Raw genomic sequence first — 57,237 nt, forward strand, 5'->3', positions numbered from 1 at the left:
TCCCGGCCTGCCGCCGATCAATCTCGATCCGGAACTGGTGTTGCTGGTGTTCCTGCCGCCGCTGCTGATGGACGGCGCGTACTTCTCGGTGTGGGAGGAGTTCAAGCGCAACGTCGGCGGCATCCTGCTGCTCGCGATCGGCGCGGTCGTGTTCACGACGTTCGCGGTCGGCTTCGCCGTGCACTGGGTGGCGCCGTCGCTGCCGTGGGCCGCGTGCTTCGCACTCGGCGCGATCGTGTCGCCGCCCGACGCCGTTGCGGCGAAGGCCGTGCTCGAACGCGTCGCGCTGCCGCGCCGGCTGATGGTGCTGCTCGAAGGCGAAAGCCTGCTGAACGATGCGGCCGGCCTCGTGCTGTTCCGCTTCGCGGTCGTCGCGGCGCTGTCGGGCACCTTCAGCCTCGGCCACGCGATCGTGGGTTTCGCGGAGCTCGGGCTTGGCGGCGTGGTGGTCGGCTTCGTGGTCGGCAAGCTCGTCGTGTGGTTCCTGAAGCTGCTCGACGACGACTATCTCGTGATCACCGTCGCGGTGATCGCCGGCTGGATCGCGTACATCGCGGGGGAGATGGTCGAAGTGTCCGGCGTGATCGCCACCGTCACGGCCGGCATGATCGTCGGCTGGCATCAGCACGAGGTGTTCTCTGCGGCCGTGCGCACGCGCGGCACCGCGTTCTGGCAGGTCATCGTGTTCCTGCTCGAAGCGATGGTGTTCGTGCTGATCGGGCTGTCGCTGCGCGGCGCGATCCACCGGCTCGGCGGTTTCGAGCAGGTGCTCGCCACGATGGTGCCGCCGATGCTCGCGGTGCTGGCGGCGGTGATCGTGTCGCGCTTCGTGTGGATCTACGCGGTCGAGGCGCTGAAATGGCCGGTACGCGGGATCGCGCGGCGCGGCGAAGCGCCCGACTGGAAGGCCGCGACGATCATGAGCTGGGCCGGGATGCGCGGCGTCGTCACGCTGGCGATCGCGTTGTCGCTGCCCGAGGCGATGCCCGGCCGCGACGTGATCCTGGTCGCGTCGTTTGCGGTGATCCTCGTCACCGTGCTGCTGCAGGGCACGACGATCGGGCCGCTGATCCGGCTGCTGCGCCTGCCGCAGCGTGAAGACCGCGCGGCGCACCACCTGACCGAGCCGCAGACGTGGGCGTACGTCGAGGCCGCCCAGCTCGCGGCGATCCAGCCGCTCGTGCGCGACGAGAACGGGGTCGTGATCCATCCGCGCCTGCTCGAGCAGTACACGTACCGCGCGGAGTTGACGGAGCGGACGAAGAACGAGCCGACGTATCCGGCTGAAGTGCGTGCCGCGCACTACGACGTCGTGCTGGCCGCGATCCGGGCCGGGCGCGCGGAACTGTTGCGCCTGCACCGTTCGGGGCGCATCCATGACGAGATGCTGCACGCGCTCGAACGCGACCTCGACCTGCAGGAAGTGTCCGCGCAGCACGCGCGCGGGTAGGGCCGTACACCTCCGTCACCTCGCCATCGAGCGGCCGGCGCCAGCCGGCCCGAAGCGCGCCCGGGCCGATCGTTGCCCGGCGCGCTTTTTTTCGCGCGCCCACCGATTCGGCGGATTTTCATCCGGCCCTCAAATGCGACGACGGGCAGCCTTGCAGCGCATGCAAACCTTATCGCACCGGTCTCGCAAACGTTATCGTCTTTCGAATCCGGAAATGATCCGATTTAACTGTTTCCGTCTGTTTCTGCATATTTGGCAAAACTAAACCGGATTGAGATAGATGCTGTGTTCTAATTTCATTTAGAATCAGCCGGTTATGTTTATTGAGAGAAAGGATGCGGAGGTAATACGGCCGCCAGCGGGGAGAAAATCGGCGTCCGAAACCCTGCAAGGCGGTGCCGACAGGCCAATTCGGCGGAATCAGGCGGGGTTTTCAACCGCTGAAATAGGATAGCGTCCAAGTCTGATAAACAACTCCTATGAAAGAATCGATTGGAGAATCGGCGTTTGAAACTGTATTTATGAAAGAATCGAGCGGTGATAATGCCTCGGATTGTCTTGAATCGGGGTTATCGGTCCTTCTCGTCGACGATCAACCGTTCGTCGGCGAAGTAATCCGCCGCGCGCTGCGCAGCGAACATGACATCGACCTGCACGTGTGCACCGACGCGCACCGGGCGATGGCGGTCGCGCGCGACGTGAAGCCGACCGTCATCCTGCAGGATCTCGTGATGCCGGAGATCGACGGCCTCGATCTGGTTCGCGCGTGGCGTGCGGACGCCGGCACCGCTCGCGTGCCGATCATCGTGCTGTCCGCGAAGGAGGAGCCGATCGTCAAGCGCGAGGCGTTCATCGCCGGCGCGAACGACTATCTGGTGAAGCTCCCCGACGCGATGGAGCTGGCTGCCCGCATCCGCTATCACTCGAACTCCTACCTGATGTCCCGGCAGCGCGACGAGGCGCTCGATTTCCTGTCGCACGACATGCGTTCGCCGCAGACGTCGATCCTGGCGCTGCTCGAAGTCTACCGGAGCGAGCACGGCGAAATGCCGGCGATCATGGAGCGTATTGCCGGCCATGCGCGGCGCGCGCTCGCGCTGGCTGACGGCTTCATCCACCTGACCCGCGCGCAGTCCGAGCGCCGCGCGCACGAGGTCGTGAGTCTCAACGAGATCGTGCTCGACGCCGTCGACCAGCTGTGGGAGAAGGCGGCCGGGCTCGGCAGCCGGGTTGCCGCGCACGTGCCCGATACCGAATGCGTGACGATGGGCGACCGCATGATGCTGACGCGCGCGGTCGCGAACCTGATCGACAACGGACTGAAGTACGGCCCGGCGGGCACGGACGTGCACTGCACGCTGGGCAGCGAGGACGGCGCCTGGCTGATCGGTGTCGAGGACACCGGCGCGGGAATCGCGCCGGAGCAGCGCACGGCCGCGACCGAGTCGTTCGTGCAGCTCGAATCCGCGCACGGCGCGGCGCGCGGCGGCTTCGGCCTCGGGCTCGCGTTCGTCCGCGCGACGGCGGCGCGGCATCGCGGCCAGATCCTGATGCGCAATACGGCGCGCGGCTTCATGGTCGCGCTTCGGCTGCCGGCGCAAGCGGAGCGGTGATTTCGCGGCGCGGCCTGCCGGCGCCGCGCTGCGCGCAGACCCTGATGTGCTCGTGGCGCGCCGTCCGGCGCGCACGCGGGTGTGGTTTTTTTTAACGCTGATTTTATAAAGCCCATAACGAACATGGCCACCGTGACGCCCCGCGCGACCAATGAAAGCCTGCATCCGACGATCGGCGCTGCCCGGCTGACGCTCGGCAATCGCATCCTGCTCAGCTTCGGCGTGCTGTTCGTGCTGATGCTGGTGACAGCCGGCGTCTCCTACGAGCGACTGCGCGCGATCAACAGCGAAGCCGTCAGCATCGAGCGCGACTCGCTGCCCGGCGTCTACCTCGCGTCGTCGCTGCGCGCAGCGGTCAACGAAACGTTCGTCATGCTGCAGCAGGCGACGTTCGTCGAGACCGATCCCGATGCCGTGCAGCGCGATCTCGCGAAGATCTCGGATGCGACGAAGCAGGTCGAAGCGCTGTCGGTCGACTACCAGGCGTCGATCTTCCGCGACGACGACCGCGCGCGGTTTGCGACGTTTCGCGGCGCATACGATCGCTACCTGCCGCTGTTGACCGACGCGGTACAGAAGCACCGCGGCTCGCGCGACGAAGCGATCGCCGCCTACGCGAAGGTGTTGCCGGGGTGGGCCGAGGTCGTGCAGGACGCGAACATCATGGTCCAGGAGAATCGCAAGTTCGCGGACCAGTCCGCGAGGGTGATCCGCGAATCCGTGCAGGACACGGAAGTCGTGCTCGTCGGCGCGCTGACGATCATGCTGCTGTCCGCGCTCGGGCTCGGCTACCTGCTGTATCGTTCGGTCACGGTCCCGATGGCGCGGCTCGTCGAGGTGCACGACGTGATGCGCACCGGCAACCTCACGCGCCGCCTCGACCTGCGCCGCCGCGACGAATTCGGCACGCTCGAGACGGGCTTCAACCGGATGGCCGACGAGCTGACCGAGCTCGTCGCCCGTGCGCAGCAATCGTCGCTGCAGGTGACGACGTCGGTGGCCGAGATCGCGGCGACGTCGCGCGAGCAGCAGGCGACCGCGAACGAAACCGCGGCGACGACAACCGAGATCGGCGCGACCTCGCGCGAGATCTTCGCGACGTCGCGCGACCTGCTGCGCACGATGAACGAGGTGGCCGGCGTGGCCGAGCAGTCGGCGACGCTCGCGGGCGTGAGCCAGAGCGGGCTCACGCGGATGGGCGAGACGATGCGCAGCGTGATGGACGCGGCCGGTTCGGTGAACGCGAAGCTCGCGATCCTCAACGAGAAGGCGCTGAACATCAACCAGGTGGTCGCCACGATCACCAAGGTGGCCGACCAGACCAACCTGCTGTCGCTGAATGCGGCGATCGAGGCCGAGAAGGCCGGCGAATACGGCCGCGGCTTCGCGGTCGTCGCGACCGAGATCCGCCGCCTCGCCGACCAGACGGCGGTGGCGACCTACGACATCGAGCAGACGGTGAAGGAAATCCAGTCGGCGGTGTCGGCGGGCGTGATGGGGATGGACAAGTTCTCCGAGGAAGTGCGCCGCGGGATGCTCGACGTGCAGCAGGTCGGCGGGCAGTTGTCGCAGATCATCGCCGAGGTGCAGACGCTCGCGCCGCGCTTCCAGATGGTCAACGAAGGGATGCAGACGCAGGCGAACGGCGCCGAGCAGATCACGCAGGCGCTGTCGCAGCTGTCGGAGGCCGCGCAGCAGACGGCCGAGTCGCTGCGCCAGTCGTCGCAGGCGATCGACGACCTGACGCTCGTCGCGAACCAGTTGCGCACCAGCGTGTCGCGCTTCAAGGTCGACGCGTGACGCGCGCCGACCCGCAGAACGGCGCCCACGCGCTGTTCCTGATGTTCGAGCTCGACGGCGAACGCTATGCGCTCGACGCAGCCGGCATCGACGAGGTGCTGCCGCTCGCGGTCACGAAGGCAGTGCCCGGTGCACCCGAATGGATCGCCGGGCTGCTGATGCGCGGCGGTCAGCCGGTGCCGGTGATCGACGTGCCGATGCTGGCGCTCGGGCGCCGCGCGCATGCGCTGCGCTCGACGCGGCTCGTGATGGTCCGCTATCTCGCGGACGAAGCGTGCGGCGAGCGCACGATAGGGCTGATCGTCGAGCGCGCGACGCAGACGATGCGGATCGACCGCGCGGCGTTCCGGTCGAGCGGCATCTCGACCGCACGCACGCGCTGGCTCGGGCCCGTCGCGAATACGCCCGATGGCGTCGTGCAGCAGGTATCGGTGTCCGACCTGGTCGACGACGTCGCGCGCCTGTATCTGTTCGATGGCCTGCCGGGCCACGGGGGAGAGTCCGCATGAAAGAGTCCGAATCGCGATTTCGCGGCTGGCTGCTGCGCGAGACCGGCATCGACCCCGATTCGCTCGGCAACGATTTCCTGACCCGCGCGCTGACGGAACGCGTGCACGCGCTGCAGGCGGACGGCGAGCGCCTGCTGTCGGCGGCGCGGCCGCCCGTGACGCAGGACGCGCTCGACGCCTACTGGCAGCAGCTCAACGCGTCGGCCGACGAGCGGCGTGCGCTGATCGAGCTGTTCGTCGTGCCCGAAACCTGGTTCTTCCGCGACCGCGAGGCCTTCGCGACGCTCGCGCGGCTCGCGACGGAGCGGCTCGCCGCGCTGCCCGGCCGCGTGATCCGCGTGCTGAGCGCGCCGTGCTCGACGGGCGAGGAGCCGTATTCGGCGGCGATGGCGCTGCTCGACGCCGGGCTCGACCCGGCCAGCTTCACGATCGACGCGATCGACCTCAGCGCGCGCGCGATCGAGCAGGCGCGGCTCGGCTGCTACGGGCGCAATGCGTTCCGCGGCACCGCGACGGAGTTTCGCGCGCGGTACTTCACGCCGACCCGCGACGGCTGGCTGCTCGACGAGCGCGTGCGCGCATGCGTGCAGTTCAGTCAGGCGAACCTCGTGGAACCGGCCGTGGATACCGGCATTCGCTACGATTTCGTGTTCTGCCGCAACGTGCTGATCTACTTCGATCGCGACGCGCAGGATCGCGTGATCCGCTCGCTCGACGAGCGCCTGGCCGACGACGGCACGCTGTTCGTCGGGCCGGCCGAAACGGGCGTCGCGATGCGGCACGGGATGCGCTCGGCGCGCGTGCCGCTGGCGTTCGCGTTTCATCGCGAGGCCGCCGCCGCGGCGCCCGACGTATTCGCGGCCCGGCAGGCGGCACCGCTGGCGGCGGCAGCGCCGTACCGGCGCGCGGAGCGTTTCACGGTTGCACCGCTCGCGGCGACGCGCTCGGTGCTGGCGGTCGCGCCGCCGGCTCGGCTCGACGACACACGCCAGCCGTTCACGGCGCCGCCGCCGCCGGCCACGCGCGCGGCCGCGCTCGACGCACGGGCCGACCTGCCGGTGACGGCGGCCGAATCGGCCGAAGCGGCCGGGTCGCTCGCACCGGTGGCGGAGCGACCCGCGCCGACGCTGGAAGAGGCACAGGCGCTGGCGAATGCCGGCGCGTTCGACGAGGCCGAGCGCGTGCTCGCGCAGTTCTCGGCGCGCGTCGGGCCGCATGCCGATGCGTTCTACCTGAACGGGTTGATCGCGGATGCGCGCGGCCGCGCCGCGGAAGCCGGCGACTTCTACCGGAAGGCGCTGTACCTGCGGCCCACGCACCACGAAGCGCTGACCCATCTCGCGACGCTGCTCGACGTCGGCGGCGATCGTGCGGGCGCGCAATGGCTGCTCGAGCGCGCACGGCGCTCGGCCGGCTGACAAGACCATGGGTTGGGGACCGACACCGTGATGACCAGAGGATTCCATGAACCGCGCCGCCGCTGCCTTTGACGAGACGACGATCGACGTCGACGATTGCTGGAACCGGATCGGCACGCGCGGCGACCGCACGTGCGAGCGGCTGAACGACTGCCTGCGCTGCCTGAACTGTTCGGTGTATGCATATCACGCGGCGAAGCTGCTCGAGCGTCCGCTCGACGGCGCCGAGATGGCCGACACCACGCGCCGGATGAGCGCGCCCGGCGCGCCGCACCTGCACGACGCCGACGCCGACGCGCACCATGCGGCGCTGGCGTTCCGTGTAGCCGACGAATGGCTCGCGCTGCCGATCGGCGTGCTGCGCGAGATCGCCGGCACGCGCCCGATCCATTCGCTGCCGCATCGGCGCAATTCAGCCGTGCGCGGCGTGGTCAACATCCGTGGCACGCTGCGCATCGCGATCTCGATCGGCGCGCTGCTCGGCCTCGATGTCGGCAAGGGCGGCAAGGGCCGCAACGACGGTGACGACGACCGCTTCACGCGGCTGCTGGTGGCGGCGCACCAGGGCGAGCCGGTCGTGTTTCCGGTCGATGAAGTCGAGGGCGTGCTGCGCTTCGGCGCCTCCGACTGGGTGCCCGTGCCGGCGACGGTCGGGCGCGCGAGCGCCGGCCTGTCGCGCGGCGTGCTGTCGTGGCGCGGCAAGTCGGTGGGCCTGCTCGACGACGACCGCCTGTTCGACGCAGTCACACGGAGCATGCGATGAGCGGCGATGACGACCTGAGCCACCTGTCGCTGCTCGAGCTGTATCGCGAGGAGACGCGCACGCAGACCCAGGCGCTGTCCGAGCGGCTGCTCGCGCTCGAATCGGGTGAACCCGATTCCGTCGCGCTCGAAGCGTGCATGCGCGCCGCGCACTCGCTGAAAGGCGCCGCGCGCATCGTCGGCGTGCCGCTCGGCGTCGACATCGCGGGGCGGATGGAAGAGTGCTTCGTCGCCGCGCAGGCCGGCACGATCGCGCTGACAGCCACGCACGTCGACGTGCTGCTGGCGGGCGTCGATCTGCTGGTGCGCGTCGGCGATCCGCAAGGGCAGCCCGTCACGCAGACGGAGATCGACGTGTTCGCGGCGGCGCTGACCGGCGCAGACGGCGCGCAGACGATGCAGGCGGCGGCCGCGGTCCCGCCGCCGGTGCCGCCGTCGATCGTCCCGTATCGGGAGCACGACGGCGCCGCGAACGAACCCGTCGGGGCGAGCGCCGCGGTGCCGCCGCTTGCGGTATCGGGCGGGGTGCCCGATCCGGCCCAGGCCGGCCGCGTGGCCGGCGCCGGCGCAATGCGCCGCGTGCGTGCGGACACGCTGAATCGGCTGCTGAGCCTGTCCGGCGAATCGCTGGTCGAATCGCGCTGGCTCAAGCCGTTCGCCGAATCGATGCTGCGCGTGAAGCGCGCCCAGCGCGACGCGGCCCGGTCGCTCGATTTGATGTACGAACAATTCGCCGACGATCTCGACGCGGGCATGCTCGCGTCGATGAACGAAGTGCGGCACATGCTCAACGACCTGCAGCGTTCGCTCGCCGAGCGCATGGACGAATTCGACCGCTTCGAGCGGCGCAGCACGCATATCGCCGAGCAGCTGTACGACGAGGCGCTGCAGTGCCGGATGCGGCCGTTCGGCGACGCGACGCGTGCATACCCGCGCATCGTCCGCGATCTCGCGCGCTCGCTCGGCAAGCAGGTGCGCTTCTCGATCGTCGGCGAGGGCACGCAGGTCGACCGCGACATCCTCGACCTGCTCGACGCGCCGCTCGGCCACCTGCTGCGCAACGCGATCGACCACGGCGTCGATTCGCCGGAGGCGCGGCGAGCGCGCGGCAAGCCGGCCGAGGCGAGCGTGACGCTGGAGGCGCGCCACAGCGCCGGCTCGCTGCTGGTCAGCGTGATCGACGACGGGCCCGGTGTCGACATGGACGCGCTGCGTGCGGCCGTCGTGCGCCAGCGCCTGACCGACGACGAGACGGCCGCGCGGCTGTCCGATCCGGAACTGCTCGAATTCCTGCTGCTGCCGGGCTTCTCGATGCGCGATGCGGTGACCGACGTGTCGGGCCGCGGCGTGGGCCTCGACGCGGTGCAGGAGATGGTGCGCGGCGTGCGCGGCGCGGTGCGGATCTTCAACGAACCGGGCGCGGGCATGCGCTTCGTGCTGCAGTTGCCGCTCACGCTGTCGGTGATCCGCAGCCTGCTCGTCGAAGTGGGCGGCGAGCCGTACGCGTTTCCGCTCGCGCACGTGCGCCGCACGCTGGAGCTCGCGCACGACGATATCGACGTGCTCGAAGGGCAGCCGCATTTCCCGTTCGACGGCCGGCGCGCGGGCCTCGTCGCCGCGCACCAGTTGCTCGATGCGGGCGAGCCCGACGTCGGGCGCACGAGCACGGCGGTCGTGGTCGTCGGCGCGGAGCCGGAGTTGTACGGCGTCGCTGTCGACCGCTTCCTCGGCGAGCGGATGCTGGTCGTGCAGCCGCTCGACAGCCGCCTGCACAAGATCCAGAACATCGCGGCCGGCGCGCTGCTCGAGAACGGCGACCCGGTGCTGATCGTCGACGTCGAGGACCTGATCCGCTCGGTCGACAAGCTCGTGCGCGGCGGGCAGCTCGCGCGGCTCACGCGTGATCCGCAGCTCTCGCTCGCCGACCGGCGCCGCCGCGTGCTCGTCGTCGACGATTCGCTGACGGTGCGCGAGCTCGAACGCAAGCTGCTGGAAAAGCGCGGCTACGACGTGACGGTCGCGGTCGACGGGATGGAAGGCTGGAACGCGGTGCGCAGCGATGCGTTCGATCTCGTCGTCACGGACGTCGACATGCCGCGCATGGACGGCATCGAGCTCGTCACGCTGATCAAGGGCGATCCGATGCTCAAGCGCCTGCCGGTGATGATCGTGTCGTACAAGGATCGCGACGAGGATCGCCGTCGCGGGCTCGATGCGGGCGCCGACTACTACCTCGCGAAGAGCAGCTTCCACGACGAGGCGTTGCTCGACGCCGTGCACGACCTGATCGGAGACGCGCGGGGATGAACATCGGCATCGTCAACGACTTGCCGCTGGCCGTGGAGGCACTGCGCCGCGTGATCGCGCTGCGCACGGACCACCGCGTGCTGTGGGTCGCGACCGACGGCGACGAGGCGGTGGATTTCTGCGTCGCGCATCCGCCCGACGTCGTGCTGATGGATCTCGTGATGCCGAAGGTCGACGGCGTGGCCGCGACGCGCCAGATCATGGCGCGCGCGCCGTGCGCGATCCTGATCGTGACGGCGAGCGTCAGTGCGAATACATCGTCGGTGTACGAGGCGATGGGCGCCGGTGCGCTCGATGCGGTCGACACGCCGACGCTCGCGCTCGGGCTGTCGACGGATGCGTCGCCGCAGGCGCTGCTCGCGAAGATCGACCAGATCGGCCGGCTGCTCGAAAGCCGCACCGCGGCGCTCGTGCCGCCGGGGCCGGCGCCCGAGCGCGGCCAGCCGACGCTCGTCGCGATCGGCGCGTCCGCAGGCGGGCCGACCGCGCTGACTGCGCTGTTGCGGGCGCTGCCGGGTGATTTTCCGGCGGCGATCGTGATCGTCCAGCACGTCGACCAGGCGTTCGCGCTGGGGATGGCCGAGTGGCTCGACGGCTATACGCGGCTGCCGGTGCGCGTCGCGCGGCAGGGCAGCGTGCCGCAGGCCGGCGAGGTGCTGCTCGCGGCGACCAACGATCACCTGACCCTGTCGCCGCGCGGCGTGCTCGGCTATACGCGGCATCCGGTCGAGACGCCGTACCGGCCGTCGATCGACGTGTTCTTCAACAGCGTCGCCGACGGCTGGCAGGGCGAGGCGTTCGGCGTGCTGCTGACGGGCATGGGGCGCGACGGCGCGCTCGGCCTGAAGGCGATGCGCGCGAAAGGCTGCTACACGATCGCGCAGGACGAGGCGACCAGCGCCGTCTACGGGATGCCGAAGGCGGCCGCGGCGATCGGCGCGGCGTCGGCGATCCTGCCGCTCGAGCGGATCGCGCCCCAGCTGATCTCGCGCATCACGCGTCCGCTGCGCGACTGACGGCGCCCCGGGGCGCGCGGCGCCGTGCCGTGGCCGCATTGCGGGCGGCGCGGGGCGTCGCGTACAATGGCGGCCAGCGGAGATGGCATGCCTCCCTGCGGTCGTAGTCGGCGCGTTGCGCACGGTGCGGCCCTCAACCGCCGGTCAGCCCGGCTGATGATGCCTGCGTGTTCCTGGGTCGTCAGGAGGTCGCAGGCCGTCCATGCGGGTTTCTGCCGCCCAGGTTTTGATGTTCCGTCGAATCTGGAAATCATGTTTTTCACGACTTCTGCCGATCTTCTCGCGACCGTGCGCTATGTATGCCGCTGGCTCGCGCTCTCGGCCCTGCTCGGCACGCTGGCCGGCACGGCTTCCGCCCTGTTCCTGATCGCGCTCGACTGGGCGACCGGCACGCGCGTCGCGCATCCGTGGCTGCTGTGGGGGCTGCCGGCCGCCGGTTTCGCGACCGGCTGGATCTACCATCGCTTCGGCCAGTCCGTCGCGCGCGGCAACAACCTGCTGATCGACGAGATTCACGACCCGAAGGCGCTCGTGCCGAAACGGATGGCGCCGCTCGTGCTCGTCGCGACCGTCGTCACGCACCTGTTCGGCGGTTCGGCCGGGCGCGAGGGCACCGCCGTGCAGATGGGCGGCGCGCTCGCCGATCGCGTCACGCACGTGTTCCGTCTCGATCGGGAGCATCGCCGCGTGCTGCTGATGGGCGGCATCGCGGCCGGTTTCGCATCGGTGTTCGGCACGCCGCTCGCGGGCGCCGTGTTCGGGCTCGAGGTGCTCGCGATCGGGCGTGTGCGGTACGACGCGCTGCTGACCTGCGTTGCCTCCGCGATCGTCGCGGACGTCGTCTGCCGCGCGTGGGGCGTGCATCACACGGCCTATGCGATTCCGTTCGTGCCGGCCGTGTCGGCGACGGGGCTGGCCGTGACGGTCGTCGCGGGCATCGCGTTCGGCGTGGTCGGGCGGTTGTTCGCGTTCGCGACGCATGCGCTGACCGCGTGGTTCCGGAAAGTCGTCCGCTATGCGCCGCTGCAGCCGGTGCTCGGCGGCCTGCTGGTCGCCGCGGCCGCCACCGCGCTGAACGTGCCGCAGTATCTCGGCCTCGGCATCCCGACGATCCAGGCCGCGTTTCATGGCCCGCTGCCGCTCTACGATTTCGCGGGCAAGTTCGCGTTCACCGTCGTCACGCTCGCGTCGGGGTTCAAGGGCGGCGAAGTGACGCCGCTGTTCTACATCGGCGCGACGCTCGGCAACGCGCTCGGCCAGGTGCTGGCGCTGCCGGTGCCCGTGCTCGCGGGGCTGGGGTTCGTCGCGGTGTTCGCAGGCGCGGCCAATACGCCGATCGCGTCGACGATCATGGCGATCGAACTGTTCGGCGCGGACATCGGCGTGTACGCGATCGTCGCGTGCGTGGTTGCTTATCTGTTTTCAGGGCACGCGGGGATCTATCGCGCGCAGCGGGTGGCGGTGGGGAAGGGGGCGCGGGTGGAGGTGGAGTGAAGTCGGTGTGCGGGGCGGCCGACCGGGCGCATCGCGACGGAAGCCGACGCCCGGTAATCCCGAGGATCACCGGGGCAAGTGGCGTCCGTTGCCGTTACGCCTTCGGCAGCCGCGCGACGTTCCGCGCCAGCAGCTCCTCGATATCGATGCCTTTTTCCGCCAGCAACGCGGTGACGACACCGTTCAGTTCGCCGAGCGTCTCCTTGACCGCTTCCCGGATCGTATCGACGACCACCTGCGTGCTGCGCTCGATCTCGATGTTGACCGTGTCGTTGACGCCCTTCGCATCGAAGGTCGTCGCGCGGCGCGTTTCGGGAATCAGCCAGACATCGAACCAGCCTTCGTCGCGGTTGACGTCGGACACCGTCAGGCTGCAGCCGTTGATCGCGATATAGCCCTTCGCGAACACGTACCGCTTGAACGCCTCCGGCACGCCGATGCGCACCATCCGGTTGTGTTCGGACATTGCGATGTGCCGGATGGTCCCGGTGAAATCCACGTGACCGGACAGCGGATGACCGCCGATCTCCGCGCCGTCCTTCGCGGCCCGCTCGACGTTGATGTGCGCGCCTGTCGTGAGATCGGCCAGCGTGGTGATCCGCAGGCTCGGCAACATCACGTCGAAGTCGATCAGCAGCGGGGAGTGGATGGTCGTCACCGTCAGGCAGACGCCGTCGACCGAGACGCTCGCGCCGATCTCGATATCGGTGGTGAACCGCTCGGGGAATTCGATGCTGAACGTTCTCAGTTCGCCGTGATCCTTGATGGCCTTGATGACGCCAACACCCTGAACAATGCCTGTAAACATGAGCTGCCCTTCGTCGCAAATTGCCTAGCCGGTATGATAAGTGATCCGGAGAGGGGGCGTCGGGGCCGGATGGGTCGGCGTCGCCTGACGGACGGCGGCGTATCATTCTCCGGCGCTCGCTGGAATACGGCACGAAGCCGCGGCGAGCGATTGCGAGGGTCGGCAGAAAAGAACGAGAAAAGGGGTAGGTCGAACAATATGCGGAAAATCTACGTGACCGCGTGGCTGGTGGCCATCATTCTGATAATCGTCGACGTGATCTGGGCATGCCGCGTCGATTTCCGGATTGCGAAGGGCAGTCTGGTGCAAAGCGCCCAAGTGCTGTCCGCCGTCCTCGCCGTCACCGTCGCGTCCGGCCTCGCATCGCGCCCATCATACAAAGTGCCGGCCAGAAAGGCGTTCTACGAGAATGTCGCGCAATCGATCCAGTGGATCGCGTTGATGTCGGTATTCATGCATGCCGGCGCGCTCCTTCAGTATCTGGCTGTAGCAACCGATCTGCCGCTCGTGAGTGATGCGCTGGTATCGATCGATGCCGCGCTCGGATTTCACTGGCTGCAAGCGTATGGATGGGTGATGGCAAATCCGGGTTGGCATGCCGTGCTCCAATTCGCGTATGCATCCGGCAGTGTCCAGCTTCTTGCGATCCCGATCATCCTTACGCTGACGTCGAACTCGAAAGACTACGCCGAGTTTGCGGTGCAATTTATCGTCGCAGTCGTCGTGTCGATCCTGATTGCTGCCTGGCTGCCGGCCGAGAGTGCGTTTCTCCACTTCGACGTTCGCGATCCCGGAACGATTTCCACCGTATCGGACTTCGCGCCGTTGCGAAGCGGAGTCGTCCGGGAACTGGCATTCGCGTCGTCCCAGGGGCTCATTTCCTTTCCGTCGCTTCACACGATCCTTGCGCTGTGCTTCGCGTATTCGCTGCGGCATGTGCGCTTCGTCTTCCCGGTCGGCATCGTGCTGAACGGCATGATGATCGTGTCGACGCCGACGCAGGGCGGGCATTACCTGTGCGATGTGTTGTCGGGGATCGTGATCGGCGTACTGCTGATTTATCTGGTTCGCAAGTGGTTTGCCAGTCAGCGCACGGTGGAACGCGTGGCGCCCCGCAACGAAGCCGATGACGGACGAACCGGACTGGTGAATTCCTGACGATCGCATCGATGTCCCGTGCAGCGCATCAAGGTGCGCGGTGGCGGTGTGCCGCGCGCCCTGATGCGCTGGGGTTTCCGTCAAGCCTCCGCCGGCTCCCCCAGCGGGCCGGCGTCACCGTTCACCATGCGTCGCGGCGTATCGATCAAGCCCTTCGCCAGTTCCAGCGCCTGCCGCTCGAACAGCCGGCGATAGATGCCGCCGTCGATCCGGATCAGCGCGTCGTGGCTGCCTTCCTCGATCACCTTGCCGCGATCGAGCACCAGCAGCCGGTCGAGCGCGCGCACGGTCGACAGCCGGTGCGCGACCACGAGCGTCGTGCGGCCGACCATCAGCCGCTCCATCGCCTGCTGGATCAGCAGCTCGCTTTCGCTGTCGAGGCTCGACGTGGCTTCGTCGAGGATCAGGATCGGCGCATCGGCGAGGAACGCGCGTGCAATCGCGACCCGCTGGCGTTCACCGCCCGACAGCTTGATCCCGCGCTCGCCGACGAGCGTGTCATAGCCGTCCGGCAGCGTGGCGATGAAGTCGTGCGCGCTGGCGAGCCGCGCGGCGCGCTCGATGTCGGCCCGGCTCGCATCGGGGCGCGCATACGCGATGTTCTCCGCGAGCGTGCGGTGAAACAGCACGGGCTCCTGCTGGACGATCGCGATCTGGCTGCGCAGCGAATCCTGCCTGACCTGCGCGATGTCCTGGCCGTCGATCGTGATGCGGCCGCCCGACACGTCGTACAGGCGCTGGATCAGCTTGATGAACGACGTCTTGCCCGACCCCGAGTGGCCGACGAGGCCCACGCGCTCGCCCGGCGCGATCCGCATCGAGAAATCGTCGTACAGCGGCACCGGATGGTTGTCGTAGCGGAACGTCACGTGCTCGAAGCGGATCTCGCCTTGTTCGATCCGGATCGCCGGCGCGCCGGGACGATCGTCGATGCCGAGCGGCTGGCGTTCGAGCGCGACGAGTTCTTCCATGTCGTTCACGGAGCGCTGCAGGTTGCGGATGTGCATGCCGACATCGCGCAGGTAGCCCTGCAGCATGAAGAACATCGTCAGCGCGAACGCGATGTCGCCGACGCTCGCCTCGTTGTTCACCCACAGCCGCAGCGCGACGCCGATCATCGCGGCCTGCATCGCGACGAGCATCGCGCCCTGCAACCCGCCGTTGAGCGTGCCGCGCACCCACGTGCGGCGCGTGCGTTGCCGCCACTTGCCGATCACGCGCGCGAGCCGCGCTTCCTCGCGCGTTTCCGCGCCGAACGCCTTGACGACCGCGTTGCAGCTCACGGCATCGGCGAGCGCGCCGCCCATGCGCGTGTCCCACAGGTTGCCGAGCCGTGCGGCCGGCGCGACGATGCCGAGCGACACGGCCACCGTCACCGTGATGTACAGCAGCGAACCCGCGCCGACGACGAGCCCCATCACGGGCCAGTGCGTGCCGAGCAGCACGGTGGCGCCGACGAGCATCGTGACCGAAGGCAGCAGCGCGATCAGCACGGTGTCGTTCAGCAGGTCGAGCGCCCAGATCCCGCGCGTGATCTTGCGCACGGTCGAGCCCGCGAAGCTGTTCGCGTGCCAGTCGGTCGAGAAGCGCTGCACGCGATGGAACGACGCGGCCGCGATCTCGCTCATCATCTTCAACGTGAGCGTGATGATGTTCAGGTAGACGCCTTGCCGCAGCACCGTCGCGCCGAGGCCGAGCGCGGCGAGCGTGCCGAACGCGACGAGCGCCGCATGCCACGCGGCGGCGCGATCGGTCAGGCCGGTCGACAGCGCATCGACGAGGCGGCCCGCGAACAGCGGCGTGAGCACGTCGGCGAGCGCGGCGAGCAGTGCGAGGCTCGCGACCGGGGCGGTGCGACCCGGCTGCTTGCGCCAGTAGCGGAAGGTGAAGCCGAAGACGGCCTGGAATGCCTGGCCGCCCAGATGGGAGGTTTTTCTGGTCATTTATCGTTGCCCGGCGCATCGCGCGACGGGACTTTCCGGTTCGGAGAACATCGAAAACGCAACAGCCGGGCCGCGCGAAAATCGCGGGCGGAAAACGAAACGGGCTGTCGGGAAACGGCGCGGCTGACGGGTTAGCGGAAAACTCGGGAGCCGGCGCGGACGGCGGGCTGGATCAGCTGAGCCGTGGGACCACGTTCGGGAAGGTTGCTGGCATTCGGAACATCTGCACCTCCCCTGAAGTGAACGGTTGAAAAGACGCCGAAAAGACGTGAAAAGATTCTATCAGCAGTGAAGGGCGCGCCGCAACGTCTGACGAATGCGGCGTTGCAGCGTCGATACGTTAGTATTCAGGGTTTCGGCCCTTCTTTTGCGGCCTTTCCCCAGTGCGGCAGCGCAAGGCCCGGCACGCGCGTCGATTACACTTCGGCGTCTGCGGCGCACGCCGCCGCGGCCTGCGCAGATTCACCACGATACATTCCTGAGGAAACGATGAGCGACGTTCAGCAAGGCATTCTGGCCCCGATCGATTCGGCGGCCCGATACCTCACTTTCACGATGTCGAATGACGGCAATGTGGCAGCGGCGCTGGCCGCGCTGCGCGAGATCGTCGACGGACGCGACACGGTGGTCGGGTTCGGGCATGCGCTGGCGGCGTACCTCGGGCGCCCGGTGCCGGGCCTGACCGAATTCCCGGCGTTCGCGGTGAAGGACCGCACGCTGCCGGCGACGCCGGCCGACGTGTGGGTCTGGCTGCGCGGCGACGATCGCGGCGAGATCGTGCTGCGTGCACGGGCGATCGAACGCGCGCTGGCGCCGGCGTTTGCGCTGCAGGATGCGGTCGACGGTTTCCGCTATTCGAACGATCGCGACCTGTCCGGCTACGAGGACGGCACGGAAAACCCGGAAGGCGACGAAGCGGTGGCCGCGGCGATCGTGACGGGGCAGGGCGCGGGGCTCGACGGGGCGAGCTTCGTCGCGGTCCAGCAATGGCTGCACGACTTCGACCAGATGGAGCGCATCCCGTCGGGCGACATGGACAACATCGTCGGGCGCCGCCGCTCGGACAACGAAGAACTCGACGACGCACCCGAGTTCGCGCACGTGAAGCGCACCGCGCAGGAAAGCTTCGAGCCCGAGGCGTTCATGCTGCGCCGTTCGTCGCCGTGGTCGGACGCGCGTCGCGCGGGCCTCTACTTCGTCGCATTCGGCTGCTCGTTCCGCGCGTTCGACGTGCAGATGCGCCGGATGAGCGGCGCGGAAGACGGGATCGTCGACGGCCTGTTCCGCTTCACGCGGCCGCTGACGGGCGCGTATTTCTGGTGCCCGCCGCTGAAGGACGGCAAGCTCGACCTGTCCGCGCTCGGCCTGTAAGCGCCTGACGAGTTCGACGAAACGGGGGGCCGCGCATCGTGCGCGGCCCCCCGTTTCTTTTTTGCGCGGCGATCGTGTGCCGTGTGCTGTCGTGCGTGGCGTGTCAGTTCAACGTCGTGTCGATCCGCGTGCCGCGCTTGATGAACTGCGTGACCGGCGTTTTCTCGCAGATTTCGGCGAGGCGCTGGCGTTGCGCTTCATCGAGCGGGCCGTCGAGCGTCACGACGCGGCGCACGTATTGCGTGCCGTCGCGATCGGCATGCAGCTCGGTGCGCACGTCGATGCGCGTGGCCGGCCACGTCTTGCGCTGCATATACATGCGCAGCGTCGCGGCCGTGCATTGCGCGAGGCCGGCCAGCACGAACTCGTACGGCGCCGGCCCGCGATCCTGGCCGCCTTCGCGGGGCGCTTCGTCGCCGGTCAACGCGTGCGTGCCGGCCTGCAGCTGGACGACGTAGTCGGGCGCATCGGCGTCGAGGACGGCGGCGGCATGGATGAGCGACATGGGTATTCTCCGGTCAGCGGGAAGAGGAAACAGGGAAGCGGGCGCCGCGTGACGGCGCGCAGCCGTCAGCATACCGTCCCGATCGTGAAGGCGTGCGCCGCGCGCTATGCGTCGGCGGCGCCGGCGCTGCTGCGCACGAGCGCGGCGATGCGCTCGCGCACCCACTGGTGCGCGCGATCGGCATCGCGCGATTCGTGCCAGTACGCGAGGAGCGGGAACGGCTTGAGCCGCAACGGCAGCGGCCGCACGACGATCGGCAGCAGCGCGGCCATCCGCAACGCATAGGTGTGCGGCAGCGTGACCAGCAGGTTGCCGGTCGCGGCGATCTGGCACGCGGCGAAATAGTGCTGGCAGGTGAGCCGGATATCGCGGAAGCGGCCGTCGTTGCCGAGCAGCACGTCGAGCGATTGCGGCTCGCCGAGCGACGACACCGAGACATGCTGCGCCGCGAAATAGTCGGCGCGCCGCAGCGGTTCGCGCGCGAGCGGATGATCGCCGCGCAGCGCGACGACGAGCGAATCGTCGAGCAGGTGTTCGGTGGCGATGCGCGGGCCGGTCGGCACGCGGCGATCGACGGCGAGATCGAGATTGCCCGATGCGAGTTCGCGCTCGATGTCGGCCACCGCGATGCGGCGGCTCACGAGCCGCAGGCCCGGTGCTTCAACGGCGAACGCGGCGACGATCCGCGGCAGCGCGATCGATTCGAGCACGTCGCGAATGCCGACCGCGATGCTCAGGTCGAGCGTCGCGGGATCGAAAGCCGACGGTGCGCGCGCGGTGCCTTGCAGGCCCGTCAGGTGCAACTGCACGTCCGCGATGATCGACCGCGTGCGTTCGGTTGCGACGACGCGGTTGCCCTGCCGCACGAACAGCGGATCGTCGAAATGCGCGCGCAGCCGGTTGAGCGCATGCGTGACGGCCGGCTGCGTGAGGTGCAGCGCGCGGGCGGCCGCGCCGATGCCGCCATGCACGTAGACGGCGTCGAGCACGCGAAACAGGTTCAGGTCGAGACGGTGATCGGCGGGCACGGGGCGCGGGAGGCGTGGTGAAGGGTGGACCGATTCTAAAGGATGCGCAGGCTACGGATACGGCGGGCTTTCCTGCGTGGCGATCGATGGCATCGGATACGAATCGATATCGTTCGAGCCGATATTCGGTTGTGCATTTATCCGGATATCCGACGCAATAAGTCCCAATGAAATGCGCGAATTGCGACGGACACAATCGCAATAATGGGCGATATCGGCCCGGGCAATTCCATATAGGGCCGCCAGCAAACCGTGACAGCCTGTAGTAATCCGCCATCATGCTGTCCACGTCGGCCATTTCGCGCCAAAGGCGCGACCCGTTCGGCTAAGATGCCGTCGCTTCATATTTCGGGATAGCCGTCCTGTCGCACGCATTCAAACCAAATATAAGCCTGACAGTTCGACGGTATTAGAGAAGTCGAACAAGTCGGGGGCTTGGCCAGTGAATGCAGCAGATCAGAGATGGGTCGTTATCTATTTGAGTACGGGATTTTCGTTGGCCCAGGCCGCGCGTCTTGGCGAGGCTTTCAACCTGGCGAATCGCCTGCACGCATACAGTGCTGACTACCAACTGAAGTACGTATCCGAAAGCGGGGGGCTGGTGCAGTCGTCATCCGGCGTGAGCATTGCGGCGGAGCCGCTCGGTGACGAGCACGGCCGCCGCGCGCTCGCGTTCTTTCATCTTCACGGCGACCGCGCGGCCGTCAACTGGGACGACGCACTGCGGCGTCGCCTCTCGGACATTCGCCGTCATGCGCGCTGGATCGTCGACGGGATGGACCTGCCCACGCTCGCGGCCATGCCGCGTCCGCCGGCGGCGATCGAAGGGCAGCCCGGCCGCGGCGCGCGACGGGGCACCACGACGGTCGAGCTGCAGGCCGGCGAAACCGACGTGTTCGCCGCCGTGCTCGACATGTTCCGCGTCGAGCTCGGCGACATCGCCGCGCAGGAGATCGCCAGCAACCTGCTGCGGCCGGTCGAGCAGCGCTATACGCAGTCGATGTGGGCCTTTCGCGAGCTGAGCGCGAGCCCGTCGATCCGGATGTCGGCGCAGCGGCTGCGCGCGCAGAGCGTGAATCGCATCTCGATCGCGAACGCGGCCCAGGCCGCCGCGATGAGCGAGCGCAACTTCCTGCGGCGCTTCAAGAAGGAAATCGGCGTGACGCCGACCGAGTTCGTCCAGCACGTGCGGCTCGAGCGCGCGTGCCACATGCTGGTCCACACGACGCTGCCGGCGGATAAGGTCGCGCGCCGCACCGGGTTCGGCAGCGGCGAGCGGCTCGCGAAGCTGTTTCGCCAGCGCATGCTGATGTCGCCGACCGAATTCCGCGTCACCGAGCGCGAACGGATCCTCACCCGTGGCGTCAGGCCGGCCGATGCGGGCGAGGGGGCAGGCGACGGCACCGAGGGGCATCGCGCCGCGTGAGACGCCACGCGGGAGAAAATCGGGCGGATACCCGTAGAATCGTCCTGTCACGATCTCGAGCCCCGGTTTCCATGTCCTTCCTTCCCACTACCGCCACCGCCCCTTTCTGCCCGTCGGAAGTCAAGGGCAGCATCACGATCGATGCCGGCGCGCCGCGCTGGCAGAAGCTCAAGCGCTTCTTCGGCCCCGGCCTGCTGGTCGCGATCGGCTACATGGATCCCGGCAACTGGGCGACCGACATCCAGGCCGGCTCGCAGTTCGGCTATTCGCTGCTGTGGGTCGTCGCGTTCTCGAGCCTCGCGGCGATCTTCCTGCAGATGCTCGCGGCGCGGCTCGGCCTCGTCGCCGGCAAGGATCTCGCGCAGGCCAGCTACGACCGCTACGGCCGGTTCGGCCGCATCGTGCAGTGGATCACCGCCGAAGTGTCGATCATCGCGTGCGACATCGCGGAAGTGCTCGGCTGCGCGCTCGCATTCAAGCTGCTGCTCGGCGTGCCGCTCGCGTGGGGCGTCGTACTGACCGCGCTCGACACGGTGATCGTGCTCGGCTTGCAGGGCAAGGGGTTCCGGCAGATCGAGGCGATCGTGCTCGCGCTGATCGCGACGATGGCGTTCTGCTTCGTCGCGCAGGTCGCGATCACGCCGCCCGACTGGCACGCGGTGGTCGGCGGGCTGGTGCCGGGCGATCCGGGCCACGACCGCAAGGACGCGATCGTGCTCGCACTCGGCATCGTCGGCGCGACGATCATGCCGCACAACCTGTACCTGCATTCGTCGGTCGTGCAGACGCGGCACGTGGTCGGCGGCGCGCGCGGGGTGATCCGCGACACGCTCGCGCTGGTGCGCATCGATACCTTCGTGTCGCTGTTCGTCGCGATGCTCGTCAACGCGGCGATCCTGGTCGTCGCGGGCGCGGCGTTCCACGCAACGGGCCAGCACAACGTGACCGACATCGAGCAGGCCTACAAACTGATTACGCCGATCGCGGGCGGCGCGGCCGCGCTGCTGTTCGGCATCGCGCTGCTCGCGTCGGGGCAGAGCTCGACGCTGACCGGCACGATCGCCGGCCAAGTGATCATGGACGGCTTCCTGCATACGAAGATCCCGTGCTACCAGCGCCGGCTGATCACGCGCGGGCTCGCGCTCGTGCCGGCACTGATCGGCGTGCTGTGGCTCGGCGACGGCTCGGTCGGGCAACTGCTCGTGTGGAGCCAGGTGCTGCTGAGCCTGCAACTGCCGTTCGCGATGTGGCCGCTGATCCGCTCGGTCAGCGATCGCAACACGATGGGCGAGCACACGATCGGGCGCGGGATGCAGATTGCCGCGTGGGCGCTGTTCGTCGTCATCACCGGCACGAACCTGCTGTTGATTAGCGGTGTCGCGGGCTGATACAGCCTGTCACAGGCTGACACAGGCGCGCGGCGCGCATGCGGTAAACTGCGGCCTTTCGATCGTCGTCCGAAGTCCGTTATGTGGAGTGAAATCAGCAACATCGGCGATGCCGCGCTGACCTTGCCGATCGCGCTGACCTGCGCGGCGTGGTTCGCGCTGACCGACTGGCGCCTCGCCGTCCGCTGGGGCGTGCTGCTTGCCGCCGGCATGGGCCTCGTCGGCGCCACCAAGATCCTCTATGCCGGGTGCGGCATCGAGCTGCCGCAATTCGATTTCCGCGTGATCAGCGGCCATACGATGCTGTCGACGTCCGTGTGGACCGTCGCGCTGTCGATGCTCTGGCAGGCGTTCCGGCCGGGCAAGGCGCCCGGCATCGCGGCCGGGCTGGCCGTCGGCGCGGTCACGGCCGTCGCGCGTGTGTTCGATCATTCGCACACCGTTCCGGAAGTGATCGTCGGCTGGATGCTCGGCGCGCTGGTCGCGCTGGTGTTCCTGCGCGGCTACGACAGCGCGCGGCAGCGGGCATTCTCGCCGCGCGTTGCGGCCGCCTGCCTGCTGCTCGTGTCGGGCATCGCGTACGGGCATCGTGCGCCGTTCCAGCAGATGATCGACACCCACTCGCCGCAACTCTGCGCGTTCGTGCGCGCGCCGTCGGGCGACGGATTCTGACGGTTGCCGGTCGCGGCGCCCCGGCGCCGCCTTCCTGCCGCCGGCATTCGCCCGGCGGTTGCACGATTCCGCACCATTCATCTTCCCGACCGCTTTCGCGTCGGCGCGGAACGTCGCGCCTCGTCATTCCCTGAATCAACGAACCGGCCGGTCACAAGACTCGCGCGTGCGGGCGGCCCGTGAATGCGCACCGGCACATGAATGTCATGAACCGTGTCTATGACCGGGCATAACGATTATTCATTTCATCGATTGGCGGCATTCGCGTACGCTGGCTGTCGTTCAATCGGGGCAGGCGACCCGGCGCGTCCGGCACGCGTCAGGTTCATCTGGATATACTCGCGGAAACCGTGCGGCGCCTCGTGATGTCGAGGCACGGTCAACCGGCCCGCGTCGGCCGGGACAGGCACGGCCCACCCGTCGCGGCAGCGTTCCGCGACGACGATTCACGACAGGAGCAGGTCACATGACAGTCGTTTCTTCGCGCCTTGCCGGCAAGTGCGCATACATCACGGGCGCCGCGGGCGGCCTCGGCCGCGCGATCGCGCGCCGGATGGTCGAGCAGGGCGCGCGCGTGTTCGTGACCGACATCGCGGAAGCCGCGGTGCTCGACGCATTCGCGCAGGAACTCAACGCGGGCCACGCGACGCCGGTCGCGTTCGCCGCGACGCAGGACGTGCGCGACGAAGCACGCTGGCAGGCGCTGCTCGCGCAGGCGGTCGACGCGATGGGCGGGCTGTCGGTGCTCGTCAACAACGCGGGCGTCGGCTCGATCGGCTCGCCCGCGCAGATCGAGCTGGACGAATGGCGGCGCGTGATGGCGATCAACGTCGAGAGCATCGTGCTCGGCTGCAAGCACGCGCTGTCGTATCTGGCCGAAAGCCATCCCGCGTCGATCATCAACATCTCGTCGGTCGCCGCGTTCAAGGTCGAGCCGGATTTCACTGCGTACAACGCGTCGAAGGCCGCGGTCGCGTCGCTGACGAAGTCGATCGCGATCGACTGCGCGCGCCGCGAGATCGACGTGCGCTGCAATTCGATTCACCCGGCATTCATCCGCACGGGGATCGTCGAGCCGCTGTTCCAGTCGCTCGGCGAACGCGACGCGACGCGCAAGCTCGCGCGCGGCATTCCGCTGCGCCGGCTCGGCGAGCCGGACGACGTCGCGCACGCGGCCGTGTATCTCGCGTCCGACGAGAGCCGCTTCGTGACGGCCGCCGAACTCGTGATCGACGGCGGCATGTGCGCGGTCTGACGCGCATCCCGAACTACAACGACCGGAGGAGAACATCGTGTCCACACCCGTGAACCGCCAACTGTTGCTGAAGACGCGCCCGGAAGGGCGGGTCGGCCGCGAACACTTTTCGCTCGTCGAGACGCCGGTGCCGGCGCTTGCCGACGGCGAAGTGCTCGTGCGCGTGCTGTACCTGTCGATGGACCCGACCAACCGTGTATGGATGAGCGACGTACCGCAGTACCTGCCGCCCGTCGCGATCGACGAGGTGATGCGCGCGCTCGGCATCGGCCGCGTGGTCGCGTCGCGCAACGCGGGGTTCGCGGAAGGCGATCTCGTGCAGGGGCTCGTCGGCTGGCAGGACTACGCGGTCGTGCCGGCCGAGCAGGCCGCGCAGCTCGTGAAGCTGCCCGCGCAGTCGGGCCTGCCGCTGCCGACGCTGCTCGGCGCGTGCGGGATGAGCGGGCTGACCGCGTACTACGGGCTGACCGACATCGCGCCGGTGCAGCCGGGCGAGACGCTCGTGGTATCGGCGGCGGCCGGCTCGGTCGGCTCGATCGCCGGGCAGATCGGCAAGATCCACGGCGCACGCGTGGTCGGCATCGCCGGCGGCGCGGACAAGTGCCGCTACCTGACCGAGACGCTCGGCTTCGACGCGGCCGTCGACTACAAGGCCGACGATTTCCGTCAGCAACTGAAGGCGGCGACGCCGGACGGCGTGCACGTGAACTTCGAGAACGTCGGCGGCGAGGTGATGCGCGCGGTGCTGTCGCGGATGGTGATCGGCGGGCGCGTCGCGCTGTGCGGCGTGATCTCGAACTACAACAGCGGGCGCGCGGCGGACGACGTCGGCGTGCTGATCTCGAAGCGGCTGACGATGCGCGGCTTCCTGATCCTCGACTATCGCAAGAGCCGTGAAGCCGTGCAGACGCTCGCGGGCTGGCTGCGCGACGGCCGGCTCAAGGCCGAGGAGACTGTTGCGGACGGTCTCGAGAACGCACCGGACGTGCTGAATCGCCTGTTCGACGGCGACCATCGCGGCAAGCTCGTGCTGCGCGTCGATCCCGGCGCGTGATCGCACTGCCGCGCAGCGTGCGATGCCGTTCGTACGCTGTCGCGAGGGCCGTGAACGCAGCGGGTTCGATTAGTCGGGCCTTAGTTTCGGACTTGTCCCATATATTGTCCGGACGTCTCTCCCTAAAGTGATTACCAGCAGACAGGCGGCGTGACCGACGCGTCACGCCGCCTTTTTTTCTGGTCACGCGCAAGAGGAGAGGGAACATGCGAAACGACGCGAAGCGGGCGGCATCGGTGGCGATGCGCAATCGAACGGTGCGGTATGCCGGTGCCGTGCGGCAGGTCGCAATCGGGCTTGGCGTGGCGTTCGCGATGTCGAATGCGGTGGCGGCCGGGCACGCCGCGTCGGACGGCATCGTACGGTTCACCGGTGCGCTCGTCGATCTCTACGACGTGACGCTCGACGCACCGTCGGGCGTGGCGGTCGAAGGACGAGAGGTGGCGAACGGCGGGGCGGCCGCAACGCTGCGATTCGATGCACATGGCCGGCGTTTGCCGGGCGCCCATGTGGCGCTGCTCGGGCCCGACGGTGCGCCGTTCTCGCCCGACGTCGCCGCGCGTGTGCGTGCAACGTGGCGCGATGCGCACGACGATCGAAGCGTGCCGCTGGCATCGGGCCGCACGTATCGCGTGGGCCCGTATGGCGGCGTGATGACGCTCGCAGCGGATGAAGAAACGGGCGCCGAGGCGCCCGTCGTGATCCGCATTCGCCATCCATGACGGCGCGTGCTGGCAGGTGCGTGGCATGCGGCCACGCGATGCGTCATTCGCCCTGTTCGGCGCGCGCGTAGATGTCCCAGCTCGCCATGAACAGCGCGGCGACGAGCGGCCCGATCACGAAGCCGTTGATGCCGAACAGCGCCATCCCGCCGAGCGTCGAAATCAGCACGACCCAGTCGGGCATCTTCGTGTCCTTGCCGACGAGAATCGGGCGCAGCAGGTTGTCGACGAGGCCGATCACGCCCACGCAGAACGCGACGAGGATCACGCACTTCCAGACCGCGCCGATCATCAGGAAGTAGAGCGCGGCCGGCACCCATACGAGGCTCGCGCCGATCGCGGGCAGCAGCGACAGGAACGCCATCAGCGCGCCCCACAGCACCACGCCCTCGATCCCGAGGATCCAGAAGATCAGGCCGCCGAGCGCGCCCTGCACGAGCGCGACCGCGATGTTGCCCTTCACCGTTGCGCGCACGACGGTCGTGAACTTCGCGAGCAGCAGGTTCTTGTGCTCCTCGTCGAGCGGCAGCGCGCGGCGCACGCGGCGGCCGATCTCGCCGCCGTCTCGCAGCAGGAAGAACACCATGTACAGCATCACGCCGAAGCTCACGACGAACTGGAACGTGTTCTGGCCGATGCTGAGCGCCTGGGTGGCCGCGAACTGGCTGATTTGCGCGGCGCCGTCGGTCAGCTTCTTCTGGATGCCCGGGATGTTGGTCAGCCCGTACTTCTGCAGCAGGTTCTGGATCGACGTCGGCAGCGCGTGAATGATGTCGTGGAAATACTGCGAATAGTTCGGCTGGGCGTCCTTGAGCTCCTGGTACACGTACGCGATTTCCTGCACGAGCGTCGCGGCGACGAACACGAGCGGCAGGATCACGATCAGGACGATCAGCGACAGCGTCACGAGCGCGGCCAGGTTGCGCCGCTTGCCGAAGCGTGCGGCGAGCCAGCGCTGCACGGGCTGGAACAGGATCGCGAGAATGGTGCCCCAGAACACGGCTCCGGAAAACGGCGCGAGGATCCAGCAGAGTCCGACGGTGACCGCGGCCAGCAGGAAATAGAAGAATTTTTGGTGGTCGTGTCCGCTTTCCATGGATGACGTTCGCGCAGATTGATGCGTGGTTTGATTGAATCTCGTTGCCCCGCGCCCGATCGGTTCCCGATCGTCACGGGTTCGCGGCGAAATGCGACGCAGGGCGGCCCGAAGCGGAGTATGCCCGCAAAGGCGCCGCCATCATAGCCGCTGCGCGCGGCCCATGCGAAAACGCCGCGGCCGGGGCCGCGGCGCTGCCGGGAAGCAAACGCGGCGCGACGCCGCGTGCCGCATCGTCAGATGTTGAGCTTCGTGACCTTGGTGCCGTTCACCGACAGGTCGCCCATCAGGCCCGCGTTGGTCAGGATCAGCACCTCGACCGGGGCGGTGGCGGTGTTGGAGTCTACCGCGCCGTTCGCGCCGACCTTCACGACCGCGACCGAGGCGTCTGCGCCCGCGGCCCAGCCTTCGGACTTGCGGAACGAGTCGAGCGCATCCTGCGTCATGAACAGGAACACGATCGCCTTCGACTGTGCGCCGGCCTGCAGGCCGACCGACAGCGACGACGTGTTGTAGTAGCCGACCGTGCTGCCGCCTACGCGCAGCGCGCCGTTGCCGGACTGGCCGCCGACGATGAAGCCGGCTTGCAGCACGTTCGGGAACACGAGCACGCCGCGCGATTTCGCGACGAGCTCACGCGAACCCGGCACCGTCGAATAGAGGCGCGACAGCGTCGCGTTGACGCTGGCGTCGATCGACTGGCGCTTCGACGCGCTGGCCGCGGCGCCGTCCGGTTTGTCCGGGGTGGTCGTGCAGCCGGCGAGCGCGAGGCTGCCGAGCAGGACGGCGGCGGCGGCTTTCATGGCAAAGGTCTTTTGCATGGCGTTACTCCTTCGTTTGTCTGATTGAGGACGGACGGGGCGGGCGCGTGGCGGCCGGCTCCGCTCAACGGCGGGCAAGGAGCAGGCCCGCAACGAACGCGAGGCCGGCGACGACGCCGGCGGTTTGCCACGGGTTGTCCTGCACGACCTGCGACACGCGTTCGGCCGAATCGCGCAGCCGGGCGGCCGCGCTGCCCGACGCATGGTCGAGCGCGCCGCGCGCTTCATCGAGCCTGGATTGCACGCGCTTGCGCAGCGCGGCGATATCGCCGTCGCCATCGTTTTTCAGCAGATCTTCCAGTTCGTCGACCAGCCCGCGCAGATCGTCGGTGACGTCGGCATGCAGGTCGCGGGCGGCCGAGCGCGTCGTGCGCCCCACGCGCCGGCCCGTGCGACGAATGTCGGAGAGGCCGCGGTCCAGCTTGTGTTCGATCGAGTCGGTGAGCGCCATGGTGTTTATCCTCCTTCGATTACAAGGCAAATTTGAAGATAAGACGAATCCCAGCAACCTGTGTGATTCACTTGGCCCGATTTTGTTTCGAGACAAATTTTCAATTCGTCGGCAGGATTGCCGCACAGCCCCGCCACACGGGGCGGCGCGGCGATTGAAAAAAATTCGTATTTCGGGCGAAGCGGTGTATCGGGCTGCGGTACACGGTGAAGGTCCGGTAAATATCGCGTCGCCAGGGCCATCAGGTAAATAGTGCCGTTGCAAGCCTTGTGCTGATGCAAATGCACTAATCGACGCCTGCTGGAGTAGCACGGTTCGTGCCCGGGGCTGCTGACGTGCCGCCATCGCCAAGCGCGACGTCGATCACGACGGGATCGTGATCCGATGACCGGTACGCGTCGGGTGCGTAATAAATCGACCGATGTGCGGACGTTTTGTAATCAGGCACGGGTTGGAGGGCGGCAGGCTCGTCGGCGTTGATGTGCCAGACGTGTACGGCCCTCACGCGCGCGGCGAGCGCCGGCGTGGCCAGCGTGTGGTCGAGGCTGCCCGCTTCGCCGCGAAATACGTAGCTGTACGCAGCATCGCCGACGAAGCGCGTCACCAGGTTCTCGTAGCCGCGCGACTCGAGCGCGCGCACCGGGTCTTCCTTCGCGTAGCTGTTCAGGTCGCCGATCAGCAGCACGCCATCGGCCATGGTGCCGGTCGGCGATGTGGCGAGCCAGTCGGCGACGCGCGCGGCGGCTCGCGTGCGCGCCGCATTCCAGCAGCCCTGGCCGTCCGACTGGTCACGATCGGCGCCGGTCGCGTTCGGGCAGTTCTTCGATTTCAGGTGATTGACCGCGACCGTGACGGTGCGCGTGCCGCCGATGCGCCGGAACGTCTGCGCGAGCGGCGGGCGGTGCCGGCCGCCGAGGGCGACGGTCGCGGCCCGCCCGGCCGGCTCGACCGTGCGGCTGTCGTACAGCAGCGCGACTGCGATCGCATCGCGGCCGAGGCGCGCGGTGCCGGGTTCGACCGCGCGCCAGCCGTCGCCGAGTTGCGCGGCGAGACGCTGGACGGCGCTCGCGTTGCCGTGGCCGTTGTTCGCGATCTCCATCAGCCCGATCACGTCGGCACGCAGCGCGCGCAACGCCGCGACGATTTTCGCCTCCTGCCGCGCGAACGCGGCGGGCGTTTTCGCGCCGCGGCTGGCCGGGGCATCGAATCCGCCGCCGCTCCCGTCGCCGTTGAAATAGTTGAATACGTTGAACGACACGATGCGCACGTCGGCATCCGGGTGCCGGGCCGGCGCCTCGGTACGCGGGTTCGGGGCGGCATCGAACACCGGCGCCGCGCCGGCAACCGGTTGCAGCCGCCATGCGCCGTAGCGCAGTTCGAGCACGCCTTCGACGCCGCGTACCGTGTAGCCCGCGCGCAGCGTGTTGGCGGCGCTCAGCGACGGCGGCGGATAGCGCACGATTGAGGGATCGCGGCGGCTCGAGCCGTCGTCGAGCACGATGCGGTTGCGTGCGTTGGCGGTCGCGATCGCGGCGGCCTCGGCCGGCGGGGCGACGTGGGTCGGGATGCGCAGCCGGCCGTGGCTGAGGACGATGCTGCCGTAGCGGCCGAGTTCGTGGGTGTCGGTGACCGTCAGGGTTTGCGGCAGGCGCACCCGCATGCCTTCAAGCGCGGCCAGCACCGCGTCGGTGGCGACGGGCAGCGTGAGCGTTGCAGGCGTGACCTTTTGCCCGCGGGCGCAGACGGTCACGCCGCCCGACAACGTGAATTGCGTCCGGCCGTAGCGCTCGTCGACGCGGCCCGTGAGATGCACGAGATCGCCGGCTTTCGCGCTGGCATTGGGCGCGTACACGAACATGCCTTCGGGGACGCCCGGCCGGTGCCGGCGCTGCGCGTCGGCCTGCTGGACGAAGAAGCCGCCGAGGCCGTGGGCGCCGCCGAACGCAGCCGTGACGACCGCTTCGATCGACGTCGTTTGCCCAGCCAGCGGCGACGGGCCCCCGGCGCCGCGAAGGTCGGCAATCGGCATGGTTGCGCCGCCGCAGCCGGCGCTGACCGGCGGCGCGGCCACGGCCGGCCGGGCAGGGGGAGCGGCGAGCGCGGTGAGGGCGATGAACGGTGCAACGGCAAGCGGTACAAGCAGGCGTGACATGGGGCGGTCCACAGGAAGAAAATCCGACGGTTCGGGAAGGCATCTTGACGGCAAAATGTCAGGAAGCGGCCGAAATGGCCGTCCGGCCATAGCCGATCGGCCGACGAGGCAAGCCGCACGGCGGCTGCTACGCTTTTGCATCGGCCGGCGCATCCCGATCGCGCAGCGAACGCCGCCGCGCCCCGTTCCCACAGGAGAAATCCATGTCTTACATGCTGTTGATTGTCGAGCCGACCGACCAGCGCGCCGAACGCACGCTCGACGAAGGTCAGGCGTTGTATGCGCGGATGGTCGATTTCGCCGAGACGCTGAAGGCGCGCGGCGTGCTGCGCGGCGTCGAGTCGCTGGAGCGCTCGGAGCGCGGCACGCGCGTGCAGGTGCGCAACGGCGAGACGCGCCTGATCGACGGTCCGTTCGCGGAGGCGAAGGAGATGGTCGGCGGCTTCTTCATCGTCGACGTCGACACGCGCGAGGAAGCGATCGAGATCGCGCGCCAGTGCCCGGCGGCGCAATGGTGCACGGTCGAGGTGCGGGCGGTCGGCCCGTGCTTCCTGTGAAGGTTGCGACTCGGTATTTACCCTGATATGTCGCGGAATGTGTCGATCCGGCCGTCTTCCGGCCGTCGTCCGGATAAGGCGCCGTTGAATCGGCGCTGCCTTCCACCGACGACAAGGAGTGAACGATGCGATTCATGATCATGATCCGGGCGAACGCCGTCAGCGAATCCGACGCGTTGCCGGACAACCGGCTGGTCGAGGCCATGACCGTCTATCACGAGGAACTGGCCAGGGCCGGCGTGCTGCTCGACGCGAACGGGCTGCGGCCAAGCGCGCGTGGGTGGCGCGTGCACTACACGGGCGGCAAGGGCACCGTGATCGACGGCCCGTTCGCCGAAACGAAGGAACTGATTGCCGGCTATACGCTGATCCAGGTGCGGTCGCGCGATGAAGCGCTCGAATGGACACGCCGGTTCCCCGCGCCGTTCGGTGCCGAGATGGATTGCGAGATCGAGGTGCGGCCGCTGTTCGAGCTCGACGACCTCACGCCGAGCGACGCGGTCGAGCGGTTCCGCGAACTCCACGTCGGCCGTACCGGCGCCTGACTGATTGCCCGCCTGAATCCAACCTCACCGGGAGCACCCGACATGCACAAGATGGTCTTCATCAACCTGCCCGTGGCCGACCTGCCGCGCTCGAAGGCGTTCTACCAGGCGCTCGGCTTCGAGGTCGTACCGGCCTATACCAACGACCAGGCCGCCTGCATCAAGATCAGCGACACGATCTTCGCGATGCTGCTCGTGCGGCCGTTCTTCCAGACGTTCACCGGCAAAACCATCATCGATCCGGCAACGCAGGTGCAGGTCCTGTCGTGCCTGTCGTGCGACAGCCGGGCCGAGGTCGACGCGATCGTCGCGAAGGCGCTGGCGGCCGGCGGGTCCGCGCCGCAGGCGCCGCGCGAGTACCCGAACATGTACGGCCACGGGTTCGACGATCCGGACGGCCATGCATGGGAGCTGATGGCCATGCCGCTGGGCGCTTCCACCGAGGGGCAGGCGTCGTGACGCGTGAGGCGACTCACCGTGCGATCGAAGCGGTCTGGCGAATCGAGGCGCCCAAGATCATCGCGCGCGCCGCGCGCGTGGTGCGCGACGTCGGCGTGGCCGAGGAACTGGCGCAGGACACGCTCGTCGCGGCGCTCGAGCACTGGCCCGTCGACGGCGTGCCCGACAACCCGGCCGCATGGCTGATGACGGCCGTGAAGCGTCGCGCACTCGATCGTGTCCGGCAGGAGTCGCTTCACGCGGCGAAGCGCGACCAGCTCGGCCACGAGATGGACGCGCTCGAAGCGCACGTCGTCCCCGACATCGCGGACGCGCTTGCCGACGCGAGCGACGACGACATCGGCGACGACCTTTTGCGGCTGATCTTCACGTCGTGCCATCCGGTGCTGTCGACCGATGCGCGCGTGGCACTCACGCTGCGGCTGCTCGGCGGGCTGACGACGGGCGAGATCGCGCGCGCCTTCCTCACGCCCGAGCCCACGATCGCGCAGCGGATCGTGCGCGCAAGCGCACGCTCGCGGCGGCGCACGTGCCGTTCGAGGTGCCGGCGGCCGATGCGCGGCCCGCGCGGCTCGCGTCGGTGCTCGAAGTGATCTATCTCGTGTTCAACGAAGGCCATGCGGCGACCTCGGGCGACGACTGGACGCGCCCGGCGCTGTGCGACGAGGCGTTGCGGCTCGGCCGGGTGCTGGCCGGGCTGGCGCCGGACGAGAGCGAGGTGCTCGGGCTCGTCGCGCTGATGGAGCTGCAGGCGTCGCGCATGCATGCGCGCACCGATGCGCAGGGCCGGCCCGTGCTGCTACTCGACCAGGATCGCAGCCGCTGGGATCCGCTGCTGATCCGGCGCGGCATCGCGGCGCTCGAACGTGCGACGAAGCTCGGCGGCGTACGCGGGCCGTATGCGCTGCAGGCCGCGCTGGCCGCCTGCCATGCGCGTGCGCGGCAAGCGTCGGATACGGACTGGGCGCAGATCGTCGCGCTGTATGACGCGCTCGCCGAAGTCGCACCGTCGCCCGTCGTCGAGCTGAATCGCGCGGTGGCCGTCGGGATGGCGTTCGGGCCTGCTGCGGCGCTCGAACTCGTCGACGCGCTGCGCGACGATCCCGCGCTCGCGCGCTATCACTGGCTGCCGAGCGTGCGCGGCGACCTGCTGGCGAAGCTGGGCCGTGCCGACGAGGCGAAGGCCGAATTCCGCCGCGCGGCGGAACTGACGCGCAACGAGCGCGAGCGCGAATTGCTGCTGAGGCGCGCGACGGACGCTTGACGCGCGCGGCATGCGGCGCACGCCGAGAGCCACATGCCATGAGCCACGACCCGCGACCCGCGACCCGCGACCCGCGAGCCACGAGCCACGAGCCACGAGCCACGAGCCACATACCACGACCACATGCCACGAGCGAACCCGGCACACCGTGCACCAGCCCCGCCCTGCGGCGCTTGCCACTCCGCGTCCCCGCACCGCTCGCCGCTCCCCCGCCAAGCACTATCGTCCGGATTGAAAAAGCCTATTGGGGGATGCGAACGCGAGCGCCTAGATTGAAGAGCACGATGCGTGCGCCCGGCACCCGCATCGTTCCCCACATACCTGATCGGCCCGGCTTCGCACGCGGCCGCGCCGACTCGAACGGAGGCGCAAATGGCTCAACTCAAGGGCAGCAAAACCGAAGAGAACCTGAAGGCCGCATTCGCGGGCGAATCGCAGGCGAACCGGCGTTATCTGTATTTCGCTTCGAAGGCCGACGTCGAAGGCCAGAACGACGTCGCCGCGCTGTTCCGCTCGACCGCCGAAGGCGAAACCGGCCATGCGCACGGCCACCTCGAATACCTGGAGGCCGTCGGCGATCCGGCAACGGGCTTGCCGTTCGGTTCATCGCGGCAGAATCTCGAATCGGCGATCGCCGGCGAAACGCACGAGTACACCGACATGTATCCGGGCATGGCGAAGACGGCGCGCGACGAAGGTTTCGACGAAATCGCGAACTGGTTCGAGACGCTCGCGAAGGCCGAACGCAGCCACGCGAACCGCTACACGAAGGCGCTGGACAGTCTCGTCGACTGACGGGCCGCCGCGGGCCGCACGGCAGGCCGTGCGACCGGCGAGCGGCCGGCTGTTCGTTCATCGCTGCCCGCATCGGGCGGGCGGCGCTGGCGCGCATGCGCGCCACGCTGGATGGAGCGCCCCATGCCCCACAAGGAAGGCAGTCTCGAAGCCCCGACCCGGCATCCGCTCGACTGGCAGTCCGATGCGTTCTACGACCAGGCCGCGATCGATGCGGAAATGACGCGCGTGTTCGACATCTGCGCCGGGTGCCGGCGCTGCGTGTCGTTGTGCGGCGCGTTTCCGACGCTGTTCGATCTGGTCGACGACACGCCGATGGGCGATATCGAGGAGGTGCCGAAGGCCGCGTTCGGCAAGGTCGTCGACCAGTGCTACCTGTGCGACCTCTGCTACATGACGAAATGCCCGTACGTGCCGCCGCATGCATGGAACGTCGATTTCCCGCACCTGATGCTGCGCGGCAAGGCCGCGCGCTACAAGCGCGGCGAAGCGACGTTGCGCGACAAGGTGCTGTCGAACACCGACGCGCTCGGCCACTTCGCCGGCATTCCGATCGTCACGCAGGCGGTGAACGCGGTGAACCGCACGCCGCCTGCGCGCCATGCGCTCGAGGCGACGCTCGGCGTCGATCGCGATGCTTGGCTGCCGGAATTCGCGCCGCGCAAGTTCCGGCGCACGGCGAAGCCGTCGGACGGCTTGCCGGTGCGCGACGGCGAACGCACGCCCGGCAAGGTCGCGATCTACGCGACGTGCTACGTGAATTTCAACGAGCCCGGCATCGGCCACGACCTGCTCGCGATCCTCGCGCACAACGACATTCCGTACGAGCTCGTCGCGCGCGAAGCCTGCTGCGGGATGCCGCTGCTCGAGCAGGGCAATCTCGCCGGCGTGGCCGCGAAGAAGGACGTGAACCTGCCCGTGCTCGAACGCTATGCGCGCGAAGGCTATGCGCTGATCGGCGCGATCCCGAGCTGCGTGCTGATGTACAAGAGCGAGCTGCCGCTGATGTTCCCCGGCGACGAAGCGGTGCGCGCGGTGGCCGACGCGTTCTGGGATCCGTTCGAATACGTGATCGCGCGGCATCGCGACGGACTGCTGAAGACCGATTTCAAGACGGGCCTCGGCACCGTGTCGTATCACGTGCCGTGCCATGCGCGCGTGCAGAACATCGGCCGCAAGACGGCCGACGCGCTGTCGCTCGTGCCCGACACGCGCGTGAATGTCGTCGAGCGCTGTTCGGGCCACGCGGGCACGTTCGGTGTGAAGAAGGGGTTTCACGCGGATGCGATGCGGATCGGCGGCCCCGTGTTCAAGGCGATGGCCGAGCCGCAGCCGGATGTCGTGTCGTCGGACTGCGCGCTGGCCGGTCATCACATCGTGCAGGGCATCGAGGACAAGGGGCTGCCGTCCGCGCCGCTCGCGCATCCGCTTACGCTGCTGCGCCGCGCGTACGGCATCTGAGCCGCCGCCGGCCGACCCACGAGGACCTCCCATGACGTTGACCCGCGACTCCCTGCTGACGCTCGAAGCGTACGCGAAGATCCGCAAGGCCGAACACGCGCGGCTCGTCGCGTACAAGCGCCGCCGTGCGGTGGCGCTGGGCAACCACCTGCGCCTCCTGTTCGAGGACGAAACGACGATCCGCTATCAGATCCAGGAGATGCTGCACATCGAGAAGATCTTCGACCAGGCCGGCATCGAAGGCGAACTGGACGCGTATCTGCCGCTCGTGCCCGACGGCACGAACCTGAAGGCGACGATGCAGATCGAGTACGAGCACGAGATCGAACGGCGCGCGGCGCTCGCCCGGCTGATCGGCGTCGAGGATCGCGTGTACCTGCAGGTCGACGGGCATGCGCGCGTCTACGCGATCGCAGACGAGGATCTCGACCGCGACACCGCCGAGAAGACGTCGGCCGTGCACTTCGTGCGCTTCGAGCTCGACGCGCCGATGCGCGCGGCGCTCAGGGGCGGGGCGGCGCTGTCGATCGGCTGCGATCACCCGGCGTACACGATGCCGCCGCAGCGCGTGGACGCGGACGTGGCCGCAGCGCTGGCCGTCGATCTGCGCTGACGCGTCCGCTGCAACGTCCGGCATCGCCCACCCACCGGTTTTCCTCTTTCGTTCCGACCCGAAAACGGCACTCCCGCCTCCGATGCGGCGCGTTCGCTCGTCCGCCGTCCCGAAGATGTAACAGACGTCACCGGTTTGCGCGTGGCGAAAAATTTGCATCGCACGTCACCGCGCTTTCATCACTCGCAGAGAAACAATAAAAAGATTGTGCACGGAGATAATTAAAATCGGTCGAATTTGAATGATTTACCGATTCGTGAATATCTTGTTACGCTTTTTTCCCTGATTTACCGATGTCGGGCAGCAATGCGCGGGATTGTTGCCGGCAGGGGGCGGGGCACCCCGAAAATGCCAATGAAAAGGCATTCCTCATACGCTGCGGAGCCCCGCCAGGCGGGCCTTTGCAGAAACGGGCATAAAGATCGCGCAAAAAAATTCAAGCGTAAATACATTGCGCACCCGTGGCAGGTTGTTTCAGTGCGTAACATTAAGTCATTGTCATATTGAGATAAACCCTAGGGATGGTATGCTTCGTGCACAAAAATTCCCACATTGGAGTGAGACCGTGATTTGTGCGTCATTGCCGGGAATGTCGGCACCGTGAAAGTGCGGTGCCGCACCCGCATGCACAACTCCGGATAACCATAATGTGCAACCTGGCCGCCCCGCGACGCGATGTGTCGTGACGGCGCCGCCAATCGCAGCCCCGGCCTGGCTGCGTGGAGAGATCTACTATGTTCTTCGATGAGCTTACCGATGAAGAGTGGTTTCGTCTTTCAACGCTGATCGCCGATGAACCCATCCGGCTGAACCGCCGCGGGCGTCCGCGAGCCGAACCGCGCGTCGTTGCCAACGCGGTGCTCTGGATCCTGACGACCGGTGAAGCGTGGTCGAAGCTGCCCGGTCGCTATCCGTCCGGGCCGACGTGCCGCCGCCGCTACGAGGAGTGGCTCGCGTCCGGCACGCTGCTGCAGATGATCGACGTGCTGACCCAGTTCAGCGGGCGCACGTTCGCGTATATCCCGCCGCCGCCGGAGCCGGTCGTGCCCGCACGCCGTGCCGAGCCGGCGCCCGACAACGACCGCTTGCGCGGCGTGTTCTGGCAAAACCCCGAGTCGTGGCAATTGCCGGTCGCTCAGGCAAACGTTTGGGAGGGCGAGGGCGCGTCGATGAGCGCGAGGCCGGTCGACGAAGTCGTCGATCCGTCGGCCGCGTCGTTCGCGGTGCCGGGTGCGCCGTCGACGGAGCTGCGCCATGCGCATGCGTCGTCGGCGAGCTTCGCCGCGGCCGAACCGCAAGTCGACAACTATCGCGGCTATACGATCTGCGGCATCGCGCAGCCCGTGCAGAACCTGATGTATCGCGCGTGGGCCGAGATTACGCAGGACGACCGACGCGTCGAACGCTCGGGCCTGATCGGTCCGCGCTTCACCGATGCCGAGGAAGCCGAGCAGTTCGCGCTCGACTGGGCGCGCCAGTGGATCGATCGCCATGGCGCGAGCGACGAACCGGCGCGCGAGCCGCAAGGCGAGGTGCTGGCCGGCTTGTCCGCGCTTGCGCGTACCGAGTCGGACATCCACCGCTTCATCGCCGAGCGCCACGCGGGTGCGCTGTCCGAAAGCCGCAACGATCCGGTGCAACCGGAGCGCCGCGAGTACGTGTATCGCGTCGGCTGATCGCCGACCCGCCGAGACGCGCGGGCCGTCGTGTGCCACGACGCCCGCGCGGAAGTCCCGTCCTTTCATGCCTGCGTTGCCGGGGCGCCGCCGTCGAAGCGGCGCCCCCCGTGCACGTGCGTTACTGCCGGCCGTAGGTATCGTCGAAGCGGACGATGTCGTCCTCGCCGAGATACGCGCCCGACTGCACTTCGATCAGCTCGAGCGGCATCTTGCCCGGGTTCTCCAGGCGGTGCGACACGCCGAGCGGGATGTACGTCGATTCGTTTTCGGACAGCAGGAACGTTTCGTCGCCGCGCGTGATGCGCGCGGTGCCGCAGACGACGATCCAGTGTTCGGCGCGATGGTGGTGCATCTGCAGCGACAGTTGCGCGCCGGGCTTCACGACGATGCGTTTCACCTGGAAGCGCTCGCCCATGTCGACCGAGTCGTAGTGGCCCCACGGGCGATGCACCTTGCGGTGATCGGTTGCTTCCGCGCCGCGTTGCGCCTTGATGCGCCCGACGATTTTCTTCACGTCCTGCACGCGCGACTTGTCCGCGACGAGCACGGCGTCCGGCGTTTCGACGACGACGAGGTTCTGCGTGCCCACGCAGGCGACGAGCCGGCTTTCCGAATGCGCGAACGTCGATTCCGCGCCTTCGAACAGCACGTGGCCGCGGCCGACGTTTTCGGCCTCGTCCTTCGGCGAGATCTGCCAGATCGCGTCCCACGAGCCGACGTCCGACCAGCCCGCGTCGAGCGGCACGACGACGCTCTCGCACAGTTGCGGCAGGCTCGCGAGCGGCTCCATCACCGCGTAGTCGATCGAGTTCGACGGCGACGCGGCGAACGCTTCGCGATCGATGCGGAAGAAATCGCCATCGGCCTTGCCCTGGGCGACGGCCTGTTCGCAGGCCGCGTAGATTGCCGGTTCGAGCTCGCGGATCGCCTTCAGCCAGACCGACGCGCGAACGATGAAGATGCCGCTGTTCCACCAGTATTCGCCCGATGCGACGTACTGCTGAGCGAGTTCGAGATGCGGTTTCTCGACGAAGCGGTCGAGGCGGCGCACGTCGAGTTTGCCCGTGGCGGCGTCGCCGAGCGGCGCGCCGACACGGATGTAGCCGAAGCCGGTTTCCGCGTGCTTCGGCACGATGCCCATCGTCGCGATCTTGCCTTGCATCGCGCAATGCACGCCGGCCGCGACGGCCGCGTGGAAGCGCGGCAGGTCGGCGACCGCATGGTCGGCCGGCATCACGGTCATCACCGCGTCGTTGCCGCCGGCGACCAGTCGAAACGCGGCGAGCGTCAGCGCGGGCGCGGTGTCGCGGCCGATCGGCTCGAGCATGATCGACGCCGATTTGCCGGTCAGGCGCAGCTGTTCGGCGGTGGTGAAGCGGTGATCCTCGCCGCATACGATCAGCACGTCGTCGTTCAGCGGATGGTCGGCCGCGAGGCCGTCGAGGCGCAGCGCGGTCGACTGCAGCAGCGAATGTTCGCCGAGCAGGCCGATCAGCTGTTTCGGAAAACGTTCGCGGGACATCGGCCACAGGCGCGTGCCGGACCCGCCGGCGAGAATCACCGGTTGCACGGCGACACGCGTGCCGACGGCGGGCGCGGTGGAAGAAGAATGGCGCGTTTCGGCAGCCACGGCCGGAGCATTCATGAGGACACTCTCCACGGTTGAAGTCAGTGCCTGTCGTTGTAGCATGAAGTAAATCGACAATAAAACCGGATCCATTGCCGGATATTCGCCACGCATTCGTCGGGAAGAATTTTCCGCGCCAGCATCCGATGCAAATAAAAAAATAAAAAATAAATCGGTAAATCGGCCTGTCTTGACCACCAGCAAAGGGTTAGCGGAAATCGTAAAGCTTCCGAAATATTCCCGATTCCTGTGAATTTCGGGAAAACATGCCGAATTAATTCAAAAACATCGCGGCAATAATTTCCGATTATTTTTCGAAATACTTGTACGCTTGAGGCGACAATTTCTTACCGCTTCAATAGCGTCATGCAACGTTTGAATCGAATGCGCGGCACGGGTCGCGCAAGGAGCTGTTCGGCAAACGCCTGTTCAAAGAGGAAGCAGACATGTTGAGCGTGCTGGCGAGAGTCATCGATATCGCGATGGTCGTGACGGGGGCGCTGCTCGCCGCCGCGCTGCACGGTGGCAGCATCTGGCTCAACGACCTGCAGCGCACGATGATGCTGTTCGATTGCCTGCTCGTCGTCGTGTGCTTTCCCGCGTTCGGCATTTACCAGTCGTGGCGCGGCAAGCGTCTCGTCGGGCTGGTGGGGCGGGTCGCATTCGCGTGGCTGGTGGTCGAGCTGGCGGGCATCCTGCTGAGCTTCAGCTTTCATCAGTCGGGCGAACTGTCGCGGCTGTGGCTGGGTTACTGGGCGCTCGTGACGATGGCGCTGCTCGCCGGCTCGAAGGCCTGCGTGCACGTCGTGCTGCGGCAACTGCGCCGCGGCGGCTACAACCTGAAGGCGGTCGCGATCGTCGGCGGGACGCCGGCGGCGCGGCGGCTGATCGCCCAGATGCGGGCGCGGCCGGAAGCCGGTTTCAACCCGGTGTGCGTGTACGACGAAAGCGAAGCGCCGGGCGAAGTCGCGCTCGACGACGTGCGCATCGAGCGGCAGTTCGAATCGCTGGTGTGGCTGGTGCGCAGCCGCGCGATCAGCGAGCTGTGGCTCACGCTGCCGATCACGGAAGAGCGCCGGATTCACCAGATCGTGACGGTGTTCCGCCACGACTTCGTGAATATCCGCTTCATCCCGGACGTGCGCACGCTGTCGTTCTTCAACCAGGAAGTGGTCGAGGTGCTCGGCGTGCCGGCGATCAACCTCGCGGCGTCGCCGATCACCGACGTGCGGATCCTGCCGAAGTTCGTGTTCGACCGGGCGTTCGCGCTGGTGGCGCTCACGGGTCTGGCGCCGGTGATGCTGGTGATCGCGTGCCTGATCAAGCTGACGTCGCGCGGGCCGGTGTTCTTCCGCCAGAAGCGCAAGGGCATCGACGGGCACGAGTTCGAGATCTACAAGTTCCGCTCGATGAAGGTGCACGAGGAAGTGGCGGGGCAGGTCACGCAGGCGAAGAAGAACGATTCGCGCGTGACGCCGGTCGGCCGGTTCCTGCGCCGCACGAGCCTCGACGAGCTGCCGCAGTTCATCAACGTGCTGAAGGGCGAGATGTCGGTCGTCGGCCCGCGCCCGCATGCGCTCGCCCACGACGACATCTACAAGGATCTGGTCAAGGGCTACATGTTCCGCTACCGGATCAAGCCGGGCATCACCGGGTGGGCGCAGATCAACGGCTTTCGCGGCGAGACCGACCAGATCGAGAAGATGATGGGACGCGTGAAGCTCGATCTGTACTACATGCAGAACTGGTCGTTCTGGCTCGACATCAAGATCGTCGTGCTGACGCTCTGGAAAGGCTTCACCGGCAGCAACGCGTACTGAGCACCGAGATCGCGCCACGCAGGCATTCCGGTTTTACGAATTTCGAATCATTGGTCAAGAGGTCCGACACATCATGAATCTGACTATCATCGGCAGCGGTTACGTAGGTCTTGTCACCGGCGCATGTCTCGCCGACATCGGGCACGACGTGTTCTGTCTCGACGTCGACCAGGCAAAGATCGACATCCTGAACAACGGCGGCGTGCCGATCCACGAGCCGGGCCTCAAGGAAGTGATCGCGCGCAACCGCTCGGCGGGCCGCCTGCGCTTCTCGACCGATATCGAGGCCGCGGTCGCGCACGGCGACGTGCAGTTCATCGCGGTCGGCACGCCGCCCGACGAGGACGGTTCGGCCGACCTGCAATACGTGCTGGCGGCAGCGCGCAACATCGGCCGCTACATGACGGGCTTCAAGGTGATCGTCGACAAGTCGACGGTGCCGGTCGGCACGGCCGAGCGCGTGCGCGCGGCGGTGGCGGAAGAGCTCGCGAAGCGCGGCGGCGACCAGATGTTCTCGGTCGTGTCGAATCCGGAATTCCTGAAGGAAGGCGCGGCGGTGGACGATTTCACGCGGCCGGACCGCATCGTGATCGGCTGCGACGACGACGTGCCGGGCGAGCGCGCCCGCGAGCTGATGAAGAAGCTCTACGCGCCGTTCAACCGCAACCACGAACGCACGCTGTACATGGACGTGCGCTCGGCCGAGTTCACGAAATACGCGGCGAACGCGATGCTCGCGACCCGCATCTCGTTCATGAACGAGCTGGCGAACCTCGCCGACCGCTTCGGCGCGGACATCGAGGCCGTGCGCCGCGGGATCGGCTCCGATCCGCGCATCGGCTATCACTTCCTGTACGCCGGCTGCGGTTATGGTGGCTCGTGTTTCCCGAAGGATGTCGAAGCGTTGATCCGCACGGCCGACGAGCACGGGCAGGCACTGCAGATCCTGAAGGCGGTGTCGTCGGTCAACGCCACGCAAAAGCGCGTGCTCGCCGAGAAGATCGTCGCGCGCTTCGGCGAGGACCTGAGCGGCCGCACGTTCGCCATCTGGGGCCTCGCGTTCAAGCCGAATACCGACGACATGCGCGAAGCACCGAGCCGCGAGCTGATCGCCGAGCTGCTGTCGCGCGGGGCGCGCATCGCCGCGTACGACCCGGTCGCGCAGGAGGAAGCGCGCCGCGTGATCGCGCTCGATCTCGCCGATCACCCGAGCTGGCTCGAGCGCCTCTCCTTCGTCGACGACGAGGCGCAGGCCGCGCGCGATGCCGACGCGCTCGTGATCGTCACCGAATGGAAGATCTTCAAGAGCCCCGATTTCGTCGCGCTCGGCCGTCTGTGGAAGACGCCCGTGATCTTCGACGGCCGCAACCTGTACGAGCCGGAGACGATGAGCGAGCAGGGCATCGAATACCACCCGATCGGCCGGCCGGGCTCGCGCCAGGCCGTCGCCGCCCGTGTGCCGGGCACCGCGCCCGCGAGCGCGTAACCCGATTCCCGTCACTCGTTACGAGGCGCCATGTTCCGGAACATCCTGATCGTCTGCCACGCGAACGTCTGCCGCAGCCCGGCAGCGGAACTGCTGTTCAAGTCGCACGCCGCGTCGCGCGGCGGCCCGCGCCCGACGTTCCACTCGGCGGGCGTGCATGCGAACGACGGCGACGGCATCGATCCGGTGATGCGTCAGCTGCTCGCCGAGCGGGGCGTCGATGCGACGACCCACCGCTCGCGGCGGCTGTCGCGCCGGATCGTGCGCGACGCCGACCTGATTCTCGTCAGCGAGCGCGGACAGATTGCGGCCGTTGAATCGGTCGATCCGTTCGCGCGCGGCAAGGTCCACCTGCTCGGCAAGTGGGAAGGGGCCGAGATTGCCGATCCGCACGGCGGCCCCGAGGCCGATTACCGCGAGAGCTACTCACTGATCGAACGTCTGGTTCAAGGATGGCTACAGAAACTATGCTGAAACGCCCGATGCGCCCGGTGGCGCTTGCCGTCGCGCTGACGACTTTCCTGTCAGCCTGTGCAACCGCGCCCGGCAACTACCTCGACTCGTCGAACCTGAAGGACGAAGGCCGGCAGCAAGCGGCCGAAACCTATCCGGTTCATTACATCGACGCCAAAGTGGTGATGGACCAGCTGCAGAAGGCGCAGGTCGACCATCCGCTGCCGCCCGGACGTTACACCGATCCGTCGGAGTACGTGTACCGCGTCGGCCCGCAGGATATCCTCGGCGTCACCGTGTGGGACCACCCCGAGCTGACGACGCCGCAGGGCCAGTCGTTCTCGAGCGGCGGCAACACGACGCAGACGGTCGCGGGTGCGCTGCAGCAGCCGTATACGACCGCGCTGCCGGGCCAGGCCGATCCGTACGGCCAGACGGTCGCCGCCGACGGCACGATCTTCTTCCCGTTCGTCGGCCGCATCAAGGTGGCCGGCAAGACGGTCGCGCAGATCCGCGAGCAGATGGCCACCACGCTGTCGCGCTACGTGAAGAATCCGCAGCTCGACGTGCGCGTGCTCTCGTTCCGCAGCCAGAAGGTGCAGGTGACGGGCGAGGTGAAGCAGCCGGGCCCGCTCGCGGTGAGCGACGTGCCGCTGACGCTCGTCGACGCGATCTCGCGCTCGGGCGGCTCGACCAACGAGGCCGACCTGCAGCGCGTGCGCCTGACGCGTGACGGCAAGCTCTACACGCTCGACGCGAACGGCGTGCTCGATCGCGGCGAGGTGAAGCAGAACGTGATGCTGCAGCCGGGCGACATCATCAACGTGCCGGACCGCAGCGACAGCCGCGTGTTCATCATGGGCGAGGTCAAGACGCCGGTCACGGTGCCGATGCTCAAGGGCCGCCTGAGCATCGCCGACGCGCTGACCGCGGGCGGCGGCATCCTCGACACCGATGCGAACCCGCGCAAGATCTACGTGATGCGCGGGATGCGCGACAACCCGACGAAGCCTGAAGTGTTCCGCCTCGACATGACGCAGCCGGATGCGCTGATGCTGTCGAGCCGCTTCCCGCTTCAACCGCTCGACGTCGTCTACGTCAGCACGGCCAGCTCGGTGCAGTTCAACCGTGTGCTGCAGCAGGTGCTGCCGACGATCCAGACGATCTTCTACATGCGGCAAATCACGCGCTGATAGCCCGCCGGGGCGGCGCCCGCCCCCCGGCACCACTCAAGCGGGAACGAATGGTGAACACGCAAGCGAAACACTCCTACGCGGATCTGTCCGCGAAAACCGAGGAAGAGGACGTCGTCCTCGGCCAGTTGCTCCAGGTGATCATGGACGACATCTGGCTGCTGCTCGGCATCGCGGTCACGGTCGTCGCGCTCGCCGGCCTCTACTGCTACATCGCGAAGCCGGTCTACCAGGCCGACGTGCACGTGCGGGTCGAGGGCAACGACAACACGTCGCAGGCGCTCACGCAGACGCAGACGGGCGCGATGATCAACAGCGGCCCGCAGCAGGCGCCGACCGACGCGGAAATCGAGATCATCAAGAGCCGCGGCGTGGTCGCGCCGGTGGTCGAGCAGTTCAAGCTGAATTTCTCGGTCGTGCCGAAGACGCTGCCGGTGATCGGCGGTGTCGCCGCGCGCATCGCGACGCCCGGTGTGCCGGCGAAGCCGTGGCTCGGCCTGAAGTCGTACGCATGGGGCGGTGAAGTGGCCGACGTCGATTCGATCAGCGTCGTGCCCGCGCTCGAGGGCAAGAAGCTGACGCTGACGGCCGGCCCGAACGGGACCTATTCGGTCGTCGACCAGAACGGCATGCGGCTGCTGTCGGGCCAGGTCGGCGAAGCGGCGCAGGGCGGCGGCGTGACGCTGCTCGTGTCGAAGCTCGTCGCGCGCCCCGGTACGCAGTTCACGGTGGTCCGCTACAACGATCTCGATGCGATCAGCGGCTTCCAGACCGGCATCCAGGTGACCGAGCAGGGCAAGCAGACGGGCGTCGTGCAGATCTCGCTCGAAGGCAAGGACCCGGACCAGACCGCCGCGATCGCGAACGCGCTCGCGCAGTCGTACCTGAACCAGCACGTGGTCGCGAAGCAGGCCGAAGCGACCAAGATGCTCGACTTCCTGAAGGGCGAGGAGCCGCGCCTGAAGGCCGACCTCGAACGCGCGGAAGCCGCGCTGACGCAGTACCAGCGCACGTCGGGCTCGATCAACGCGAGCGACGAGGCGAAGGTCTACCTCGAGGGCAGCGTGCAGTACGAGCAGCAGATCGCCGCGCAGCGCCTGCAGCTCGCGTCGCTCGCGCAGCGTTTCACCGATTCGCATCCGATGGTGATCGCCGCGAAGCAGCAGCTCGCGGAGCTGCAGGGCGAGAAGGACAAGTTCAGCAACCGCTTCCGCAGCCTGCCGGCCACCGAAGTGAAGGCCGTCCAGCTGCAGCGTGACGCGAAGGTCGCCGAGGACATCTACGTGCTGCTGCTGAACCGCGTGCAGGAGCTGTCGGTGCAGAAGGCCGGCACGGGCGGCAACATCCACCTCGTCGATTCGGCGCTGCGTCCGGGCGATCCGGTCAAGCCGAAGAAGGTGCTGATCCTGTCGGCCGCCGTGTTCCTCGGGCTGATTCTCGGCACGGGCATCGTGTTCCTGCGCCGCAACATGTTCCAGGGCATCGAGGATCCCGACCGCATCGAGCGCGCGTTCAACCTGCCGCTGTACGGGCTGGTGCCGCAAAGCGCCGAGCAGGTGAAGCTCGACGCGCAGGCCGAGAAGAGCGGCAGCCGTACCCGTCCGATCCTCGCGAGCCTGCGTCCGAAGGATCTCAGCGTCGAGAGCCTGCGCAGCCTGCGCACCGCGATGCAGTTCGCGATGATGGATGCGAAGAACCGTGTGATCGTGCTGACGGGCCCGACGCCGGGTATCGGCAAGAGCTTCCTGACGGTCAACCTCGCGGTGCTGCTCGCGCATTCGGGCAAGCGCGTGCTGCTGATCGACGCCGACATGCGCCGCGGCTTGCTCGACCGCTACTTCGGCCTCACGTCGCAGCCGGGCCTGTCCGAGCTGCTGAGCGACCAGTCGGCGCTCGAGGATGCCGTGCGCGAGACGCCGGTGCAGGGCCTGTCGTTCATTTCGGCCGGCACGCGCCCGCCGAACCCGTCGGAGCTGCTGATGTCGTCGCGCCTGCCGCAATACCTGGAGGGGCTCGGCAAGCGCTACGACGTCGTGCTGATCGATTCGCCGCCGGTGCTGGCGGTGACCGACGCGACCATCATCGGCCGCATGGCCGGCTCGACGTTCCTCGTGCTGCGCTCGGGCATGCATACCGAAGGCGAGATCGCCGACGCGATCAAGCGCCTGCGCACCGCCGGCGTCGACCTGGAAGGCGGGATCTTCAACGGCGTGCCGCCGAAGGCGCGCGGCTACGGCCGCGGCTATGCAGCCGTGCACGAATACCTGAGCGCCTGATCCGCATCGCACGTAACCGGGCGGGCAGCATGTGTTGCCCGCCCGGCCGACAGGAGAATCAACGATGAAAATTTCCGTGCTCGTTCCGACTTTTCGGCGTCCTGCCGACCTCGCGCGCTGCCTGCTGGCGCTGCAGCGGCAGCATCGGCTGCCCGACGAGGTGATCGTCGTCGCGCGCCCGGAGGATGACGCCACGCACGAACGGCTCGCCGATCCGGCGGTCGGCGGCGCGCTGCCGCTGCGCATCGTGCCAGTCGACGTGCCGGGCCAGGTCGCCGCGCTGAACAAGGGGCTCGACTCGGCGAACGGCGACATCGTCGCGATCACCGACGACGACGCGGCGCCGCATCCCGACTGGCTCGCGCGCGTCGAGTCGGTGTTCGAAGCCGATCCGCGCGTGGGCGCGGTCGGCGGGCGCGACTGGGTGCACGAGAAGGGCCGCGTGCTCGACGAATCGCGCGAACGCGTCGGCCAGCTCACGCTGTCCGGCAAGATCGTCGGCAACCATCATCTCGGCGTGGGCGGCCTGCGCGAAGTCGACATGCTGAAAGGCGCGAACATGAGCTACCGCCGCGCCGCGATCGAGCGGCTGCGCTTCGACACGCGGCTGCGCGGCGCCGGCGCGCAGGTGCACAACGACATGGGTTTCAGCATGCGCGTGCAGCGCGACGGCTGGAAGCTCGTCTACGACCCGGCGATCGCGGTCGATCATTTCCCGGCCGAGCGCTTCGACGACGATCGGCGCGATGCCGCGTCGCTGAATGCGATCAGCAACGGCGCGTACAACATGCACCTGATCCTGCGCGAGCATCTGCCGCCGGTCCGGCGCGAGATCGCGTGGTGGTGGTGGACGCTGGTCGGCACGCGCGTCTACCCGGGCCTCGCGCACGTGCTGCTGTCGCTGCATACGGCGCAGCGCGAGCGGATCCGCGAGCACTGGCGCGCGGTGCGCCGCGGTGCGCGCGATGCCCGCCGCGCGAACCTTGCCCCCCATCGTGCGGCGATGCCGCCGGTGACGTCTTGAACGGCTTGCGCGCCCCGCGCGCGGCCACCCACGGAGGGCTCGCATGACTGCAACGAAAGCTGCAACCAACGTCCACGTTCACCTGTTTTACGGCGCCGATCCGCGTACCTACCGGAAAGGCGAGAACATCGGCTGCCTGTACGGCTATCACCATGCCGAATCCGACGAATTCCGGCTGACCTATTCGCAGGACGGCGGCGAGAGCCGCGTCGCCAGCCTCGCGCGCCGCGCGCTGAAGGCGGCGCTCGGCTTCGACGTCGTGCATGCGTGGCGCAACCGCGCCGCGCTGCTGAACACCGACGTGATCTGGACGCACACGGAACAGGAGCATCTGGCCGCTTCGCTGATCCTGAAGCTGGCCGGCGAGCAGGGCAAGCGCCCGCTGCTGCTCGCGCAGAGCGTATGGCTGTTCGACAAGTGGAACAGCTTCGGCGGCCCGCGCCGCTGGCTGTACCGCAAGCTGATCGCGCGCGCCGACGCGCTGACCACGCTGGCCCGCGACAACGCCGAGCTGTGCCGCCGCTATCTCGGCCGCGATGCCGAGTTCGTCTACTACGGGCTGAACACGCAGGATTTCCCGATCACCGAGCCGCGGCAATGGCAACCGAACCGGCCGCTGCGGATCGCGGCGATCGGCAACGACCGCGACCGCGACTGGCGCACGTTCCTCGCCGCGTTCGGCGGTGACGAGCGCTACGACGTGCGGCTCGCGACGCGCCGCCGCGTGCCGCGCGAGTGGCATGCGCCGAACGTGAAGATCGGCTCGGCATCGGGGCTCGCGAAACAGCACGAGCTGTACGCGTGGGCCGACGTGATCGTCGTGCCGCTGCGGCCGAACTTCCATGCGTCGGGCATCACGGTGATGCTCGAGGCGGCCGCCGTCGGCAAGCCGATGATCGTGTCGGATGTCGGCGGGCTCAGCGACTACTTCCCGCACGATACGGCCGCTTATGTGCCTGCGTTCGACGCGCAGGCGATGCGCCAGGCCGCCGATCGCTTCGTGGCCGATCCGGTCGCGGCGCTTGCGTGCGCGCAGGCCGCCGCGGCGTGCCTGCGCGATCGCGACCTGACCACGCAGGCGTTCGCCGAGCAGCACGTGCGGATCACGCGCGACATGCTGCGCCGGCGCCGCACGCCGGCTGCCGCGGGCCTGGCGATGCCGCTCGCGGATTCGCGCCCGTCGTCGCGGTGAGAGCGGATCGATGAGTACGATTGCCGCCGAACGCGCACCGTCGCGCAAACGCAACTGGCTTCCCGAGCCGAAGCACTGGGTCGGGCAGGCCGGACTGTGGACGTTCACGGCCGCGTTGATCGCCATTCACCAGGGCAAGGTGCTGACGCTCGCGTTTCCGGTGCTGGCCATCGCGGTCGGCATCTGGCTGTATTTCAAGAGCCCGGCGCGCTACGTCGGCTTCATGTGGTGGGTGTGGTTCCTGAGCCCGGAAGTGCGGCGTCTCGCCGACTGGTCGAAGGGCGCGTTCACGCCGACGAGCCTGATCCAGGTCGCGCCGCTCGCGGTGACGATGATCGCCGGCCTCGGGCTGATCCGGCATTACCGCGTGCTCGCGCAGCGGCGCGGGATCCCGATCCTGCTGATGCTGTTCGGGCTCACGTATGCGTACCTCGTCGGGATCGTGTCGAGCGGCGTGATGGCCGCGACCTACGACCTCGCGAACTGGGTGTATCCGGTGCTGATCGGCTTTCACATCATGGTCAACGCGCGCGACTACCCCGAGTACCGCGACGTGCTGCTGTCCACGTTCATGTGGGGCATGCTCGTGATGGGCCTGTACGGCATCGTGCAGTACTTCGTGATGCCACAGTGGGACGTGCTGTGGATGATCGGTTCCGACATGGGCTCGCAGGGCGAGCCGGTGCCGTACGGCGTGCGCGTGTTCAGCACGATGAATTCGTCCGGGCCGTTCGCGTTCGCGATGATGGGCGCGCTGGTGTTCGTGCTCGCGGCGCCGCAGAAGATCCGCTGGTTCGCCGGGGCAGCCGGTTTCGTGTCGTTCGCGCTGTGTCTCGTGCGCTCGACGTGGGGCGGCTGGGTGATCGCGCTCGCGATCCAGCTCGCGCAGTCGAACAACCGCGTGCGGATGCGGATCCTGATCAGCGGCGTCGTGCTGGTCGGCCTGTGCGTGCCGCTGCTGACCGTCGGGCCGGTGGCCGACCGTCTCGGCGCGCGTCTGCAGTCGATCACGAACCTGAAGGACGACCGCAGCTACGACGACCGCAACAAGTTCTACGCCACCTTCGCGCAGACGGCGTTCACCGACGTCGCCGGCGAAGGGATGGGCGCGACGGGTGCATCCACGAAGCTGTCGAGCGACAGCGGCGAGCTCGGCAAGTACGGCAGCTTCGACAGCGGCGTGATGAACGTGCCGTTCGTGCTCGGCTGGCCCGGCACGCTGCTGTACCTCTCGGGCGTCGTGATGCTGTTCGGCCGCACGCTGCGCGCGGCTTTCAAGCTGCGCAAGGACAAGTTCGTCGGCGCGTGCCTGAGCCTGTGCCTGTCGACCTTCGCGATGCTCGTGTTCACGAACTCGCTGATCGGCACGGGCGGCCTGCTGATGTTCACAGCCATTTTTTCGATTCTTTCCGCGGCGCACTGGCAAAAGGCACAACGCCTGCTGGCCGCCGCGCGTTTACGGGGAGGCGACCATTGAGAATCGCGATCGTCACGCACGTCGTGCGACATAACGACGGGCAGGGCCGCGTCAATTACGAAATCGCGCGCGCGGCGCTGGCCGAGAACTACGAGGTCACGCTGGTCGCGTCGCATGTCGCGCCCGAACTGCTGGCCGACCCGCGCGTGCGCTGGGTGCCCGTGAAGGTCGGCGGCTTCTGGCCGTCGAATCTGGTCAAGCAGCAGGTGTTCGCGCTGAAGAGCGCGGCCTGGCTACGCGCGCACCGCAGCGAATACGACGTGCTGCACGTGAACGGCTTCATTTCGTGGATCAAGGCCGACGTGAATACCGCGCACTTCGTGCACGGCGGCTGGTTCAAGAGTCCGTACTATCCGTTCGGGCCGACGAAGGGGCTGTGGTCGGCCTACCAGTACGTCTATACGCGCGTGAACACCACGCTTGAGCGCTGGGCGTACCGGCGTTCGCGCGCGATCACGGCCGTGTCGCAGAAGGTGGCCGACGAGATCGCCGGGCTCGGCATCGACAGCCGCAAGATCAGCGTGATCTACAACGGTGTCGACGCCGGCGCGTTCGCGGGGGCACAGGCCGACCGCGCGGCGTTCAAGCTGCCGGACGATGCATTCCTGCTGCTGTTCGTCGGCGACCTGCGCACGCCGCGCAAGAACCTCGGCACCGTGCTGAAGGCGCTGACGAAGCTGCCGGCGAACGTGCACCTGGCGGTGGCGGGCTACTTGCCCGGCAGCCCGTATCCGGACGAGGCACGGGCGCTCGGCATCGATTCGCGCGTGCATTTCCTCGGTCTCGTGAAGAACATGCCGACGCTGATGCGCTCGGTCGACGCGTACGTGTTCCCGTCGCGCTACGAAGCGATGAGCCTGTCGCTGCTCGAGGCGATGGCGGCCGGGCTGCCGGTCGTCACCGCGCGCACGGCGGGCGGTGCGGAAATCATCACGCGCGAATGCGGGATCGTGCTGGAGGATCCGGACGATCCGGCGGCGCTCGCGCAGGCGATCGGCTCGCTCGCGGTGTCGCGCGACACCTGTCGCGCGATGGGTGACGCCGCCCGCGAACTGATGACCCGTTTCGGCTGGGCGCACATGGGCGCCCAGTATGTCGCGCTCTACCGGCGCATCGGCCAACCCACGCAGCCGTCCGCATTCGAGCGGGCCGAGCATGCAGTCACGCAGGAGCAAACGTGATGTCCCAATCTTCCCGGCCGATCAAATCGTTGCAAATCGGCATGCACTGGTTCCCCGAACGTGCGGGCGGCCTCGACCGGATGTACTACTCGCTCGTCGGCGCGCTGCCGGGCGCGGGCGTCGAGGTGCGCGGGCTCGTCGCCGGCTCCCCGAAAGTCGCCGACGACACCGACGGTGCGATCCAGGGCTTCGGCCCCGCATCGGAGTCGCTTGCACGCCGGATGCTCGCCGCGCGCCGCGCGTTGCGCGAGGAGATCCGCAGCGAGCGGCCTGACGTGATCTCGTCGCACTTCGCGCTGTACACGTTCCCGGGTCTCGACGTCACGCGCGGGATTCCGCAGGTGTCGCATTTCCAGGGGCCGTGGGCCGACGAAAGCCAGGTCGAGGGCGCTGCGTCGCTCGGCCAGCGCGCGAAGCGCTATCTCGAACAGGCCGTCTATACGCGTTCGTCGCGGTTGATCGTGCTGTCGCAGGCGTTCGGCCAGATCCTGACGAACCGCTACGGGATCGATCCGTCACGCGTGCGCGTGATTCCGGGCTGCGTCGATACCGCGCAGTTCGATACGCCGCTCACGCCGGCCGAGGCGCGGCACAAGCTGCAGTTGCCGCAGGACCGGCCGATCGTGCTGGCCGTGCGCCGGCTCGTGCGGCGCATGGGGCTGGAGGACCTGATCGATGCGATCGGTCTCCTCAAGCACCGTCACCCGGACGTGCTGCTGCTGATCGCCGGCAAGGGCAAGATCGGCGAGGAACTGCAGCAGCGCATCGATGCGGCGGGGCTCCAGGATAACGTGAAGCTGCTCGGCTTCGTGCCCGACAACCATCTCGCGGCGCTGTACCGCGCGGCGACGGTCAGCGTCGTGCCGACGGTCGCGCTCGAAGGCTTCGGGCTGATCACCGTCGAATCGCTCGCGTCCGGCACGCCCGTGCTGGTCACGCCGGTCGGCGGGCTGCCGGAGGCGGTGGCCGGGCTGTCCAACGATCTCGTGCTGCCCTCCACGGGCGCGGACGCGATCGCGGAAGGGCTCGGCGCCGCGCTGTCGGGGGCGATCAGGCTGCCCGACGAAGCCGCGTGCAAGCGCTATGCACGGGATCATTTCGACAACGCGGTGATCGCGCGGCGCGTTGCCGGCGTGTACGAAGAGGCGATCCAGGCCGCAGGTTGAGCGCGACGCGGCGCGCTACCTGCGTGCCGAACCGAAAGCCGAACCGGCGGCGCGTGCGTGCATGGCCGGTTCGCATGCCGGCCCGCCCGCAGAGGGCGGGCCGGCCACTTCTCCCTCCGATACACGGTGCCGGCACGTGTCACGCGCGCCTGAGCGTGGCGGCCCACACGCCGAGCGCGGCCACGCTCACGACCGCGCCGAGCACGCAGACGCCGGTCCATCCGGCGCGCGCATACATCATCGTCGACGCAATCGCGCCGAGCCCGCTGCCGGCCGAATAGAACAGCATGTAGCAGCCGACGAGGCGCGCATGCGCATCGGGCCGCGCGCCGAGAATCATGCTCTGGTTGACGACGTGGACGGCCTGCCCGCCGACATCGAGCAGCACGATGCCGACGATCAGCCATGCAATCGACGTATCGCCGAACGCGAGCGGCAGCCATGAGCACGCAAGCAGCGCGAGCGCGACACCGGTCGTCGCTTCGCCGCGCCCGCGGTCCGCGAGCCGGCCCGCGTGGGCGGCCGCCGCCGCACCCAGTGCGCCGACGAGCCCGAACGCGCCGATCTGCGTATGCGACATCGCGTGCGGCGGTGCGCTCAGCGGCAGCACCAGCGCGCTCCAGAAGATGCTGAACGCCGCGAACATCAGCAGCGCGATCGCGCCACGCACGCGCAGCACGCGTTCATCGCGCAGCAGCGACACCATCGATCGCAGCAGCGCCGCGTAGCCGATGCGCTCGTGCGGGCCGTTCTCGTCCGGCAGCAGCCGCGACAGCACGACGAGCATCGCGATCGCGAGCGCGCCCGACACCGGTAGACGGCCCGCCAGCCCGCGATGTCGGTGACGACGCCCGCCAGCGAGCGCGCGGCCAGCAACCCGACCACGACGCCGCCCTGTGCGGCGCCCACCACGCGCCCGCGTTCGCCGGCGCCCGCGAGCGCCGCGGAGCACGCGATCAGCCCTTGCGTCATCGCGGTCCCGAGCAGCCCCACCGCGACCATCCCGGCCAGCAGCGCGATACGCGTCGACGACGCGGCGACGCCGATGCAGGCCGCCGTCAGCAGCAGAAGCTGCACGGTGATCAGGCGCTTGCGGCTCAGCAGGTCGCCGAGCGGCACGACGAACAGCAGCGCGAGTGCACAGCCGAGCTGCGTCGCCGTGATCACGCCGCCGACGGCTGCCTGCGATACGCCGAAATCCCGCGCGATCGAATCGAGCAGCGGCTGCGCGTAGTAGACGTTCGCGACACTGGCCGCGCAGCAGATGGCCAGCAACGCGACGCGCGCCGCGGACAGGCGGCCGCCGTCGGCCGGATGCGCGGCATGTGTCGGTACGTTCGATGCGACGGTGCCGGAATGACAGGAAGACTCCATGGGTTTCCTCGTGCAATGTAGTTGCAAATTGAAACTGATGTGGAGTGTAGGAAAAGTAGTTTTAAAATGCAACCTGCTGTGCGGCGGGCGAGATGTCCGCGCACGGATGGCCGGCGCTGCTGCGAAGGTGGCCGGCAAGATTGCGGAGAGGAACATGGCCAGGCAGAAAAGTCTTGCGGATTCGCCGTGCCCGGTGGCGCGGGCGACCGATATCGTCGGCGATCGCTGGGCGTTGCTGATCGTGCGCGATGCGTTCGACGGCCTGCGCCGGTTCGGCGATTTCCGCGCGAGCCTCGGTGTCGCGAGCAACATCCTGTCCGACCGGCTGAAGATGCTGGTGGACGCCGGCGTGTTCGACGTCGTGCCGGCATCCGACGGCACCGCGTATCAGGAATACGCGCTGACCAAAAAGGGCGAAGGGCTGTTTCCGGTGATCGTGATGCTGAGGCAGTGGGGCGAGGCGCACCTGTTCGCGCGCGGCGAGCCGCATTCGGTGCTGGTCGACCGCAGCACGGGGCGCGCGGTCCGCAAGCTCGCGCTGCGGCATGACGACGGCCGGCCTTTGAAGGCGGCGGAGACGGTCGTGAGGAAGGTCGGTGACGACGCCGGCAAGACGCGTCAGTGAGCGTCATGTGCGATGGCCGCACCGTCGGATAGACTGTCGCGATCGTCGTTGACCGGAGCCGCATTGCCATGTCCCACCCGCTGGATTCCGCCGGCTATCGGCGATTGCTCGACCTGCAGCGTCGCATCCACGACTACTGCGAGCGCGAGGGCGCCGAGGACGGGCGCGATCATTCCGATCCGGCCGAGCCGTTGTGGCCGACCGATTTCAACCACGTCACCGTCGCGCCGATGCGGGCCGGGCTGCATGTCCGGTACTTCGGCGGCGCTTGGGACGAACCGTTCGACTGGACGCTGCAATGCCTTGCAGAGCGGGACGTCGCGGATCTCGTCACCGACCTCGCGTTCAGCGGTCTGGACGAAGGCGCCAACGGCTCGCGCGAATGGGATTTCGGTCCGCTGCTCGATTCGGATGGGCGTTTCCCGATGCTGCGCTCGCTGTATGTGCGGCCGACCGAGCCGGCCGATCACAACCAGTCGATGATCGTGCGCCGCGGCCTGATCATGCAGGAGGGCGGCGAGATTGCCCGCTTTGCTGCGAAGGCGCCGTTTCTCACCGAGCTGACGGTGCCGAATGCGCCCGACGCGCATTTCTTCGACGTACCGCTTGCGCATCTCGAGCGGCTGCGCATCGGTGGCGGAGATGACACGCAGCAGTTCATCGAGCATCTGGCCGGCAGCGACAACCTGTCGTCGCTCGGCTGGCTCGATTTCTCGGAATCGACCGCGTTGCATTCGACGTGGAAGCGCGAGCGCGACGCCGGCAGCGTGACGTCGTTCGACGCCTACGAGCGCTTGCTGAAGAGCCCCGCTGGCCAGCGGCTCCACAGGCTGACACTGAGAAATACCTGTCTCGATCGAGAAGCGCTCGACGCGCTGCAGGCCCTGCATCCGCGCTTGTCGTTGATGGTGATCCAGGCCGGCACCGGTGGTTACGTGAGTCATTTCAAGGACAACGTGTTTCCGTCGCGTCACCTGATCCAGCGCGACCCCGGCGACGCGTGACCGCACGCGTGGTTCAATCGGCCGCCGCCACGGCCTGACGCGCGGACGACGCGCCGCGATGCGCATCGGGCCGCACCCGCGTCGCGAGCAGCGCGGCGGTGACGAGCAGCGCGACCGACACGGCCGTTTCGATCCGCAATCCGCTCACGACCTGCGCCGCGCCGCCGCCGCCGGCGAGCGCGCCGAACGCCGCCACACCCATCGCGCCGCCGGCCTGCCGCGCGGTATTCAGCACGGCCGACGCGATGCCTGCCCGTTCGGGCGCGACCGATGCGAGCACGGCGGTCGTCATCGCCGGCACCGCGAAGCCCATGCCGGTCGGAATCAGCAGGAACGGCACGAGCAGGGCGGCCAGCGGCGTCGACGCGTCGACGAAATGCAGCGACCCGTAGCCGAGCGCGGCGACGAGCGCACCCGCCAGCATCGGCGCACGCGGGCCGTGACGCGCCACGACGCGCCCGCTGGCGAGGTTCGACAGCAGGAAGCCGCCGGTCAGCGGCAGGAATGCAAGGCCCGCCTGCAGCGCCGATTCGCCGCGTGCGCGCTGCAGGTACAGCGCGAGCACGAACACGGTGCCGTAGTACGTGAGGTTCACGCAGATCCCGAACAGCACGGCCGCGCTGAAGGTGCGATGGCGGAACAGCGAGAGCGGCAGCATCGGCGTGGCCGTGCGCGCTTCCACGGCGACGAACGCGAGCGCGGCGAGGGCGGCCAGCACGAAGCCGCCGGCGACGACCGGATGCGTGAAGCCGAGCGGCCGCCATTCGATCACGGCGCCGGTCAGTGCGGCCAGCATTGCGATCGCGATGAACTGGCCGCGCAGGTCGAGTGCGCGGATGGAACGGGACGCTGCGGCCGGCGCCGCCGTACCACGCGCGGGGATCCATGCGAACGCCGCCGCCAGCCCGGCCGCACACAGCGGCAGGTTCACGAGGAAGATGCCGCGCCAGCCCCACGCCGCGATCAGCACGCCGCCGACCACCGGGCCTGCCGCGATCGAAATCGACCCGGCCGCCGTCCACCAGCCCACGGCGCGCGCCCGCAGGTGCGGGTCGTGCCGGCACGCGTCGTTGAGCAGTGCGAGCGAATTGGGCAGCATCGCCGCGGCGCCGACGCCCTGCAGCGCGCGCGCCGCGATCAGCATCGCGGGCGCGCTCGCGGCGCCGCACGCGAGCGACGCCAGTGCGAACAGCACGAGGCCGGAGATGTACAGGCGCCGCGCGCCGAAGCGGTCGCCGAGCGCGCCGCCCGACAGCATCAGTACCGCGAACGCAAGCGTGTACGCATCGACGACCCATTGCAGGCCGGCGACCGGCAAGTGCAGGTCGCCGGCGAGATGCGCGAGCGCGATGTTGACGATCGTCACGTCGAGCTGCGTCACGACGAAACCGGTGCTGACGGTCGCGACGACGCGGGCGAGCGCGGACGGGAAGGTTGTCGTGGGGGCGGTCGTATCCATGCGTCAATCGTAGGACGCGACCGGCACGCGATGTTTCAGCGGGACGTGAAGCGTCGAAACGCAGGATGCGAAGCAGGGGGCGCGAAGCGGGAACGGAACAGGCTGCGGCCGGGCCGGCGCGACCGCGATTTATCGAAGAATCGTGCCACTACGTGCAGGTGTGCGCGCTCGGCGCGGGCCGGCGGCTGCGTTCAATGCCGCTCGCCGCGCCAGCGTCCCGGCGCCACGCCGAAGCGTTTCGTGAACGCATGGGTGAACGTGCTTTGATCCGCGAAGCCGACCATCCCG

Annotated in this window: 48 protein-coding genes, 3 pseudogenes and 1 riboswitch (2 of these 52 running past the window's edge); of the genes and pseudogenes, 39 read left to right on the forward strand and 12 right to left on the reverse strand. The window is 68.0% G+C overall.

Translation table 11 applies throughout. The features are described 5' to 3' along the window. The 9 genes from LXE91_RS29505 to LXE91_RS29545 form a co-directional block, all read left to right on the forward strand. Positions 1-1,450: the 3' portion of a Na+/H+ antiporter gene (locus tag LXE91_RS29505; RefSeq protein WP_039344744.1), read on the forward strand. It extends 134 nt beyond the left edge of the window; the window shows 1,450 of its 1,584 coding nt (coding positions 135-1,584); its start codon lies off the left edge, out of view; its stop codon occupies positions 1,448-1,450. 479 nt (positions 1,451-1,929) lie between these two features. Continuing rightward, the gene (locus tag LXE91_RS29510) at positions 1,930-3,063 is read left to right on the forward strand and encodes a hybrid sensor histidine kinase/response regulator (protein ID WP_039344741.1); all 1,134 of its coding nucleotides are present in this window, start codon (positions 1,930-1,932) and stop codon (positions 3,061-3,063) included. Positions 3,064-3,186: 123 nt separating this feature from the next. After that, positions 3,187-4,863 (forward strand): methyl-accepting chemotaxis protein, encoded by a 1,677-nt coding sequence (locus LXE91_RS29515; RefSeq protein WP_039344740.1) that lies wholly within the window; start codon positions 3,187-3,189, stop codon positions 4,861-4,863. Continuing rightward, a complete protein-coding gene (locus LXE91_RS29520) occupies positions 4,860-5,372 on the forward strand; it encodes a chemotaxis protein CheW (RefSeq protein ID WP_039344738.1) in 513 nt (170 codons plus the stop codon). Before LXE91_RS29515 ends, LXE91_RS29520 begins: the two co-directional genes overlap by 4 nt. Continuing rightward, positions 5,369-6,790, forward strand: coding sequence for a CheR family methyltransferase (locus tag LXE91_RS29525; protein WP_278068140.1), 1,422 nt, complete (start codon positions 5,369-5,371; stop codon positions 6,788-6,790). Before LXE91_RS29520 ends, LXE91_RS29525 begins: the two co-directional genes overlap by 4 nt. A 46-nt stretch (positions 6,791-6,836) precedes the next feature. Beyond that, positions 6,837-7,553 (forward strand): chemotaxis protein CheW, encoded by a 717-nt coding sequence (locus tag LXE91_RS29530; protein WP_039344732.1) that lies wholly within the window; start codon positions 6,837-6,839, stop codon positions 7,551-7,553. Next, positions 7,550-9,859, forward strand: a complete 2,310-nt coding sequence (locus LXE91_RS29535) for a hybrid sensor histidine kinase/response regulator (protein WP_046196676.1) — start codon at positions 7,550-7,552, stop codon at positions 9,857-9,859. The genes LXE91_RS29530 and LXE91_RS29535 overlap by 4 nt, the downstream gene beginning before the upstream one ends. Next, complete coding sequence (gene cheB, locus LXE91_RS29540; protein ID WP_039345366.1) at positions 9,856-10,875, forward strand: chemotaxis response regulator protein-glutamate methylesterase; 1,020 nt, start codon at positions 9,856-9,858, stop codon at positions 10,873-10,875. Before LXE91_RS29535 ends, cheB begins: the two co-directional genes overlap by 4 nt. 69 nt (positions 10,876-10,944) lie before the next feature. Continuing rightward, a riboswitch (Fluoride riboswitch) is annotated at positions 10,945-11,048 on the forward strand. A 79-nt stretch (positions 11,049-11,127) separates the two neighbouring features. Then, a complete protein-coding gene (locus LXE91_RS29545; protein WP_039345363.1) occupies positions 11,128-12,369 on the forward strand; it encodes a voltage-gated chloride channel family protein in 1,242 nt (413 codons plus the stop codon). 94 nt (positions 12,370-12,463) lie between these two features. On the opposite strand, the gene LXE91_RS29550 is transcribed toward LXE91_RS29545, so the two are convergent. Continuing rightward, positions 12,464-13,177, reverse strand: a complete 714-nt coding sequence (locus LXE91_RS29550) for a riboflavin synthase (RefSeq protein WP_039345360.1) — start codon at positions 13,175-13,177, stop codon at positions 12,464-12,466. Between the two features lie 213 nt (positions 13,178-13,390). On the opposite strand from LXE91_RS29550, the gene LXE91_RS29555 reads away from it, so the two are divergent. After that, on the forward strand, positions 13,391-14,335 hold the full coding sequence (locus LXE91_RS29555) for a phosphatase PAP2 family protein (RefSeq protein WP_223274276.1): 945 nt from the start codon (positions 13,391-13,393) through the stop codon (positions 14,333-14,335). Positions 14,336-14,415: 80 nt separating this feature from the next. Here LXE91_RS29555 and LXE91_RS29560 read toward each other — a convergent pair whose 3' ends face one another. Next, positions 14,416-16,278 carry an ABC transporter ATP-binding protein gene (locus tag LXE91_RS29560; protein WP_278068141.1) on the reverse strand — a complete coding sequence of 621 codons (1,863 nt, stop codon included), beginning with the start codon at positions 16,276-16,278 and terminating at the stop codon, positions 14,416-14,418. A gap of 489 nt (positions 16,279-16,767) precedes the next feature. Here LXE91_RS29560 and LXE91_RS29565 point away from each other — a divergent pair, with 489 nt between their 5' ends. Then, on the forward strand, positions 16,768-17,649 hold the full coding sequence (locus tag LXE91_RS29565; RefSeq protein ID WP_039345353.1) for a Dyp-type peroxidase: 882 nt from the start codon (positions 16,768-16,770) through the stop codon (positions 17,647-17,649). A 103-nt stretch (positions 17,650-17,752) separates the two neighbouring features. Here LXE91_RS29565 and LXE91_RS29570 read toward each other — a convergent pair whose 3' ends face one another. Then, positions 17,753-18,154 (reverse strand): OsmC family protein, encoded by a 402-nt coding sequence (locus tag LXE91_RS29570; protein WP_011355890.1) that lies wholly within the window; start codon positions 18,152-18,154, stop codon positions 17,753-17,755. Positions 18,155-18,258: 104 nt separating this feature from the next. Continuing rightward, positions 18,259-19,182, reverse strand: coding sequence for a LysR family transcriptional regulator (locus LXE91_RS29575; RefSeq protein WP_039345350.1), 924 nt, complete (start codon positions 19,180-19,182; stop codon positions 18,259-18,261). Positions 19,183-19,678: 496 nt separating this feature from the next. Between LXE91_RS29575 and LXE91_RS29580 the strand changes: the two genes are divergently transcribed. The 7 genes and pseudogenes from LXE91_RS29580 (at position 19,679) to LXE91_RS29605 (ending at position 25,699) form a co-directional block, all read left to right on the forward strand. Continuing rightward, on the forward strand, positions 19,679-20,608 hold the full coding sequence (locus tag LXE91_RS29580; protein WP_039345347.1) for a helix-turn-helix domain-containing protein: 930 nt from the start codon (positions 19,679-19,681) through the stop codon (positions 20,606-20,608). Then, positions 20,609-20,728: pseudogene (locus LXE91_RS43790) on the forward strand (helix-turn-helix domain-containing protein); the annotation flags it as partial. Beyond that, the gene (locus LXE91_RS29585) at positions 20,680-21,996 is read left to right on the forward strand and encodes an Nramp family divalent metal transporter (RefSeq protein WP_039345344.1); all 1,317 of its coding nucleotides are present in this window, start codon (positions 20,680-20,682) and stop codon (positions 21,994-21,996) included. The pseudogene LXE91_RS43790 and the gene LXE91_RS29585, both read left to right, overlap by 49 nt. Positions 21,997-22,077: 81 nt before the next feature. Then, the gene (locus tag LXE91_RS29590) at positions 22,078-22,668 is read left to right on the forward strand and encodes a phosphatase PAP2 family protein (protein ID WP_039345341.1); all 591 of its coding nucleotides are present in this window, start codon (positions 22,078-22,080) and stop codon (positions 22,666-22,668) included. 466 nt (positions 22,669-23,134) lie between these two features. Continuing rightward, the gene (locus tag LXE91_RS29595; protein ID WP_039345338.1) at positions 23,135-23,923 is read left to right on the forward strand and encodes an SDR family oxidoreductase; all 789 of its coding nucleotides are present in this window, start codon (positions 23,135-23,137) and stop codon (positions 23,921-23,923) included. A 37-nt stretch (positions 23,924-23,960) separates the two neighbouring features. Continuing rightward, a complete protein-coding gene (locus LXE91_RS29600) occupies positions 23,961-24,977 on the forward strand; it encodes an NADP-dependent oxidoreductase (RefSeq protein ID WP_039345334.1) in 1,017 nt (338 codons plus the stop codon). A 206-nt stretch (positions 24,978-25,183) separates the two neighbouring features. Further along, positions 25,184-25,699 carry a hypothetical protein gene (locus tag LXE91_RS29605; protein ID WP_039345332.1) on the forward strand — a complete coding sequence of 172 codons (516 nt, stop codon included), beginning with the start codon at positions 25,184-25,186 and terminating at the stop codon, positions 25,697-25,699. Between the two features lie 43 nt (positions 25,700-25,742). Here LXE91_RS29605 and LXE91_RS29610 read toward each other — a convergent pair whose 3' ends face one another. The 3 genes from LXE91_RS29610 to LXE91_RS29620 form a co-directional block, all read right to left on the reverse strand. After that, positions 25,743-26,795, reverse strand: a complete 1,053-nt coding sequence (locus tag LXE91_RS29610; RefSeq protein WP_039345329.1) for an AI-2E family transporter — start codon at positions 26,793-26,795, stop codon at positions 25,743-25,745. Between the two features lie 236 nt (positions 26,796-27,031). Further along, positions 27,032-27,616: a BPSL1445 family SYLF domain-containing lipoprotein gene (locus LXE91_RS29615; RefSeq protein WP_039345326.1), complete on the reverse strand. Its 585-nt coding sequence runs from the start codon at positions 27,614-27,616 to the stop codon at positions 27,032-27,034. 64 nt (positions 27,617-27,680) lie between these two features. Further along, positions 27,681-28,067, reverse strand: coding sequence for an ElaB/YgaM/YqjD family protein (locus LXE91_RS29620; protein WP_021157600.1), 387 nt, complete (start codon positions 28,065-28,067; stop codon positions 27,681-27,683). Here LXE91_RS29620 and LXE91_RS29625 point away from each other — a divergent pair. Then, entirely contained in the window at positions 28,066-28,320 is a 255-nt protein-coding gene (locus LXE91_RS29625; RefSeq protein WP_135370721.1) for a hypothetical protein, read from the forward strand. The two genes, LXE91_RS29620 and LXE91_RS29625, sit on opposite strands and share 2 nt — an antisense overlap. Before the next feature lie 33 nt (positions 28,321-28,353). Here the strand turns inward: LXE91_RS29625 and LXE91_RS29630 are convergent, their stop codons facing one another. Next, a complete protein-coding gene (locus LXE91_RS29630) occupies positions 28,354-30,219 on the reverse strand; it encodes an ExeM/NucH family extracellular endonuclease (protein WP_039345319.1) in 1,866 nt (621 codons plus the stop codon). 203 nt (positions 30,220-30,422) lie between these two features. Between LXE91_RS29630 and LXE91_RS29635 the strand changes: the two genes are divergently transcribed. The 8 genes and pseudogenes from LXE91_RS29635 to LXE91_RS29670 all read left to right on the forward strand — a co-directional run bounded on the left by LXE91_RS29635 (position 30,423) and on the right by LXE91_RS29670 (position 37,589). Further along, the gene (locus LXE91_RS29635) at positions 30,423-30,776 is read left to right on the forward strand and encodes a YciI family protein (protein WP_039345316.1); all 354 of its coding nucleotides are present in this window, start codon (positions 30,423-30,425) and stop codon (positions 30,774-30,776) included. A 125-nt stretch (positions 30,777-30,901) separates the two neighbouring features. Continuing rightward, positions 30,902-31,321, forward strand: coding sequence for a YciI family protein (locus LXE91_RS29640; RefSeq protein ID WP_039345313.1), 420 nt, complete (start codon positions 30,902-30,904; stop codon positions 31,319-31,321). 42 nt (positions 31,322-31,363) lie between these two features. Continuing rightward, on the forward strand, positions 31,364-31,780 hold the full coding sequence (locus tag LXE91_RS29645; RefSeq protein WP_039345309.1) for a VOC family protein: 417 nt from the start codon (positions 31,364-31,366) through the stop codon (positions 31,778-31,780). Further along, a pseudogene (locus LXE91_RS29650) lies at positions 31,777-33,044 on the forward strand (RNA polymerase sigma factor). Before LXE91_RS29645 ends, LXE91_RS29650 begins: the two are co-directional and overlap by 4 nt. 372 nt (positions 33,045-33,416) lie before the next feature. Next, a complete protein-coding gene (locus LXE91_RS29655) occupies positions 33,417-33,839 on the forward strand; it encodes a rubrerythrin family protein (RefSeq protein WP_027791020.1) in 423 nt (140 codons plus the stop codon). 123 nt (positions 33,840-33,962) lie between these two features. Continuing rightward, positions 33,963-35,300 (forward strand): heterodisulfide reductase-related iron-sulfur binding cluster, encoded by a 1,338-nt coding sequence (locus tag LXE91_RS29660; RefSeq protein ID WP_039345300.1) that lies wholly within the window; start codon positions 33,963-33,965, stop codon positions 35,298-35,300. 31 nt (positions 35,301-35,331) lie between these two features. Further along, entirely contained in the window at positions 35,332-35,913 is a 582-nt protein-coding gene (locus LXE91_RS29665) for a DUF3501 family protein (RefSeq protein ID WP_039345298.1), read from the forward strand. Between the two features lie 734 nt (positions 35,914-36,647). Then, entirely contained in the window at positions 36,648-37,589 is a 942-nt protein-coding gene (locus LXE91_RS29670; RefSeq protein WP_039345296.1) for a transposase, read from the forward strand. A 121-nt stretch (positions 37,590-37,710) separates the two neighbouring features. Here the strand turns inward: LXE91_RS29670 and LXE91_RS29675 are convergent, their stop codons facing one another. Continuing rightward, positions 37,711-39,237, reverse strand: coding sequence for a mannose-1-phosphate guanylyltransferase/mannose-6-phosphate isomerase (locus LXE91_RS29675; RefSeq protein ID WP_039345295.1), 1,527 nt, complete (start codon positions 39,235-39,237; stop codon positions 37,711-37,713). A gap of 428 nt (positions 39,238-39,665) precedes the next feature. Between LXE91_RS29675 and LXE91_RS29680 the strand changes: the two genes are divergently transcribed. From LXE91_RS29680 to LXE91_RS29725, 10 genes are all read left to right on the forward strand, one after another. Then, positions 39,666-41,039: an undecaprenyl-phosphate glucose phosphotransferase gene (locus LXE91_RS29680; protein ID WP_039345293.1), complete on the forward strand. Its 1,374-nt coding sequence runs from the start codon at positions 39,666-39,668 to the stop codon at positions 41,037-41,039. Between the two features lie 73 nt (positions 41,040-41,112). Then, complete coding sequence (locus LXE91_RS29685) at positions 41,113-42,525, forward strand: UDP-glucose dehydrogenase family protein (protein WP_039345290.1); 1,413 nt, start codon at positions 41,113-41,115, stop codon at positions 42,523-42,525. Positions 42,526-42,555: 30 nt separating this feature from the next. Further along, the gene (locus LXE91_RS29690) at positions 42,556-42,999 is read left to right on the forward strand and encodes a low molecular weight protein-tyrosine-phosphatase (RefSeq protein ID WP_039345287.1); all 444 of its coding nucleotides are present in this window, start codon (positions 42,556-42,558) and stop codon (positions 42,997-42,999) included. Further along, a complete protein-coding gene (locus tag LXE91_RS29695) occupies positions 42,993-44,171 on the forward strand; it encodes a polysaccharide biosynthesis/export family protein (protein WP_039345284.1) in 1,179 nt (392 codons plus the stop codon). The genes LXE91_RS29690 and LXE91_RS29695 overlap by 7 nt, the downstream gene beginning before the upstream one ends. A 50-nt stretch (positions 44,172-44,221) precedes the next feature. Further along, positions 44,222-46,447: a polysaccharide biosynthesis tyrosine autokinase gene (locus LXE91_RS29700; RefSeq protein WP_039345282.1), complete on the forward strand. Its 2,226-nt coding sequence runs from the start codon at positions 44,222-44,224 to the stop codon at positions 46,445-46,447. 64 nt (positions 46,448-46,511) lie between these two features. Beyond that, positions 46,512-47,471 (forward strand): glycosyltransferase family 2 protein, encoded by a 960-nt coding sequence (locus LXE91_RS29705; protein WP_039345279.1) that lies wholly within the window; start codon positions 46,512-46,514, stop codon positions 47,469-47,471. A 43-nt stretch (positions 47,472-47,514) separates the two neighbouring features. Further along, on the forward strand, positions 47,515-48,663 hold the full coding sequence (locus LXE91_RS29710; protein WP_039345275.1) for a glycosyltransferase family 4 protein: 1,149 nt from the start codon (positions 47,515-47,517) through the stop codon (positions 48,661-48,663). A 10-nt stretch (positions 48,664-48,673) separates the two neighbouring features. Further along, positions 48,674-50,140, forward strand: coding sequence for a glucose-6-phosphate isomerase (locus LXE91_RS29715; RefSeq protein WP_039345272.1), 1,467 nt, complete (start codon positions 48,674-48,676; stop codon positions 50,138-50,140). Next, complete coding sequence (locus LXE91_RS29720) at positions 50,137-51,321, forward strand: glycosyltransferase family 4 protein (RefSeq protein ID WP_039345269.1); 1,185 nt, start codon at positions 50,137-50,139, stop codon at positions 51,319-51,321. The genes LXE91_RS29715 and LXE91_RS29720 overlap by 4 nt, the downstream gene beginning before the upstream one ends. After that, positions 51,321-52,487 (forward strand): glycosyltransferase family 4 protein, encoded by a 1,167-nt coding sequence (locus tag LXE91_RS29725; protein ID WP_039345266.1) that lies wholly within the window; start codon positions 51,321-51,323, stop codon positions 52,485-52,487. Before LXE91_RS29720 ends, LXE91_RS29725 begins: the two co-directional genes overlap by 1 nt. Positions 52,488-52,626: 139 nt before the next feature. On the opposite strand, the pseudogene LXE91_RS29730 reads toward LXE91_RS29725, so the two are convergent. Continuing rightward, positions 52,627-53,861 (reverse strand): annotated as a pseudogene (locus LXE91_RS29730) (MFS transporter). Between the two features lie 154 nt (positions 53,862-54,015). Between LXE91_RS29730 and LXE91_RS29735 the strand changes: the two are divergent. Both LXE91_RS29735 and LXE91_RS29740 read left to right on the forward strand, forming a co-directional pair. Then, entirely contained in the window at positions 54,016-54,486 is a 471-nt protein-coding gene (locus LXE91_RS29735; RefSeq protein ID WP_172625572.1) for a winged helix-turn-helix transcriptional regulator, read from the forward strand. A 68-nt stretch (positions 54,487-54,554) separates the two neighbouring features. Beyond that, a complete protein-coding gene (locus tag LXE91_RS29740; RefSeq protein WP_039345255.1) occupies positions 54,555-55,490 on the forward strand; it encodes a hypothetical protein in 936 nt (311 codons plus the stop codon). Positions 55,491-55,503: 13 nt separating this feature from the next. Here LXE91_RS29740 and LXE91_RS29745 read toward each other — a convergent pair whose 3' ends face one another. Both LXE91_RS29745 and LXE91_RS29750 read right to left on the reverse strand, forming a co-directional pair. Then, positions 55,504-56,949, reverse strand: a complete 1,446-nt coding sequence (locus LXE91_RS29745; RefSeq protein WP_039345252.1) for an MFS transporter — start codon at positions 56,947-56,949, stop codon at positions 55,504-55,506. 191 nt (positions 56,950-57,140) lie between these two features. Then, positions 57,141-57,237, reverse strand: partial view of a helix-turn-helix transcriptional regulator gene (locus tag LXE91_RS29750; RefSeq protein ID WP_039345249.1) — the final stretch only. 677 nt of this gene lie beyond the right edge of the window; the window shows 97 of its 774 coding nt (coding positions 678-774); its start codon lies beyond the right edge, outside the window — the gene reads right to left on this strand; the stop codon is at positions 57,141-57,143.

The organism is Burkholderia contaminans, from assembly GCF_029633825.1.
Lineage (GTDB): Bacteria > Pseudomonadota > Gammaproteobacteria > Burkholderiales > Burkholderiaceae > Burkholderia > Burkholderia contaminans.

Excerpts from the sequence above, each read along its gene's own strand:
- LXE91_RS29510 (WP_039344741.1), top strand. The coding sequence starts at position 1,930 with ATGAAAGAATCGATTGGAGAATCGGCGTTTGAAACTGTATTTATGAAA.
- LXE91_RS29515 (WP_039344740.1), top strand. The coding sequence starts at position 3,187 with ATGGCCACCGTGACGCCCCGCGCGACCAATGAAAGCCTGCATCCGACG.
- LXE91_RS29525 (WP_278068140.1), top strand. The coding sequence starts at position 5,369 with ATGAAAGAGTCCGAATCGCGATTTCGCGGCTGGCTGCTGCGCGAGACC.
- LXE91_RS29530 (WP_039344732.1), top strand. The coding sequence starts at position 6,837 with ATGAACCGCGCCGCCGCTGCCTTTGACGAGACGACGATCGACGTCGAC.
- LXE91_RS29535 (WP_046196676.1), top strand. The coding sequence starts at position 7,550 with ATGAGCGGCGATGACGACCTGAGCCACCTGTCGCTGCTCGAGCTGTAT.
- cheB (WP_039345366.1), top strand. The coding sequence starts at position 9,856 with ATGAACATCGGCATCGTCAACGACTTGCCGCTGGCCGTGGAGGCACTG.
- LXE91_RS29545 (WP_039345363.1), top strand. The coding sequence starts at position 11,128 with ATGTTTTTCACGACTTCTGCCGATCTTCTCGCGACCGTGCGCTATGTA.
- LXE91_RS29550 (WP_039345360.1), bottom strand. The coding sequence starts at position 13,177 with ATGTTTACAGGCATTGTTCAGGGTGTTGGCGTCATCAAGGCCATCAAG.
- LXE91_RS29560 (WP_278068141.1), bottom strand. The coding sequence starts at position 16,278 with ATGACCAGAAAAACCTCCCATCTGGGCGGCCAGGCATTCCAGGCCGTC.
- LXE91_RS29565 (WP_039345353.1), top strand. The coding sequence starts at position 16,768 with ATGAGCGACGTTCAGCAAGGCATTCTGGCCCCGATCGATTCGGCGGCC.
- LXE91_RS29570 (WP_011355890.1), bottom strand. The coding sequence starts at position 18,154 with ATGTCGCTCATCCATGCCGCCGCCGTCCTCGACGCCGATGCGCCCGAC.
- LXE91_RS29585 (WP_039345344.1), top strand. The coding sequence starts at position 20,680 with ATGTCCTTCCTTCCCACTACCGCCACCGCCCCTTTCTGCCCGTCGGAA.
- LXE91_RS29590 (WP_039345341.1), top strand. The coding sequence starts at position 22,078 with ATGTGGAGTGAAATCAGCAACATCGGCGATGCCGCGCTGACCTTGCCG.
- LXE91_RS29595 (WP_039345338.1), top strand. The coding sequence starts at position 23,135 with ATGACAGTCGTTTCTTCGCGCCTTGCCGGCAAGTGCGCATACATCACG.
- LXE91_RS29605 (WP_039345332.1), top strand. The coding sequence starts at position 25,184 with ATGCGAAACGACGCGAAGCGGGCGGCATCGGTGGCGATGCGCAATCGA.
- LXE91_RS29610 (WP_039345329.1), bottom strand. The coding sequence starts at position 26,795 with ATGGAAAGCGGACACGACCACCAAAAATTCTTCTATTTCCTGCTGGCC.
- LXE91_RS29615 (WP_039345326.1), bottom strand. The coding sequence starts at position 27,616 with ATGCAAAAGACCTTTGCCATGAAAGCCGCCGCCGCCGTCCTGCTCGGC.
- LXE91_RS29625 (WP_135370721.1), top strand. The coding sequence starts at position 28,066 with ATGGTGTTTATCCTCCTTCGATTACAAGGCAAATTTGAAGATAAGACG.
- LXE91_RS29620 (WP_021157600.1), bottom strand. The coding sequence starts at position 28,067 with ATGGCGCTCACCGACTCGATCGAACACAAGCTGGACCGCGGCCTCTCC.
- LXE91_RS29630 (WP_039345319.1), bottom strand. The coding sequence starts at position 30,219 with ATGTCACGCCTGCTTGTACCGCTTGCCGTTGCACCGTTCATCGCCCTC.
- LXE91_RS29635 (WP_039345316.1), top strand. The coding sequence starts at position 30,423 with ATGTCTTACATGCTGTTGATTGTCGAGCCGACCGACCAGCGCGCCGAA.
- LXE91_RS29640 (WP_039345313.1), top strand. The coding sequence starts at position 30,902 with ATGCGATTCATGATCATGATCCGGGCGAACGCCGTCAGCGAATCCGAC.
- LXE91_RS29645 (WP_039345309.1), top strand. The coding sequence starts at position 31,364 with ATGCACAAGATGGTCTTCATCAACCTGCCCGTGGCCGACCTGCCGCGC.
- LXE91_RS29655 (WP_027791020.1), top strand. The coding sequence starts at position 33,417 with ATGGCTCAACTCAAGGGCAGCAAAACCGAAGAGAACCTGAAGGCCGCA.
- LXE91_RS29660 (WP_039345300.1), top strand. The coding sequence starts at position 33,963 with ATGCCCCACAAGGAAGGCAGTCTCGAAGCCCCGACCCGGCATCCGCTC.
- LXE91_RS29665 (WP_039345298.1), top strand. The coding sequence starts at position 35,332 with ATGACGTTGACCCGCGACTCCCTGCTGACGCTCGAAGCGTACGCGAAG.
- LXE91_RS29670 (WP_039345296.1), top strand. The coding sequence starts at position 36,648 with ATGTTCTTCGATGAGCTTACCGATGAAGAGTGGTTTCGTCTTTCAACG.
- LXE91_RS29675 (WP_039345295.1), bottom strand. The coding sequence starts at position 39,237 with ATGAATGCTCCGGCCGTGGCTGCCGAAACGCGCCATTCTTCTTCCACC.
- LXE91_RS29680 (WP_039345293.1), top strand. The coding sequence starts at position 39,666 with ATGTTGAGCGTGCTGGCGAGAGTCATCGATATCGCGATGGTCGTGACG.
- LXE91_RS29685 (WP_039345290.1), top strand. The coding sequence starts at position 41,113 with ATGAATCTGACTATCATCGGCAGCGGTTACGTAGGTCTTGTCACCGGC.
- LXE91_RS29690 (WP_039345287.1), top strand. The coding sequence starts at position 42,556 with ATGTTCCGGAACATCCTGATCGTCTGCCACGCGAACGTCTGCCGCAGC.
- LXE91_RS29695 (WP_039345284.1), top strand. The coding sequence starts at position 42,993 with ATGCTGAAACGCCCGATGCGCCCGGTGGCGCTTGCCGTCGCGCTGACG.
- LXE91_RS29700 (WP_039345282.1), top strand. The coding sequence starts at position 44,222 with ATGGTGAACACGCAAGCGAAACACTCCTACGCGGATCTGTCCGCGAAA.
- LXE91_RS29705 (WP_039345279.1), top strand. The coding sequence starts at position 46,512 with ATGAAAATTTCCGTGCTCGTTCCGACTTTTCGGCGTCCTGCCGACCTC.
- LXE91_RS29710 (WP_039345275.1), top strand. The coding sequence starts at position 47,515 with ATGACTGCAACGAAAGCTGCAACCAACGTCCACGTTCACCTGTTTTAC.
- LXE91_RS29715 (WP_039345272.1), top strand. The coding sequence starts at position 48,674 with ATGAGTACGATTGCCGCCGAACGCGCACCGTCGCGCAAACGCAACTGG.
- LXE91_RS29725 (WP_039345266.1), top strand. The coding sequence starts at position 51,321 with ATGTCCCAATCTTCCCGGCCGATCAAATCGTTGCAAATCGGCATGCAC.
- LXE91_RS29735 (WP_172625572.1), top strand. The coding sequence starts at position 54,016 with ATGGCCAGGCAGAAAAGTCTTGCGGATTCGCCGTGCCCGGTGGCGCGG.
- LXE91_RS29740 (WP_039345255.1), top strand. The coding sequence starts at position 54,555 with ATGTCCCACCCGCTGGATTCCGCCGGCTATCGGCGATTGCTCGACCTG.
- LXE91_RS29745 (WP_039345252.1), bottom strand. The coding sequence starts at position 56,949 with ATGGATACGACCGCCCCCACGACAACCTTCCCGTCCGCGCTCGCCCGC.